The sequence below is a fragment of the Micromonospora sp. B9E7 genome (genome assembly GCF_039871815.1).
GTDB lineage: Bacteria > Actinomycetota > Actinomycetes > Mycobacteriales > Micromonosporaceae > Micromonospora.
Genome location: NZ_JBDPLX010000004.1, coordinates 399979 through 457649 on the forward strand (window position 1 = coordinate 399979; position 57671 = coordinate 457649).

The window sequence follows — 57671 nt, forward strand, 5'->3', positions numbered from 1 at the left end:
GTCGATCGGCCCGGCGGCCTGGACCGGCACGGCCGGTTCGGCGACCGCCGCGCGGGCCTCCTCGACTCCGTCCAGCAGGGGGCTGGGGCGGGCGGCGGTGAAGGCGGGGGCGAAGCGGGCCCAGTCGACGTCGGCGACCGCGACGGTGATGTCGCCGTGGTCGAGGCTGCGGGCGAGGGCGTCGACCGCCGCGGCCGGAACCAGTGGGGTGAGCCCGCGTCGCCGCAGCTGCTCCTCGGTGCCGGTGTCGGCGACCATGCCGCCCTCGCCCCACGGCCCCCAGGCGATCGCGCTGCCGGCCAGGCCTCGCGCGCGGCGCCGTTCGGCGAACGCGTCGAGGAAGGCGTTACCTGCGGCGTAGGCGGCCTGCCCGCCACTGCCCCAGACGCCGGAGATGGAGGAGAAGCAGACGAAGGCGTCCAGGTCCCGGTCGCCGAGGAGGTCCTCCAGGTGCCGGGCGCCGCCGATCTTCGCGGCGACGATGGCGGCGAGCAGCTCCGGGGTGGTCTCGGTGAGCGGAGCCGAGTCGCCGATGCCGGCGGTGTGCACCACGGCGCGCAGCGGCAACGGGTCGGCGTCGGCCCGGCGGAGCAGCTCGGCGACGTCGTTCCGGTCGGTCAGGTCACAGGCCACCAGGGTGACCCGGGCGCCGAGCGCGGTCAACGCCGAGGTCAGGTCGTCCGCGCCCGGGGCGTCGGCACCACGGCGGCTGGCCAGGACCAGGTGACCGGCGCCGTCCTGGGCGAGCCGTCGGGCCACGTGCCCGGCGAGCGCGCCGGTGCCACCGGTGATCAGGACGGTGTCCCGTGGTGTCCACCGGGTCGGGACGGCGGCCGGGAACGGTGCCCGGACCAGACGGCGGACGAACGTGCCGGCGTCGCGCAGGGCAACCTGGTCGGCGCCGCCGTCGGCGAGCACCCGGCAGAGCGCCGGGCCGTCGACGCGGTCCGGCAGGTCGATCAGGCCGCCCCAGCGGGCGGAGTGCTCCAGGGCGGCGACCCGGCCGAGGCCCCACACCGCGTTCTGGGTCGGGTCGGTGACCTCGGCGGTGGCGGCGACCGCACCCCGGCTGACGGCCCACAGTGGCGCGTCGAGGTTGGCGTCCCCGGCCGCCTGGATCAGGGCCAGGGTGGCGGCCAGCCCGTTGGGCACGCCGGGGTGGCCGGGCAACTCCCGGTCGTCCAGGGCGAGCAGCGACAGGACGCCGGTGACCTCGGCCGCCGACTCCAGCTCGGCGACGATCGCCGCCCGGTCACGGCCGTCCAGGACCACCGGCCGGGTGCGGGCGCCGGCATCCGTCAGGGCCTCGATCAGGGTACGGGCGTACGCGTCCGCCGGGCCGGGAAGCGCGACCAGCCAGGTCCCGCCGAGGCGGGCGGTGCCGTGCATGGCGACGGGTTCCCACTGTGCCCGGTACCGCTGGCGGTCGGCGGTGTCGCGGGCCTGACGGCCTCGGTGCCAGTCGGCCAGGGCGGGCAGCGCCTGCGCCACCTCGGCCACCCGGGCGTGCCCGAGCATCGTGCCGAGCGTCTCCAGGTCGTTGTGCCGCACGGCGGACCAGAAGGGGTCGTCCGACGAGTCCGCGCCGGTGCTGCCGGCCGGGGCCGGGGCGATCCAGAACCGGCGGCGCTGGAACGGGTAGGTGGGCAGCGGCACGGTTGCCGTACCGGGCAACGCGCTCGCCCAGTCGATCGACACCCCGCCGACGTGCAGGCCGGCCACCGCCTCGGCGACGGCGGCGGGTTCGGCCCGGTCTCCGCGCAGCGCGGCGACCAGGACGGCGTCCGCCCGCCTCGCCGTGGGCAGGCAGTCCCCGGCCAGCGCCGTCAGCACCCCACCTGGGCCGATCTCGCAGTACGCGGTGACACCCCGGGCGTCCAGCGCGGTGATCCCGTCGGCGAAGCGCACCGCCTCGCGGACGTGCCGCACCCAGTAGTCGGCGTCCGGCTGGCCGATCGGTTCGCCGGTCAGGTCGGAGATCAGCGGGATCGTCGGCGGCGCGTACGTGAGTTCGGCCGCGATCCGGCCGAACTCGGCCAGCATCGGGTCCATGTGTGCGGAGTGGAAGGCGTGGCTGACGTTGAGCCGCTTGGCCCGTCGCCCGTCCGCGCGCCACCGCTCGACGATCAGGTCGACGGTGTCCGCGTCGCCGGCGACGACCACCGAGTCGGGTCCGTTGACGGCGGCGATCGACACGTCGCCGGTCAGCAGTGGTCGGATCTCCGCCTCGGTGCCCTGCATCGCCACCATCGCGCCGCCGGACGGGAGCGCCTGCATCAGCCGACCCCGCGCGGCGACCAGCCGTGCGGCGTCCGGGAGGGACAGCACGCCTGCGACGTGGGCGGCGGCGAGCTCACCGATGGAGTGGCCGAGCAGGTAGTCGGCTGTCACTCCGCGCGCCTCGAGGAGGCGGTACAGGGCCACTTCGAGGGCGAAGAGCGCCGGCTGGGTGAACCCGGTGCGGTCCAGCAGGGCCGCTTCGGGGGTGTCCGGGGCGGCGAACATGACGTCGAGCAGCGGGCGGTCGAGGTGCGGTTCGAAGGCGGCCCGGATCTCGTCGAGCGCGGCGGTGAAGACCGGTTCGGTGGCGTAGAGGTCGCGGCCCGCGCCCGGGCGTTGACTGCCCTGGCCGGTGAAGAGGAGGGCGAGCTTGCCGGTGGCGGTGGCGGTGCCACCGATGACCGACGGGCCGGGTTCGCCGGCCGCGACGGCGTGCAGACCGGTACGCAGGGCGTCGGCGTCGGCGGCCAGGACGACCGCCCGGTGGTCCAGGGCGGAGCGGGTGGTGGCCAGGGCGCGGGCGAGGGCCACGCCGTCGCCGGCCACGACGTGCCGGTCCACGTCGGCCGCGAGGAGCCGTTCCGCCTGGGCCCGCAGCGCCCGGTCGGACCGTCCGGACAGGACGTACGGGAGATGTCGCGTCGACGGGGCCGGGTCCGGGGCGGTCACCTCGGGCTGGGCGACGGGTTCCGGTTGTTCGAGGATGATGTGGGCGTTGGTGCCGCTCACCCCGAACGCCGAGACCGCCGCGCGGCGCGCCCGACCCGTGACCGGCCAGGGCTGCGCGGCAGTCAGCAACCGCACCGCACCGGCCGACCAGTCCACGTGCGGTGTCGGCTCGTCCACGTGCAGGGTCCGTGGCGCGAGGCCGTGCCGCATCGCCTGGATCATCTTGATGATTCCGCCGATGCCGGCGGCGGCCTGGGCGTGCCCGATGTTCGACTTGAGCGAGCCCAGCAGCAGTGGTTGCTCGACCGGTCGACCCCGCCCGTACGTGGCGAGCAACGCCTGCGCCTCGATCGGGTCGCCGAGAGTGGTACCGGTGCCGTGCGCCTCGACCACGTCGACGTCCGAGGTGGACAGGCCCGCGTCGGCCAGCGCCTCGGCGATCACCCGCTGCTGGGCGGGGCCGTTCGGGGCGGTCAGGCCGTTGGAGGCGCCGTCCTGGTTGACCGCGCTGCCCCGGACCACGGCGAGCACGGTGTGCCCGTTGGCACGCGCGTCCGACATCCGTTCCAGCACCACGAAGCCGGCGCCCTCGGCCCAGCCGGTGCCGTCGGCCCCGGCGGCGAACGCCTTGCACCGGCCGTCCGGGGCGAGCCCACCCTGCCGGCTGAACTCGACGAAGACCGCCGGGCTCGACATGACCGCGACACCACCGGCCAGGGCAAGGGTGCACTCCCCCTGCCGCAGCGCCCGGGCCGCCCAGTGCAGGGCGACGAGCGACGACGAGCAGGCCGAGTCGATGGTGACGGCTGGCCCCTCGAAGCCGAAGGTGTAGGCGACGCGGCCGGACATCACGCTTGTCGCGTTGCCGGTGAGGCGGTAGCCCTCGACTCCGGGCGGTGGTGCTGCGCCCTCCCCGTACCCGAGGTGGGCGCCGCCGACGAAGACGCCGGTCCGCTGGCCGCGCTGCGCCCGTGGTGGCAGGCCCGCGTCTTCGAGGGCCTGCCAGGCGGTCTCCAGCAGGAGTCGCTGCTGCGGGTCCATTGCCAGGGCCTCGCGGCCGTTCACCCCGAACAGGTCGGCGTCGAAGTCGGCCGCGTCGTGCAGGAAGCCACCGGAGCGGGTGTACGCGGTGCCCTGGTGGTCTGGGTCCGGGTGGTAGAGCGCGTCCAGTGCCCAGCCACGGTCGGCGGGGAAACCGGAGATGACGTCGGCCTCGTCGGCGACGAGCCGCCACAGGTCGTCGGGCCCCTGCACGCCGCCCGGGAAGCGGCAGGACATGCCGACGACGACGATCGGGTCGTCGTCGGGTGCCACGGCCGACGCCGGGACCGGTGCCACTGCGGCGGCGGGCTGGTCGAGCAGCCGGTCGCGCAGGTAGCGGGCCACCGCGAGCGGGTTCGGGTGGTCGAAGACGAGGGTGGCGGGAGGTGCGAAGCCGACGTCGCGGCGCAGCCGGTCCCGCAGGTCCACGCCGGTGAGCGAGTCGACGCCCATCTCCCGGAACGCCTGCTCCGCGCCGACCGCGTCCGGCCCGGCGTGACCGAGCACGGCGGCGGTGACGCCGCGGACCAGGGTGAGCAGGTGGTGTTCCTGTTCGGCCGGTGCCAGCGCGGCCAGCGTCTCGGCCAGCGGCGTGGCGGTCTGCTCGACGGTCGGCGTGACCAGCGCCCGCACCTGCGGCAGGTCGCCGATCAACGGCCGGGGCCGGGCGGCGCCGAAGGTGGGGGCGAAACGGGACCAGTCGACGTCGGCGACCGCCACGTAGGTCTCGTCGCCGTCCACGGCCTGCCGCAGCGCGGCGATCGCGGTCTGCGGGTCGAGGACCGGCAGGCCACGGCGGAACAGCAGGGTTTCGGTGCCGGCGTCGACCATGCCACCGTCGCCCCACGGGCCCCAGGCGACCGAGGTGGCGGTCAGGCCACGGGTTCGCCGGTCGTCGGCGAGGGCGTCCAGGTACGCGTTCGCGGCGGCGTACCCGCTCTGCTCGCCACTGCCCCAGAGCGCGGCGATCGAGCTGAACAGCACGAACGCGTCGAGCGGGGTGTCGGCGAGGAGCCGGTCCAGGTGGGCGGCGCCGGCCACCTTGGCAGCGGCGACCCCGGCGAGCCCGGCCGGGTCGTCGTCGAGCACTCCGGCGAACCGCAGTGCGCCGGCGGTGTGGAAGACGGCGGTCAGGTCCGGAATGGTGCCGAGCAGGTCGGTGAGGGAGTCGGCGTCGGCGACGTCGCAGGCGGCGATGGTGACGCGGGCGCCGAGCGCGGTCAGTTCGGTGTGCAGTCGGTCCGCGCCGGGGGCGTCCGCGCCGGCCCGGCTGGTCAGCACCAGGTGGGGCGCGCCGGCTCCGGCGAGCCAGCGGGCCACGTGCGCACCCAGCGCTCCGGTGCCGCCGGTGATCAGGACGCTGCCGCGTGGCGACCAGGTGGTCGGGGTCGCGGGCGGGGCGGCCGGTGCGACGCGTCGGACGTGGACGCCGGTGTCCCGGATGGCGACCTGGTCCTCGGTGCCGGTGCTGCGCACCACCGCCCAGAGCCGGGCGAGGGTGCGCGCGTCGGGGTTCTCCGGCAGGTCGGCGAGACCGGCCCAGGTGTCGGGGAGTTCGAGGGCGGCGACCCGCCCGTACCCCCACACGGTGGCCTGGTGCGGGCTGATCCGGGGTTCGTCGCCGACCCGTACCGCGGCGGTGGTCACGGCCCAGAGCGGGGTGCCCGGCGGGAGGTCGCGGAGCAGCGCCGAGGTGCCGGTCAGGCCACGGGACAGGTGTGGGTGGTCCGGGTCGGGGCGCTCGTCCAGGGCGAGCAGGGACAGCACGCCGGCGACGCCGTGCGGGTCGATGGTGGGCAGTTCGTCGGCCGGCACCGCGATCACGTCGGGACCGCCCGTGGCCAGGAGGCCCGCGGTCACCGGGAGGTCGAGATCGGGGACGACGACCAGCCAGCGGCCGGGGCGGGGGGCGGTGGTGATGTCGCGGACCGGCCAGTCGACGCGGTAGCGCAGGCCGGGGTCGGTGCCCTGGCGACGCCAGGCGCGGAGCGCGGGGAGGACCTCGTCGAGGGGGCGGCCGTCGGGGACGCCGAGCAGGTCGGCGAGGTCGCCACGGTCGACGGCCTGCCAGAACGGGGTGTCGGGGGTGTCGGCGGCGGTGTCGTCCTCAAGCCAGTAGCGCTGTCGTTGGAAGGCGTAGGTGGGCAGGTCGACCAGCCGTCCGCCGGTCAGGCACGGCGTCCAGTCCACCGCGACGCCACGCACGAAGACCTGCGCCAGAGCGGTCAGCAGGGTGCTCGGTTGGTCGCGGTCGGCGCGCTGCACGGGTACGAACACCGCATCCGTCACACAGTCCGCGCCCATCGCCGACAGGACCCCGTCCGGGCCGATCTCCACGAAGGTGCTGACGCCCTGGCCTTCCAGGGTGGTGATCCCGTCGGCGAACCGCACCGCCTCGCGCACGTGCCGCACCCAGTAGCCGGCGTCCTGGATCTCGGCGACCTGCCCGGTCAGGTTCGACACCACCGGGATACGCGGCGACTCGTACGTCAGACCCGCTGCCACCTGGGCGAACTCGGCCAGCATCGGCTCCATCAACACCGAGTGGAACGCATGACTCACCCGCAACCGCTTCGACTTCTCGAACTGAGCGGCGACGGCGGTCACCTCGTCGACGGCACCGGACAGCACCACCGAGCGCGGGCCGTTGACCGCGGCGACCGACACGCCGTCGGTCAGCAGCGGCAGCACCTCGGCCTCGGTGGCGCGAACCGCGACCATGACCCCACCCGCCGGGAGTGCCTGCATCAGGCGGCCCCGGGCGGTGACCAGCGTTGCCGCGTCCGGAAGGGACAGCACCCCGGAAACGTGCGCGGCGGCGATCTCACCGATCGAATGCCCCACCAGGAAGTCCGGGGTCACCCCGAACGACTCGACCAGCCGGAACAACGCCACCTCGACCGCGAACAACGCCGACTGCGTGTACACCGTCTGATCCAGGTCGCCGCCGTCGGCGATCACCTCCCGGACCGGCCGGTCCAGATGAACGTCCAGCTCGGCGCAGACCGCGTCGAACGCCTGCGCGTACACCGGGAACGTCTCGTAGAGGTGCAGGCCCATGCCGGGCCGCTGCGAACCCTGGCCGGAGAAGACGAAGGCGAGGCCTCCCGCCCGTACCTCGCCGGTGTGGACGCCGGTGTGGTCCCGGCCCGTAGCCAGATCGCGCAGCGCGCCCACCGCGTCGCTCCCGCTCGTGAGCAGCACCGCCCGGTGCGCGAACGCGGTCCGGGCGGCGGCCAGGGTCCAGCCGGTGTCGAGCAGCGTGGGTGTGCCCGGTTCGGCCAGCCGGTCCGCGAGGCGATCCGCCTGCGCGCGCAGCGCCCCGGTCGACTGCCCGCTGAGCACCAGCGGTACGACCGGGGACGGCTCGGACGCCTGCGGAAGGGCCGGTACGCGGCCGACTCCGGCGGGCGCCTCCAGGATCACGTGGGCGTTGGTGCCGCTGATGCCGAACGACGACACACCGGCCCGGCGCGGCAGGTCCGCCGGCCACGGTTGGGCCACGTCCAGCAGTCGCAGCGGGCCGTCCGCCCAGTCGACGTGCGGGCTGGGCGTTCCGGCGTGCAGGGTGCGGGGCAACACCTCGTGCCGCATCGCCTCGACCATCTTGATGATGCCGGCGACACCGGCCGCGGCCTGGGTGTGCCCCAGGTTCGACTTGACCGAGCCGAGCCACAACGGTCGCTGCGCCGGGCGGTCCGGCCCGTACGCCGCCTGCAACGCCTGGGCCTCGATCGGGTCGCCGAGCGGGGTGCCGGTGCCGTGCGCCTCCACCACGTCGACGTCGCCGGGCGTCAGGGCCGCGTCGGCGAGCGCGGCCCGGATCACCCGCTGCTGGGCGGGGCCGTTCGGGGCGGTCAGGCCGTTCGACGCGCCGTCGGAGTTGACGGCGGTGCCACGGACCACGGCGAGGATGGGGTGACCGTGCCGCTGGGCGTCGGAGAGCCGCTCGACCAGCAGCATGCCGACGCCCTCGGCGGAGCCGAAGCCGTCCGCGTCGGCGGAGAAGGGCTTGCAGCGGCCGTCCGGGGCGAGGCCACGCTGGCGGCTGAACTCGACGAACATGTGCGGGGTGGACATGATGGCGACGCCACCGGCCAGCGCCAGGTCGCACTCGCCGGCCCGCAGCGCCCGCACGGCCAGGTGCAGCGCGACCAGCGACGACGAGCAGGCGGTGTCGACGGTGACGGCGGGGCCGTCGAGGCCGAAGGCGTACGCGATCCGGCCGGAGGCGACGCTCGCGGTGCTGCCGGTGAGCAGGTAGCCCTCCAGGTCGGCGGGCGCCTGCCGGACCCGGGACGCGTAGTCCTGGTAGGTGAGGCCGACGTAGACCCCGGCGTGCCGGCCGCGCAGCGTCGCGGGGTCGATCCCGGCGCGTTCGAACGCCTCCCACGAGGTCTCCAGCAGGAGCCGCTGCTGCGGGTCCATCGCCAGTGCCTCGCGGGGCGAGATGCCGAACGGGGTGGGGTCGAAGTCGGCGACGTCGTAGAGGAATCCGCCACGCCGGGTGGTCGAGGTGCCCGGGTGGTCCGGGTCCGGGTGGTAGAGGCCGGGCAGGTCCCACCCACGGTCGGTGGGGAAGCCACCTGTCGCGTCACCGCCGTCGTCCAGCAGTCGCCACAGGTCGGCGGGCGAGGTGACGTTTCCGGGGTAGCGGCACGCCATCGCCACGATCGCGATGGGCTCGTCGGGTACCCGTGCCGGGGCGAGGTCGTCGGCCGGCCGGGCGGGCAGCGTACCGGTGAGCTCGTCGTGCAGGTGCGCCGCGAGGGCGGCCGGGGTGGGGTGGTCGAAGACCAGGGTGGTCGACAGGCGCAGACCGGTGACCGTGCGCAGGCGGTTGCGCAGCTCGACGCCGGCGAGCGAGTCGAAACCCAGCTCGCGGAACGGGCGGTTCGGGTCGACCGCGTCCGGGCCGGCGTGGCCGAGTACGAGTGCCGCCTGCTCGCGGACCAGGCCGGTCAGGGCCCGTTCGCGGGCCGCCTCGGGCAGCGCGGCGGCGAGGCTCTCCGCAGGGCCACCGGCCGCGCGGGACGTGACCGCGCCGGCACCGATGGCGCGCTGCACCTCGGGCAGGTCCTCGATCAGCGGGCGGCGGCGACCGGCGGTGAGCGCGAGAGCCAGCCGGTCCCAGTCGAGGTCGGCGACGGTGAGGGTGGTGGTGTCGTCGTCCAGTGCCTGCTGCAGGGCGGCGAGCGCGATCTGCGGGTCCATCGGGGTGATGCCGTGGCGCTGCATGAGGTCGCCGACGGCGGCGTCGGCGGCCATGCCGCCGCCGGCCCACGGACCCCAGGCGATCGAGGTCGCGGTCAGGCCGTCGGCGCGGCGCTGCTCCGCCAGGGCGTCGAGGTACGCGTTTCCCGGCGCGTAGTTGCCCTGCCCGGGGATGCCGATGCTCGCCGCGATCGAGGAGAACAGCACGAACGCGCTGAGGTCGCGATCCCGGGTGAGGTCGTCGAGGTTACGGGCGGCGGCCACCTTCGCGGCGAGCACACGGTCGACCTGGTCGGCGGTGAGGGTGTCGACGGTGCCGTCGTCGAGCAGGCCGGCGGCGTGCACGACAGCGCTGACCGGATGCTCGGCGAGGACCGCCGCGAGGGCGGCGCGGTCGCCGGCGTCGCAGGCCACGACCGAGGCGGTGGCGCCCAGCCCAGCCAGTTCGGCGACCAGGTCGGCGGCACCGGGCGCGTCCGGGCCGCGTCGGCTGAGCAGGATCAGGTGCGGTGCGCCGCGCTCGGCGAACCAACGGGCGACAGTGGCGCCGAGGGCACCCGTACCGCCGGTGATGAGCACCGGTCCGTCCGGGCGCAGGCCGCCGGCGAGCCGGGCCGGACGGGGGGCGTGGCCGAGGCGGCGCAGGTAGCGGCCGTCGACCCGGATGGCCACCTGGTCCTCGCCGTCCTCCCCGGCGACCGCGGCGAGCAGCCGCTCGGCGGCCCGCTCGTCGAGGTCGGTGGGCAGGTCGACCAGGCCGCCCCACCGCTCGGCGTGCTCCAGGGCCACGATCCGGCCGAGGCCCCAGATCAGGGCCTGCTCGGGATCGTCCACCCGGTCCGCCGGCCCGGTGTCGACGCCACCACGGGTGACCAGCCAGAGCGGGGCGTCGACGCCGGCGTCACCGAGTGCCTGGGTGAGGGTCAGGGTGCGGCGCAGGCCCTCACCGAGGGGTCCCTCCGCGAAGGCGAGCAGGGAGAGGACGCCGTGGGCGTCGCCGGTGAGCCGCTCGGCGAGAGTGGCCCGGTCGGCGTCGGCGGCGACAACCACCACGTCGAGGGTGAGCCCGGCGTCGCCGAGGGCCTGGAGGACGGCCGTGGTGCTCGGGTCGTACCCGGCGACGGCGACGATCCAGTGCCCGTCGGCGGTGACCGTGGCGTCCGCCTGCGGCTTCCACTCCACCACGTAGCGCCAGCCGGCGGCCCCGGCGCGGACCCGCTGCTCGCGCCGCCAGGCGGCCAGCACCGGCACGATCTCGTCCAGGGCACCCGGCGCCAGGGCCAGGTCGGTGGCGAGCGCGGCGGCGTCGCCCCGCTCCACGGCCGCCCAGAACGGGTCGTTGGCCGGGTCGTCGGCGCTGCCCGGCACGACCGGGTGATGCCAGAAGTGCTCCCGCTCGAAGGCGTAGGTGGGCAGCGCCACCAGCGAGCCGTCCGGGGTGAGGCCCGTCCAGTCCACCGCGAGCCCCCGCGCGTACGCCTCGGCCAGCGCGACCCGGAACCGGGCCGGGCCGCCGTCGTGGCGTCGCAACGTCCGCAGCACGGCGGCGTCCACTCCGGCCTCCTCGGCCGAGTCCTGCACGGCGGCGACGAGCACCGGGTGCGGGCTGGCCTCGACGAAGGCCCGGTACCCGTCGGACAGCAGCACGTTCACCGTCTCGGCGAAGCGGACCGGCCGGCGCAGGTTGGTGTACCAGTAGTCGGCGTCCAGTTCGGTGGTGTCCAGCCGGGAGCCGTAGACGGTGGAGTAGAACGGGATGTCGGCGGTGCGGGGCTCGACCCCGCCGAGGGAGCGCATCAGCTCGTCGCGGATCGCCTCGACGTGTACCGAGTGCGAGGCGTAGTCGACCTTGATGCGCTTCGCCTCGATGCCCGCGGCGGCCAGCGCCGGTTCGAGGTCGTCCAGGTCGGCGGGCTCCCCGGCGACCACCACCGCGGTCGGACCGTTGACGGCGGCCACGCTGATCCGGCCGTCCCAACGGGCCAGGACCGGCTCCACGGCGGCGGCGGACGCCTGGACCGCGAGCATCCCACCCTGCCCGGCCAGCGCGACGATCGCCTGGCTGCGGCGGGCCGCGATCCGGGCGGCGTCGTCCAGGGTGAGCGCACCGGCGATGTGCGCGGCGGCGACCTCGCCCTGGCTGTGCCCGATCACCGCGGCCGGTCGGACACCGGTGGCCTCCCAGAGCCGGGCCAGGGAGACCATCACCGCCCACAGCGCGGGCTGGACCACGTCGACCCGGTCCAGCGACGGGGCGTCGTCGTCACCGCGCAGCGCGGCGAACAGATCCCAACCGGTGTACGGGAGCAGCGCCGCACCGCAGGCGCTCAGGTGGTCGCGGAACACCGGCTCGGCGTCGGCCAGTTCGACAGCCATGCCCAGCCATTGGGAACCCTGTCCCGGAAACACGAACGCGATCCGGCCGGGCTCGGCCGGGTGGGCGGTGACGACGTTCGCCGCCGACCGGTCGTCGGCCAGGGCGGCCAGTCCGTCGCGCAGGTCGTCCGATGTCGTGGCGAGGACCACCGCGCGGTGTTCGAACCGGGTCCGGGTGACGTTCAGGGTGTACGCGAGGTCGGCCAGGTGGTTGTCGTCCTCCCCGATCCGGTCGCGCAGACGCGCGGCCTGGCGTCGCAGGGCGTGCGGCGTACGCGCGGACACCAGCACCGGCACGGTCCGCCGCACGGCCGGGCGGGACGGGGCGTCGACGTCCGGCGCCTCTTCGAGGACCAGGTGGGCGTTCGTGCCGCTGATACCGAAGGAGGAGACGGCAGCCCGGCGGGGGTGGTCGGTCCGCCGCCAGTCGCGGGGTTCGGTGAGCAGTCGGACGGTGCCGGCGGACCAGTCCACGTGCGGTGACGGTTCGTCGGCGTGCAGGGTGCGGGGCAGCACCTCGGCTTGCAACGCGAGGATCATCTTGATCACACCGCCGACACCGGCGGCGGCCTGGGTGTGGCCGATGTTGGACTTCAGCGAGCCCAGCCACAGCGGGGCGTCCTCGCGTCGGTCAGCGCCGTAGGTGGCGATCAGCGCCTGCGCCTCGATCGGGTCACCGAGGACGGTGCCGGTGCCGTGGGCCTCGACCACGTCGACGTCGGCCGGGGTGAGTCCGGCGTCGGCCAGGGCGGCCCGGATGACCCGCTGCTGGGCCGGGCCGCTCGGGGCGGACAGGCCGTTGGAGGCACCGTCCTGGTTGATCGCACTGCCCCGGATCACGGCCAGGACCTGGTGACCGTTCGCCTGCGCGTCGCGCAGCCGTTCCAGGACCAGGACCCCGACGCCCTCGCCCCACCCGGTGCCGTCGGCGCCCGCGCCGAACGCCTTGCACCGGCCGTCGCCGGCCAGGCCACGCTGGCGGCTGAACTCGACGAACATGCCGGGGCCGGCCATCACCGTGGCACCGCCGGCCAGGGCCAGCTCGCACTCCCCCCGGCGCAGCGACTGGGCGGCCAGGTGCAGGGCGACGAGCGACGAGGAGCAGGCGGTGTCGACGGTCAGCGCCGGACCTTCAAGGCCGAGCACGTACGAGATACGGCCGGAGGCGACACTCATCGTGCTCCCGGTCAGCACGTAGCCGTCGAGGCCGTCGGCGGGTTCGGCGAGGCGTGCGCCGTACTCGTGGGAGGTGGCGCCGACGAAGACTCCGGTGCGGCTGCCGCGCAGCGCGCCCGGCACGATGCCGGCCCGCTCCACCGCCTCCCAGGAGGCCTGCAACAGCAGTCGCTGCTGCGGGTCCATGGCCAACGCCTCGCGCGGCGAGATGCCGAAGAAGCCCGGGTCGAACTCGGCGGCGTCGTGCAGGAAACCGCCGGAGCGGGTGTAGCTGGTGCCCGGATGGCCGGGGTTCGGGTGGTAGAGGGCGGTCAGGTCCCAGCCCCGGTCGGTGGGGAAGCCGGTGATGGCGTCACCGCCGCCGGACACCAGGTGCCACAGCTCGTCGGGTGCGGTGATGCCGCCGGGATAACGGCAGGCCATCGCGACGACAGCGATCGGCTCGTCGGCGTCGGGCCGCTCCGGCTGCGCGGACTCCTCGACGGTCGAGCGCCCGACGCCGCCCGAGGCGGTGTGCAGCCACCGGGCGAGCGTGACCGGGTCCGGCCTGTCGTAGAGCAGCGTGGCCGGCAAGGCGAGGTCGAGGGCGGCACCGAGCCGGTCGCGGAGTTCCACGGCGGTCAGCGAGTCGAAGCCGAGCTGCTTGAAGGAGTGGGTGAGGTCGAGGGTGAACGGGTCCGGGTGACCGAGTACGGAGGCGGCGTGCGTGCGTACCAGATCGAGAAGGTCGTCCTCGGAACGCGCGGCGCTCCGCGCGGCCGGCGTCGCCGGTTCGTCGGCGGTCTCGGACACCCAGTAGGACTCCCGTTGGAAGGCGTACGTGGGCAGCGGCACGCGCGTGCCGCCGCCCAGCGACGGCGTCCAGTCGACGGCGACGCCCCGGCCGTGCAGTTGGGCCAGGGCGGCGACGAAGGTCTCCGCCTGCGGGCGGTCCGGGCGTTGGGCCGGGACGAACGCGCCTGTCGACACGCAGTGCGCGCCCATCGCGCTGAGCACCCCGTCCGGGCCGATCTCGACGAACGTGGTGACGCCCTCGGCCTCCAGGGTCGCGATCCCGTCGGCGAAACGGACCGCCTCCCGCACGTGCCGCACCCAGTAGGCCGCGTCCTGCGTCTCGGCGACCCGACCCGTCACGTTGGAGACGATCGGGATGCGCGGCGGCGCGAACGTCAGCGTGTCGGCGACCGCGGCGAAGGCCACCAGCATCGGCTCCATCAGCGCCGAGTGGAAGGCGTGGCTGACCCGGAGCTGCCGGGTCTTCTCGAACCTCGCCGCGACCTCGGCGACCGCCTCGGCGCGACCGGACAGCACCACCGAGCTGGGGCCGTTGACCGCCGCGATGTCCACACCGTCGGTGAGGTGCGGGGCGACCTCGGCCTCGGACGCCTGCACCGCGATCATCACGCCACCGGCCGGCAGGTCCTGCATCAGCCGGCCACGGGCCGTGACCAGCTTCGCCGCGTCGGGAAGGGACAGCACCCCGGCGACGTGGGCGGCGGCGATCTCGCCGATCGAGTGCCCGACCAGGTAGTCCGGGGTGACTCCGAACGACTCGACGAGCCGGAACAACGCCACCTCGAAGGCGAAGAGGGCGGCCTGCGTGTAGACGGTCCGGTCCAGCTCCGAGCCGTCCGCGACGACCTCGCGCAGCGGACGGTCCAGGTGCACGTCGAGGTCGACGCAGGCGGCGTCGAAGGCCGCCGCGAACACCGGGTAGGTGTCCGCGAGTTCGAGGCCCATCCCGACCCGCTGTGACCCCTGGCCGGCGAACAGGAACGCGAGCCGGCCGTCGCCGACCCGCTCCACCGACGACTCCCCGGCAGCGAGGGCGGCCAGGCGTTCCGTCAGGGTGGTCAGGTCCGTTCCGACGACCGCCGCCCGGTGGTCGAAGCCACTTCGGTGGTGGGCGAGGGAGTACGCCACATCCACCGGCCGCGCGTCCCCGGCGACCGCGTCGCGCAGCTGTCCGGCCTGGGCCCGCACAGCGGCCGGGGTACGCCCGGACAGCAGCCACGCCACGGGTTCCCTGGTCGCGGTGCCACTGAGTACCGGCGGCCGGGCCGGAGTCGACGACAACACCACATGACAGTTCGTGCCGCCCATGCCGAAGGAGCTCACCCCGGCGACCAGGGGCCGCTCCGACTCCGGCCACGTCCCGTGCTCCGTACGCACCCGCAGCCGCAGCTCGTCGAACGGAATGCGCGGGTTCGGCGTGGCGAAGTTCAGGCTCGGTGGCAGCTCCCGGTGGTGCAGCGCCAGGACGGTCTTGAGGAGCCCGACCACGCCCGCCGCACCCTCCAGGTGGCCGACGTTCGTCTTCGCCGACCCGACCAGCAGTGGATGCCGCCGGCCGGACGCCACCCCGAGGACCGCGCCGAGCGCGTCGGCCTCCACCGGGTCTCCGACCCGGGTGCCGGTGCCGTGCAGTTCCACGTACTGGACCGCCGCCGGGTCCACCCCGGCCTGCCGGTACGCCTCGCGCAGCACGTCGCGTTGGCCGTCGCTGGTGGGCGTGGTCAGGCTGTCGCCACCACCGTCGTTGTTGACCGCGCTGCCCCGGACCACGCCGTAGACCTGGTCGCCGTCGGCGAGCGCGTCGGTGAGCAGTTTGAGGGTGAGCACCACGCCGCCCTCACCGCGGGCGTAGCCGTTGGCCCGGGCGTCGAACGTGTAGCAGCGCCCGTCCGGCGACAGGCCACCGAACGCGGCGGCGGTGAGGGTGCTCTCCGGGACCAGGTTGAGGCTGACCCCGCCGGCCAGGGCGACCTGGCAGCGGCCGTCGCGCAGGCTCTCCGCCGCCAGGTGGACGGCGACCAGCGAGGACGCCTGTGCCGCGTCGACGGTGAGGCTGGGGCCGCGTAGCCCGAGCACGTACGACAGCCGGTTGGCGATGATGCCCCGGTTGGTGCCGGTGAGTGTCCATGGGGTGATGCCGTCGGCCCCGAGGCTGCGGATCAGGGTGGCGTAGTCGTCGCCGATCGCGCCGACGAAGACACCTGTTCGCGTGCCGGCGAGGGTGTCCGGGACGATGCCCGCGTCCTCCAGCGCCTCCCAGCCGAGTTCCAGCATGAGCCGCTGCTGCGGGTCCATGGTGGCCGCCTCGCGCGGGGCGATGCCGAAGAAGCCGGGGTCGAAGCCGTCGACCCGGTCCAGGAAGCAACCGCGTGGTCGGTCTCCGCCGCTCCCCCAGCGCTCCTCAGGTGCTTCGGCGATGGCGTCGCGGCCGTCCGCCAGCAGCCGCCAGAACGCCGCCGGATCGTCCGCGCCGGGAAGCCGGCACGCGATACCGACAATGGCGACGCCGTCACATTCCGCATTTCCATCGGTGAATGCTGATTCGCTCTTCATGACGACTCGCGGCCCCCACTCGTCCACACGGCCCGATGGCGCGTTCGGTTCGGACGGTAATGAGCGTCGGCGGAGGCCGGACACCCCTACGGGCTCCAACGCACCCCGGGGCAGGCCACAGTGGATGGCAGCCCCTATCCCCCTGGATCGACCCCCGATCCGGGTCGTGGCGCATTTCCTGACGGCACGTTCTTCCTATCGTGGAGGCAATGTCCATGCGGAAATGAGTGGTGACGATGACCAGTGCGACGCAACATCCCGCCCCGGCCGGATCGGGCACCGGGGAGCCGGCTCCGCTGCCCCGGCAACGCGGCAAGTGTCCGTTCTCTCCACCTGACGAACTCCTCCAGCGCGCCGAGGAGCACCCGGTCAGTCCGCTGATCATGGCGGACGGGTCGGTCGGCTGGCTGATCACGCGGGCCGAGGACGTCCGAGCGGTGCTCGCCGACACCCGGTTCAGCGCGGACATCCTCAAGGCGTCGAACCCGATCCAGGTGATACCCGAGGAGGCCAAGCAGCTCCCACCGGATCCGGCGTTCTTCATCCACGTCGACCCGCCGCACCACACCCGCTACCGCAAGATGCTGATGGGCCAGTTCACCATGCGCCGGGTCCGCGCCCTGGAGCCGCGGATCTCCGAGATCGTGACCGATCGCCTCGACGCGATCGAGGCGGCCGGCCCGCCCGCCGACCTGGTCCGGGACTTCGCCCTGCCGATACCCTCGTTGGTCATCTGCGAGTTGCTCGGCGTCCCGTACGCCGAACGCGAGCAGTTCCAGACGCTGACCGCGGCGATGCTGCGCACCGACGCCACCCCGATGGAAGTCGGGATGTCCGCCTGGAACCTGCGGCAGTACCTGGCGGCTCTGGTGGCGACCAAACACGACGAGCCGGACGGCGCCCTGATCTCCGGCCTGATCCACGACTCGGACGACGACCCGCTCACCGACGAGGAACTGACCAGCATCGCCATGCTGCTGCTCGTCGGCGGCCACGAGACCACCGCCAACCAGCTCAGCCTCGGCGTGTTCGCGCTACTCACCAATCCCGAGCAGTTGGCCGTCCTGCGCGCCGACCTGGATCGGGTTCCGGACGCCGTCGAGGAGCTGCTCCGCTACCTGCCGACCTTCCAGTTCGGCGTGACGCGCCTCGCGACCGAGGACGTGCCGGTGGGCGGTCAGCTCATCCGCGCCGGCGAGAGCGTCAGCCTCTCGCTGTCCGCCGCCAACCGCGACCCGTCCCGCTTCGTCGATCCGGGGGTCTTCGACGTGACCCGGACCGGCAACCAGCACCTCGCCTTCGGTCACGGCGTACACCTGTGCATCGGTCAGCAGCTCGCCCGCGCGGAGCTCAGGATCGCCCTGCGGGCCCTGCTCACCCGCTTCCCCGACCTGCGGCTGCACGGGTCGGTCGAGGACGTTCCGCTGCGCTCGGAGTCCCTGATCTACGGCGTCCGCGAGCTGCCCGTCAGCTGGTGACGAGTCAGGCACACGAAAGGGCTCGGCCACCCCGGTGGCCGAGCCCTTTGTCGTCGTGCTCAGTGGTTCAGCTCGTCCACCTTCTCGGGTTGACGGGTCACCACCGGGGCGGCGTGGCCGGCACGGTCCACCGTCGCTTGACGGCTCTCCGCACGGGCCAACCGTAGCTGGTGGAAGCCCGCGGCGATGAGACCCAGGCCGAGCAGGACCATGACGCCGACGACCGGCCAGTGCAGCGCCTCGGGGACGAGGCGGGCCACGAACCACGAGTCCCGGTCGGGGTCGCTGTATTTCAGGAAGGCCGGGACCACGCCCTGCGCGATCAGCGGGACCCAGCAGACGGTGAAGCACACGTAGACGGCGACCCGGCGCGCCGGCGACGCCTTCTCGATGCCGAGGCGGCTCTCCCCGAGATCCATTCCGCCGAGGGACGCGGTGATCTGGTCCCAGTCGACGTCGCCGGTGAGGTTGCTCTTGCGGGAGGTGGCGGCCCGCATGGTGGCGAGCAGGTCCGGACCGGTGGCTTCCAGGTGCTTGGCGGCAAGGTCGCCGAGCAGCCAGGCCAGCAGGATGCCGGTGACCAGGCCGACTCCGGCACCCGCCCATTCGGGGCCGTAGCGGACGGTGAGGTAGGCGGGGGCCGCGGTCGCCGCGACCAGCACCAGCATGAGCAGCACCTGGGTGAAGTCGGTGCCGTTCTCCAGCAGGTTGCCGCTGCGCTTGTGCGGGTCGGTCATCGGCACCGGGCGCAGCACCGAGATCAGCACGATGACGCCGGCGCCGCCGCCGACCAGTGCCGGCACCAGGGCTGCCAGCCACGGCCAGGCCCACGTCTGCCCGCTGAGCAGCGTGGGCACGACGCTGAGGACCACCACCACCGGAGCGGTCAGCAGCAGCCAGGCGAGCTGCCGGCCACGCACGTCCCGGCGGGCGGCCCCGGGGGTGAGCACGGTCTGCCAGATCACCGTGCCGTCCTCGCCGTACAGGTTGGCGGAGATGGCGGCGGCCCAGATGCCGAACGCGACACCGATGAACGGCACGAAGATCGGCAGGTCGACCACGAGCGGCAGCAGGCAGAACGCCAGGGCGTAGACCAGCGAGAAGACCAGGTAGTGGAAGCGCATCAGGTCGCGGGACGCGGTGCGTAGCTCGCGTCCCACGACGGCTCGCACGCCGCCACCCCGGACCTTCTGGGTTGCGGTGCGACCGCGAGCCGGTCGGCCGCTGGCGCTGCGGTGGCTGAGCCGGCGCACGAGCAGCGCGGCCCAGCCGAGCATGGCCAGCACGCTGAGCACGGCGAACCCGGCCGGCACGGCGGCGGCCAGCAGCCAGTCACCACGACCGGCGGCCTCCACCGCGACGATGCCCCAGCCGGACGGCAGCCGACGAACCCAGTCCGCCAGGTTGTCCGGGAAGCCGGCGGTGAGGGCGTACTGGATGGTGGGTTTGAGCACCCAGCCGGTGTGCGTGAGCGCCAGGATGCCGCCGCTGATGACGGCGGCCAGCACCGCACCGATCTTGGCGCGCATCAGCGTGCTGAGCGCGGCGGTGACGAACCGGGAGGCGAGGACCACGAACAACAGTTGCAGGAACACCACCGGCACCGCGACCAGGACGGCGGCGCCGCCGACCGGGAGGGCGACGACGATCAGCGCGGTGAAGGCCACCAGACTGACCACCGGGGCGACGCCGACGAATGCGACGGCGAGCAGACCGAATGCGAGCCGGCGCGGCGGAATCGGCAGCAGCGCCAGGTGTTCCGGGCGCAACGTCTCGTCGCCGCCACCGAACAGCACCGGGCCGAACAGCCAGCCGACCGTCCAGATCGCGAACGCCGCGCCGACCAGGTCGAGCGGCAGCCCGTCGACCGGCCAGTCGTGCAGGGCGAGCCAGATCGTGCCTCCGGCGAGGACCAGGCCCAGCACGCCGCCACCGATCATGTCGGCGGCGCGCTGCCCGGTCATCGAGTGCCGCAGGACGGCCAGCTTCATCCGGATCAGGATGCCAACCATGACAGCTCCCCCGCGCTCACCGGCTGGCCGCCGACCAGGTCGACGAACCGGTTCTCCAGGGAGCTGCCGCCGCGGACCTCGTCGAGCGGCCCGGAGGCGACCACCCGACCGCCGGTGACGACCGCGACGTGGTCGCAGAGCTGCTCGACGACCGGCATGACGTGGCTGGAGAAGACCACCGAGCCGCCGGCGGCGACGAACCGCTGGAGGATCACCTTGATCGTCGCCGCCGAGACCGGGTCGACGGCCTCCAGGGGCTCGTCGAGGACCAGCAGCTTCGGTGCGTGCAGCAGAGCCGTGGCCAGGCCGATCTTCTTCCGCATGCCGGTCGAGTACTCGAGGACCAGAGTGCCCTCGGCCCGGTCGAGTTCGAGGACCTCCAGCAGCTCCTGGCTGCGCTTGGCGACCGCCTCGGGCTCCATGCCCCGCAGCAGACCCAGGTAGGTGAGCACCTCCCGGCCGGTGAGCCGTTCCGGCATGCCGAGGCCGTCGGGGAGGACGCCGATCAGCTCCTTGGCGCGGACCGGGTCGGCCCAGACGTCGACACCGAAGATCTCGGCGCGACCGCTGTCCGGGCGCAGCAGCCCGACGGCCATGGACAACGATGTGGTCTTGCCGGCCCCGTTGGGACCGACCAGCCCGAAGAACGAGCCGCCCGGAACCTCCAAGTCGACGTGATCGACGGCGCGCTTGTCACCGAATGCCTTGGACAGCCCGATGAGCCGCAGAGCCGGCGTGGGTGTCGGGGTTGTCACTGGTACCTCCGGAAGTCTCGGACTGCTCAAGCCGGCGTCACCGTCAGCCTGACGTCAGGCGATCCACAATGGTCTCCAGTATGTCCGTCTGGTGGTTGTTCAGGTAGAAGTGACCACCCCTATAAACTTTCATGGAGTAGGGGCCGGTCGTGTGCGTCCGCCAGGAGTCGGCCTCGTCCACCGTGACCTTCGGGTCGGAATCCCCGGTCATCACCGTGATCGGGCAGGACAGCGGCGGGCCGGGTCGGTACACGTAGGTCTCCGCGGCCTTGTAGTCGTTGCGGATCGCCCCGATGATCATCCGGATCAGCTCGTCGTCGTCGAGCAGTTTGCCCTCGGTGCCGTTGAGTCGGCGCATCTCCGCGATCAGACCGTTGTCACCCAGTTGGTGGATGTGCTCGTCGCGGTGGCGTGACGGCGCGCGCCGCCCGGAGGCGAACAGGTGCTTCAGGACGATGCCGTCCTCCTCCAGGAGCCGGGCCACCTCGAAGGCGACCGAGGCACCCATGCTGTGGCCGAACAGGGCGATCGGACGGTCGGCGAGGGTGGCGACCTGCTCCGCGACCCGGGTGGCCAGGCCCTGGACGCTGTCGATGCACGGCTCGGCGCGACGGTCCTGCCGGCCGGGGTACTGCACCGCGAGCACCTCGACGCCGGTCAGGGCGCGCGAGACCGGGTGATAGTAACTGGCCGATCCGCCGGCGTGCGGCAGGCAGACCAGACGCACCGGCGCGTCGGGCGCCGGATGGAACCTGCGCAGCCACAGGCTGGTGTCGACAGTGGCGGTCGTGATGGTCATCGAAGTCTCCGTTTCACAGGGTCGTGGTCAGCCAGTCGTGCACTGTCTGGGCGGTGCGACCCACCTGGTCGCCGAGCATCGTGAAGTGGTTTCCGGTGGCGTCCGTCACCGTGTGCGGGTGCTGCCAGGACGGCCGCCAGTCGCGGTCCTCCGGCACCGTGCCGAGGGGTTCCCCGGCGCGGACCAGCAGGGTCGGTGCGCTGCTGGACAACGGCTCGAAGTCGCCGTAGTGGCGGATGTACGACGCCCAGGCGAGGTACCGCTCGTCGGGCACCCCTGCGTCGTCCAGGTCCAGCCCGTCGAGCAGTTCGGGTATCCACCGGCCGAGCACCGCGTCGGCCGGCGGGTAGGAGTCGAGCAGCACCACGGCGGCCGGCGCGACTCCCCCGGCCTCCAACTCGGCGGCGAGCGCGTTGGCGACCAGACCTCCGGCCGAGTGTCCGAGCAGGATGAACGGCTCGGTGCCGGCGTCCGCGCGGATCGCCCGTACCTGCAGGCGCAGCGCGGCGGCCAGGTCGGCGGGGGCCGGCTCGTCCGCCTGGTAACCGGGATTGACCAGGGCGGACACCCGGTACCGGCCGCGCAGGGCGCCGGCCAGTCGGGCGTACTCCTGCGGACCGGCCATCAGCGAGGTGGTGCAGCACGCGATGATCCGCGGGCCGCCGCCCTCCTCGGCCAGGCGCGCCAGGGCGGGTACGGCCACCCGTCCCGCGTCCACGTCGTCGGCGGTGAAGGTCGGCCGGTACTCGGCCAGCCGCATCAGCAGCGTCGTGTACTCGTGCAGGTCGTCGTTCTGCCGCGCCTGCCGGAACAGCGCGTCCAGGGTGGGGGCAGGCAGGGCTGGCGTCGTGCCGGCCATCTCCGCGATCAGGTGCCGGGCCAGCCGGTCCGGGTCCTGGTGGACGAAGAGCAGACCGGGGGGCAGGCTCAGGCCCGTGGCGCTGTTGAGCCGGAGGCGGATCTCCTGCCCGATCACCGAGTCGACGCCGAGTTCGAGGAAGTCCCGGCCGGGCCGGATGGACTCGATGCCGGAGTAGCCGAGGACCTCGGCGGTCTCCAGTCGGATGAGGTCGCGGACCTCCTCGAACGTGGAGTCCCGGGACAGGACCGGCGCTGCCGACACGGCCGAAGGCTGCTCGGCGGGGGCGGCCGCGGTCGGCATCGTGACCGGCTCCAGCGCCGGCCAGTAGTGCTGCCGCTGGAACGGGTAGGTGGGCAGGTCGACCCGTGCGGTGCCGGGCAGCAGCGCCGACCAGTCCAGTCGTACGCCCCGGCAGTGCAGCCGGGCGAGCGCGGTGACCAGGGCTTCGACGTCGTCGCCGGCGCGTCGCTGCGCGGCGACGAACAGCGGGGCGGTGTCCCGGTCGGCGCCCTCGACGCAGTCGGCGCCCAGCGGGGTGAGCACCGCGTCCGGGCCGATCTCCAGGTAGGCGCCGACACCCCGCTCGTGCAGGGCCCGGATGCCGTCCGCGAAGCGGACCGTGGCGCGGACCTGGTCGACCCAGTAGTCGGTGTCGAACACGGCGACGTCGCCGGTCACCGTGGAGATGACCGGAACGCGAGCAGGGGAATAGGTCAGCCCACCGATGATCTGGGCGAAGTCCGCGGTCATCGGCGCCATCAGCGGCGAGTGCAGGGCGTGCCCCACGTCCAGCTTCCGGGTCTTGCCGAACCGCGCGACCACCTGCTCGACAGCCTCCGCCGCGCCGGCCACCACCACCGACTTCGGTCCGTTCACCGCGGCGACGGACGCCACCGCCTCGAATCCGGCGAGCGCCTCCCGCACCTCGGCCTCCGTCGCCCGGACCGCGACCATCACGCCGCCGGCCGGGAGTGCCTGGATGAGCCGTCCTCGCGCCGCGACGAGCGCCGCCGCGTCGGGCAGCGACAGCACGCCGGCCGCGTGCGCCGCCGCGACCTCGCCGGTGGAGTGTCCGATGAGCTGGTCCGGGATCACTCCGAACGAGGTGACCAGGCGGTACAGCGCGACCTCGACGGCGAACAGCGCCGCCTCGGCGTACTCGGTCCGGTCCAGGGCCGCCTCGTCGTCGAAGACGACCTCCCGGATCGGCCGGTCCAGGTGCACGTCGAGTTCGGCGCAGGCCGCGTCGAACGCCTCGGCGAACACCGGGAAGGTGGCGTACAGGTCCCGGCCCATGCCGGCCCGCTGTGCACCCTGACCGGCGAAGACGAAGGCCACCTGGGGCCGGGTCGCCGCGAGGTCACCCGGGTCGGTCCCGTCGGCGATCCGGGTCAGCGCCGCGGTCAGGCCGTCCATCTCGGTGCCGACCGCCGCCGCCCGGTACTCGAAGTGCGAGCGGGTGACCGCGAGCGACCCGGCCACGTCGGCCGGGTCCAAGTCGGGGTGCTCACGCAGGTACGCGAGGAGCTGCGCCGCCTGGGCGCGGAGCCCGGCGGGCTCGCGGGCCGACACCGGCCAGGCCAGGACGCCGTGCGTCGCACGGGTGCCCGGGGTGGCGAGCCGGTCCTCGGTCTCCGCCGGCTGTTCGAGGATCACGTGGGCGTTGGTGCCGCTGACCCCGAACGAGGAGACCGCGGCGCGGCGCGGCCGACCCTCGGCGGGCCACGGCCGCGACGAGGTGAGCAGTTCGACGGCTCCCGCGGACCAGTCGACCTGCGGGGTGGGCCGGTCGACGTGCAGGGTGGCCGGGAGCACGCCGTGCCGCATCGCCTCGACCATCTTGATGATGCCGGTGACCCCGGCGGCGGCCTGGGTGTGGCCGATGTTCGACTTGATCGAGCCGAGCCACACCGGCCGGTCGGCGGGTCGGTCCTGACCGTAGGTGGCCAGCAACGCCTGCGCCTCGATCGGGTCGCCCAGCCGGGTGCCGGTGCCGTGCGCCTCCACCACGTCGACGTCGGCCACGGTGAGCCGGGCGTTGGCCAGCGCGGTCCGGATCACCCGCTGCTGGGCGGGGCCGTTCGGGGCGGTCAGGCCACTGGACGCGCCGTCCTGGTTGACCGCGCTGCCGCGCAGCACGGCGAGCACCGGATGACCGTTGCGGCGGGCGTCGGACAGCCGTTCCAGCAGCACCATCGCCGCGCCCTCGCCCCAGCCGGTGCCGTCGGCCGCGGCGGCGAACGACTTGCAGCGGCCGTTGGCGGCGAGCCCACCCTGGCGGGAGAACTCGACGAAGACCGACGGGGTGGCCATCACCGCGACTCCGCCGGCAAGCGCCAGGTTGCACTCGCCGTCGCGTAGGGACTGGGCGGCCAGGTGGACCGCGACCAGCGACGACGAGCAGGCGGTGTCCACGGTGAGCGCCGGCCCCTCCAGGCCGAACGTGTACGAGATCCGCCCGGAGACCACACTGGCCGAGTTGCCGGTGCCGAGGTGCCCGTCGAAGCCCTGCGCCAGGGCGGCGACCAGCACACCCGTGTAGTCCTGGTTGTTGGTGCCGGCGAAGACTCCGGTTCGGCTGCCCCGGGCGGTGGCCCGGTCGATCCCGGCCCGCTCGAAGGTCTCCCACGCGATCTCCAGGAGCAACCGCTGCTGCGGGTCCATGGCGATCGCCTCGCGCGGTGAGATGCCGAAGAAGCCCGGATCGAAGTCACCGGCGTCGTAGAGAAAGGCGCCGGCGCCAGCGGTGCTGAGCTCGGACAGCGCGGCCAGGTCCCAACCGCGATCGGACGGGAACTCGCCGATCGTGTCCCGGCCCTCGGTCACCAGGTCCCAGAGCTGCTCCGGGCCTCGAACACCACCGGGCAACCGGCAGCCCATCGAGACGATCGCGATCGGTTCGGGCGCGGGCGGGGCCGCCGGGACCGCGACGCGTTGCTTCAGTCGCTTGTTGTCGGCGAGCGCCGCACGCAGCGCCGCCACCACCTCGTCGTAACTCGTGGCCATCGTCTACTCCCCGTCAGCTCTCGGTGCCGTCGAGGGCGAGGCGGACCAGCTCGCTGACGTCGAGCTCCGCCAGGTCCTCACCGTCGTCATCGGTGGCCGGCGGCGCGTCCGGCGCCTCCGGCCCGGTCTGTGCCAGGCCGAGCAGGGTGTCCAGCAGGCCGGCCGCGCGCAGCCGTTCCACCGGGATCCGGGACAGGACCTGTCGGACCTGCTGCTCCTCCGGGTCCCCGACCGTCTCCGGGCCGGCCAACTGGTCGAGGACGTGCTCAGCCAGGACCAGTGGTGACGGGTAGTCGAAGATCAGCGTGGCGGGCAACGGCAGGCCGAGTTCGGCGGAGAGCGCGTTGCGCAGTTCCACCCCGGTCAGCGAGTCGAAGCCGAGTTCCAGGAACCCGCGGTCGACGTCGACACCACCGGGGGCGGTGTGCCCCAGCACGGTGGCGGCGTTCTTGCGGATCAGGTCGAGCACGACCCGCTCCCGCTCGGCTGCCGGCAGGCCGGTCAGACTGCGGCGCAGGGCGTCGGCGTCGGCGTCGCTCTCGGCCCCCGGCGCACCGGCGGTGAGCGCGGCCCGCGCCTCGTCGATCTCGTCCAGCAGCCGGCCCGAGCGGACGGCCTGGAACGGCAGCGCGAAGCGGGCCCAGTCGACGTCGGCGACGGCGAGCGCCACCTCGCGGTCGTCGATGGCGGCGGCCAGCGCGTCGATCGCCGACTCCGGGTTCATGACGGGCAGGCCGCGACGGCGCAACTGCTCCTGGGCTGGCCCCTCGGCCATGCCACCGTCGCCCCACGGCCCCCAGGCCACCGCGGTGCCGGCGAGGCCGCGACCACGCCGGGCCTCGGCGAGGGCGTCGAGGTACGCGTTGGCGGCCGCGTAGGCGCCCTGTCCGCCGCTGCCCCAGATCCCGGCGATCGAGGAGAAGAGCACGAACGCGTCGAGCGGTCGTTCGCCGAGCAGCGCGTCCAGGTGCACCGCGCCGGCGATCTTGGCGCGCACCACGGCGGCGAACTCGTCCAGGTCGGTTTCCCGCAGCGATCCGGGGGTGCCGATGCCGGCGGCGTGCACCACCGCGGTCAGCGGCAGGTCGGCGGGGACGCGGGCGAGCACGCCGGCCAGCACGTCCCGGTCGGCGACGTCACAGGCCTCGACGGTGACCCGGGCACCGAGCGCGGTCAGCTCGGCGGTCAGGTCGGCCACGCCGGGCGCGTCGGCGCCCCGGCGGCTGAGCAGGAGCAGATGCTCGGCTCCTCGTTCGGCGAGCAGTCGTGCCACCCGCCCGCCCAGCGCCCCGGTGCCACCGGTGATCAGGACTGTGCCGTGCGGGCGCCACTGCGCGCCCGGGGTGGTGCTGCGGGGATGACGGACCAGGCGACGGCCGAAGATCGCCGAGGCGCGGATGGCCACCTGGTCCTCGCCGCCACCGGCGCCGGCGCCGGCCAGCACGGCGCACAGCCGCGAACCGGCGCGGTCGTCGAGCAGGGGCGGCAGGTCGACCAGACCGGCCCACAGCCGCGGCTGCTCCAGGGCGGCGACCCTGCCGAGACCCCAGACCTGCGCCTGGGCGGGCGCGGCGACCCGCTCCGAGCCACCGATCGCGACGGCCCCACGGGTCACGCTCCACACCGGAGCGGTGGCGCCGAGCTGGTCGAGGGCCTGGACCAGGGTCACCGTGCCGGCGACGCCCCTGGTCAGGATCGGGTGCGTGGGGTGCGGGTCCTCGTCGAGGGCGAGCAGGGACAGGATGCCGTGCACCGGGCCGTACTCGTCGAGGGCCGCGCTGAGCCGCGCGACGGTGCCGGGGCGGGTCAGGTCCGCCGGCGTCAACGTGACGGTTCCGGTCGCCGCGCCGTGCCTGCGCAGCACGCCGGCGAGGTCGGCGGTGGGATGGTCGGGGGTGCCGACCAGCAGCCAGGTGCCGGTCAGGGTGGGCGTCCCGGTCGAGGACAGGGGCCGCCACCGTACGCCGTACCGCCACCCGTCGATCGTCGAGCTCCGCCGGGCCTGTCGCCGCCAGTCGGAGAGTGCCCGCACGACCGCCGGGAGGGTCGCGTCCGGCGGCAGGGCGAGTTCGGCGCCGATGCCGGCGAGGTCCGCGCGTTCGATGCGGTCCCACAGGTGCTCGTCGTCGGAGGCGGTGGGCGGGGCCCAGGAGATCACCCCGGGCCAGTAGTGCTGCCGCTGGAAGGCGTAGGTGGGCAGGTCGACCCGCCGCGCCCCGGGGTGCACGGCGGCCCAGTCCACCGGGACGCCGCGGACGTGGAGCTGGGCGAGCCCGGTGCGCAGGGCGGTGGGCTGGTCCCGGTCGGCTCGTTGCAGCGGTACGAACACCGCGTCGGTCACACAGTCCGCGCCCATCGCGGAGAGCACCCCGTCCGGGCCGATCTCCACGAACGTGCTGACACCCAGACCTTCCAGGGTGGTGATGCCGTCGGCGAACCGGACCGCCTCCCGCACGTGCCGCACCCAGTAGGCCGCGTCCTGCGTCTCGGCGATCTGCCCCGTCACGTTGGAGATGATCGGAATCCGCGGCGGCGCGTACGTCAACTGCGCGGCCACCGACGCGAACTCCGCCAGCATCGGCTCCATCAGCACCGAGTGGAACGCATGGCTGACCTTCAGCTGCTTGGACTTCTCGAAGTGCGCGGCGACGACGGCCACCGCGTCGGCGGCACCGGACAGCACCACCGAACGGGGGCCGTTGACGGCCGCGACGGACACACTGTCGACCAGCAGCGGCACCACCTCGGCCTCGGTGGCCCGCACCGCGACCATGACCCCGCCGGCGGGTAGCGCCTGCATCAGCCGGCCGCGCGCCGTGACCAGCTTCGCCGCGTCGGCCAGGGTCAACACACCGGCGACGTGGGCGGCGGCGATCTCACCGATCGAGTGGCCCACCAGGTAGTCGGGGGTGGCACCCACCAGGTGGTGGAGCGCGACCTCGACCGCGAACAACGCGGCCTGGGTGTAGACCGTCTGGTCCAGCTCGTCGCCGTCGGCGATGACCGTGCGCAGCGGTCGGTCCAGATGCAGATCCAACTCGGCGCAGGCCGCGTCGAACGCCTCGGCGAAGACCGGGTAGGTGGCGGCCAGGTCCAGGCCCATGCCCGGCCGCTGCGAACCCTGACCGGAGAACACGAACGCCGTCCTGCCCCGCACCACCGAACCGGTGATCGGGCCCGGTGATCCGGCGGCCAGCGCCGCCAGCTCCGCGCGGCCGGACACCGCGGCCCGGTGCCGGTGCTGGGTACGGGTGGTGGCGAGGGAGAAACCGACGTCGTAGGGGTCCAGCCCCGGGTGCTCGTCCAGGTGGCCGAGCAACCGCCCGGCCTGGTCCCGCAGCCCGTCCTCGGTACGCGAGCTGAGCAGCCACGTGCACGGCCGCTGCGGGTTCGTGGCGGGGACCGGGTCCGCCGGGGCCGGGTCGCCCTCCAACACGACGTGGGCGTTCGTGCCGCTGATGCCGAACGACGACACGGCCGCCCGACGGGGTCCGACGCCCTCCCACGGCAGGGACCTGTCGAGCAGGGCGACCGCGCCGGACTCCCAGTCCACCTCGGCGCTCGGTTGGTCCACGTGCAGCGTTCGGGGCAGCACCCCGTACCGCATCGCCTGGATCACCTTGATCACCCCGGCGACACCGGCCGCGGCCTGGGTGTGACCGATGTTCGACTTGATCGAGCCCAGCCGCAGCGGGCGGTCCGCCGGTCGGTGCTGCCCGTACGTGGCGAGCAGCGCCTGGGCCTCGATCGGGTCGCCGAGTCTGGTGCCGGTGCCGTGCGCCTCGACCAGGTCCACGTCGGAGGGTCGCAGACCGGCGTCGGTGAGGGCGGCCCGGATCACCCGCTGCTGGGCGGGCCCGTTGGGGGCGGTCAGCCCGTTCGACGCGCCGTCCTGGTTGATCGCGCTGCCGCGTACCGTGGCGAGGATCTGGTGGCCGGCGGCCAGCGCCGCGGATCGGCGCTCGACCAGCAGCATGCCCGCGCCCTCGCCCCAGCCGGTGCCGTCGGCCCCGTCGGCGAACGCCTTGCAGCGGCCGTCGGCGGCGAGACCGCGTTGGCGGCTGAACTCGACGAACCGGCCCGGGGTGGCCATCACCGTGACACCGCCGGCGAGCGCCTGCCGGCACTCGCCCCGGCGCAGCGACTGGGCGGCGAGGTGCAACGCGACGAGCGACGACGAGCAGGCGGTGTCGATGGTGACGGCCGGCCCTTCCAGCCCGAGCGCGTAGGAGATCCGGCCGGAGGCGACGCTGCCGGCGTTGCCGGTCATGGTGTGCCCCTCGACGCCCTCGGTCGAGCCGTAGAGCAGCGCGCCGTAGTCCTGGCCGTTCGAGCCGACGAAGACGCCCACCTGCTCGCCACGGGCGGTCGACGGGTCGATGCCGGCGTGCTCGAACGCCTCCCAGGCGGTCTCCAGCAGGAGCCGCTGCTGCGGGTCCATGGCCAGGGCCTCGCGTGGCGAGATGCCGAAGAACTCGCTGTCGAACGCGGCGGCGCCGTAGAGGAAGCCGCCCTCGCGGACGTAGCTGGTGCCGGAGTTGTCCGGGTCGGCGTCGTAGACGCTGTCGACGTCCCAGCCACGGTCGGCGGGGAAGGTGGAGATCGCGTCCACCTCGTCGCGCACGAGCTGCCACAGCTGGTCGGGGTTGTCCGCACCGCCGGGGAAGCGACACGACATGCCCACCACGACGATCGGGTCGTCCCGGTCGGCAGCGCCGGCGGAGTGGTCCCGGTCGGCAGCGACGTCCGGGCCGGCAGCGGCCTCGGTGTCCCGGTCGGCACCGAGCAGGCCGCTGAGGTGGCCGGCGAGGGCGAGGGCGCTCGGGTGGTCGAAGATCAGGGTGGCGGGTAGCCGCAGGCCGGTGGCGGCGGCGAGCGCGTTGCGCAGTTCGACCGCGGTGAGCGAGTCGAAGCCGAGGTCGCGGAAGGCGCGCTCCGGTTCCACGCTGTCCGCGCCGGAGTGGCCGAGGACCGCCGCGGCGTGCCCGCGGACCAGGTCGATCAGCGCGGTGGTGCGGTCCCGGGTGGTCATCGACAGTAGCTGCCGGGTCAGGTCGCCGGACGGGTCGGTGCCGGCGGTCCCGGCGGCCTGCGGGATGGTGGCGAGGGTCGGGTTGGGGCGTACCGCCGTGAAGCCGGGGGCGAACCGCTCCCAGTCGACGTCGGTCAGGGCCAGGGCCGGTTCGCCGCCGCCGATCGCGCTGGCGAGTCCGGTGAGGGCCAACTCCGGGTCCATCGCGCCCAGGCCGCCCCGGCTGAGTCGCTCCCGACGCACGGCCTCCTCGGCGAGGCCGCCGTCACCCCAGCGGCCCCAGGCGATCGAGGTGGCCGGTAGACCGTCGGCGGCCCGCTGCTCGGCGAGGGCGTCGAGGTACGCGTTGGCCGCCGCGTACGCGGCCTGTCCCGCGTTGCCGAGGGTGCCGGCGAACGACGAGAACAGCACGAACGCGCTCAGGTCCCGGTCCCGGGTGAGGTCGTGCAGGTGCTGGGCGGCGACGGCCTTCGGGGCCAGGACCCGCTCGATGCGGTCCCGGTCGAGGCTGCCGAGCGTGCCGTCGTCGAGGACGGCGGCGGTGTGGAAGACGGAGGTCAGGTCCGCCAGACCGTCGATCAGGGTGCGCAGGGCGTCCCGGTCGGCGATGTCGCAGGCGGTGATCGTCACCTGGGCGCCGGCCTGCTCCAGTTCGGCGCGCAGGTCGTCGGCGCCGGGGGCGTCCGGGCCGCGACGGCTGACGAGCACCAGATGCTCGACGCCGTTGCGGGCCAGCCAGCGGGCCGTGTGCGCACCGATCGCGCCGGTGCCGCCGGTGACCAGCGCGGTGCCCGACGGCGACCAGCCGGGTGCGCCGGTCTGCGGGGCACGTGTCAGCCGGCGGGTGTAGAGGCCCGAGGCGCGGACGGCGAACTGGTCCTCGTCGTCGCCGGCGACCAGTGCCGCGACGAGCCGGGCGGCCGACCTGGTGTCGGGCTGCGCCGGCACGTCGACCAGGCCACCCCAGCGGTGCGGCTCCTCAAGGGCGACGACCCGGCCGAAGCCCCAGAGCGCCGCCTGCGTGGGCGCCGGGGCGGCGTCGGATCGACCGACCCGGACGCCGGACCGGGTGGCGAGCCAGAGCGGGGCGGTGACGCCCGCGTCCGCGAGCCCGTGCAGCAGGGTGGACGCGTCGTGCAGCGCGTCCACGGCTTCGGCGGGGACGGCCAGTGAGAGCAGGGACAGCACTCCGTCGACAGGCGTCTCCGCGACGGAGGCGGTGACCGCGTCGGCGAGGGTGGTCCGGTCGATCGGGCCGGGTGCGACGGTCACCGGTACGGTCCGGACGCCGGCCTGCCGGAGGGCGTCCTCGGCGGCGTCCGACCAGGGTTCGCCGGTGGGGCCCAGGACCAGCCAGGTGCCGGTGCGGGTGGTCTCGGCCGGGGTGGCCCGGCTCTGCCAGGTGATCCGGTACCGCCAGTCGTCGAGGATGTGGTGCTGGCGGGTGCGGCGACGCCAGGCGGTCAGCGCGGGCAGCAGCTCGGTGCCGTCGCCGGTGATGCCCAGCGGGGTGAGGTCGCCGTTCTCGACGGCCCGCCAGAACTCGCTGTCCAGCGGGTCGGCCATGCTCGCCGCGGCGCCGGGGGTGGGCCAGTAACGCTGGTGCTGGAACGGGTACGTCGGTAGGTCCACGACCCGGGTCGCCGGGATGACGGTGTTCCAGTCGACGGGAGCGCCCCGCACCCACGCCTCGGCCAACGACCGCACGAATCGCTCGGGGCCGCCTTCGTCGCGGCGCAGCGTGCCGACGGTGGTGGCCTCGATCGCGCCGGTGAGCACCGGGTGCGCGCTGACCTCGATGAAGATCCGGTGCCCCGCCGCCTGGGCGGCCTCGACCGCCAGGTCGAGGCGTACCGGCTGACGCAGGTTCCGGTACCAGTAGCCGGCGTCCATGACACCGCCGTCCTCCACGGTGGAGAACACCGGCACAGTGCCGGCCAGCGGGTGCACACCGTCCAGCAGACGGGCCAGCTCCGCCTCGACCGGCTCGACCAGAGCGCAGTGCGAGGCGTAGTCGACCTTCACCCGCTTCGCCCGCACCCCGGCCGCCTCCGCAGCGGCCAGGAACGCATCCAGGTCGGCACCGGCGACCACGACACTCGTCGGACCGTTGACCACCGCGACACTCACACCCTCGGTCAACAACGGGGTGACCACATCCAGACCGGCGCTCACCGACACCATGCCCCCGCTGCCAGCAATCGCCAGCAACGCCTTGCTGCGCAACGCGACGACCTTCGCGGCGTCGCTCAGTGACAGCACGCCGGCCACACAGGCAGCGGCGATCTCACCCTGCGAGTGACCGATCACCGCATCCGGGGTCGCACCCCTGGCCCGCCACACCTCGGCTAACGCGACGTGCACCGCCCAGAGGACCGGCTGCACCACGTCCACCCGCTCCAACGGATCGTCCGAGCGCAGCACATCGAGGAGGTTCCAGTCCACGAACGGCGCGAGGGCCGCGGCGCACTCGGCGATCCGGGCGGCGAACACGGGCTCCGCATCCAGCAACTCCGTGGCCATCCCGACCCACTGCGAACCCTGGCCCGGGAAGACGAACACCACACCCGAGTCCGGGTGGGCAGCGCCGGACACCACCGCACCCGACGGCAGGCCGTCCCGAAGGGAGGACAGGCCCGCGGCGTGATCCGGGCCGAGCACGACCGCCCGGTGGCTCAGCACCGACCGGGTGGACAGCAACGAGTACGCCACCGCGCACGGGTCCGCCGTCACCCGTGTCAACCGCTCGGCCTGCCCGCGCAGCGCCTCCGGCGCCGCCGCCGACAACAGCCACGGCACATTCGGCTCGGTCAGGGCCGGCGCGTCGATTGACGCGGCCGGCGCCTCCTCGATGATCACGTGGGCGTTCGTGCCGGACACCCCGAACGACGACACCCCAGCCCGGCGCGGACGCTCCCCCGCCGCCCACGGGCGGGACGACGTCAGCAGCTCCACCGCACCGTCGGACCAGTCCACCTGCGGCGTCGGCTCGTCCACGTGCAGCGTCCGCGGCAACGTCTCGTGACGCAGCGCCTCGACCACCTTGATGATCCCGGCGACACCGGCGGCGGCCTGGGTGTGCCCGATGTTCGACTTCACCGACCCCAGCCACAGCGGCTGACCGGCGGGCCGATCCTGACCGTAGGTGGCCAGCAACGCCTGCGCCTCGATCGGATCACCCAACCGGGTGCCGGTGCCGTGCGCCTCCACCATGTCCACGTCCGCCGCCGACAGTTGGGCGTCGACGAGCGCGGCCTGGATCACCCGCTGCTGCGACGGCCCGTTCGGGGCGGTCAACCCGTTCGACGCGCCGTCCTGGTTGACCGCGCTGCCCCGCACCACGGCGAGCACCCGGTGACCGTTGCGGACCGCGTCGGAGAGCCGCTCCACCAGCAGGACGCCGGCGCCCTCGGCGAAGCCGGTCCCGTCGGCGGCACCGGCGAACGCCTTGCAGCGGCCGTCGGCCGCCAGACCGCGCTGACGGGAGAAGCCGACGAACAGCGACGGGGTGGCCATCACCGTCACACCGCCGGCCAGCGCGAGCGAGCACTCGCCGGCCCGCAGCGCCTGCGCCGCCAGGTGCAGCGCGACGAGCGACGACGAGCACGCCGTGTCGACGGTGACCGCCGGCCCCTCCAGACCCAGCGAGTACGACACCCGGCCGGAGATCACCGCACCCGCGTTACCGGTCGCGAGATAACCCTCCAGGCCCTCGGACGCACCCATCAGGATGGCCGAGTAGTCCGAACCGTTGGTGCCCGCGAACACGCCGGTACGCGACCCGGACAGCGACGCCGGGTCGATGCCGGCCCGTTCGATCGCCTCCCAGGACACCTCCAGCAGGAGCCGCTGCGCCGGGTCCATCGCCAGCGCCTCGCGCGGGCTGATCCCGAAGAAGCCGGCGTCGAAGTCACCCGCCCCGCTCAGGAACCCGCCCTCGGCGGCGTACGACGTCCCGGGGTTGTCCGGGTCGGGGTCGAACAGCGCCTCGGTGTCCCAGCCCCGGTCGGACGGGAACGGCGTGATGCCGTCCCCGTCCGCCGCGACCAGGTTCCACAGCGACTCCGGGGAGTCCACGCCACCGGGGAACCGGCAGCCCACGCCGATGATCGCGATCGGCTCGTCGGCGCGTACCTCCAGGTGCCGGATACGCTCCTGCGCGGTCTCCAGGTCGGCGGTGACCCGCTTGAGGAAGTAGCGCAACCGCTCTTCGTTGGCCATCGGTAGGTCTCCCCTTGTGAGCGTGCGGGTCAGGCGATGCCGAACTTCTTGCCGAGGAGGTCGAACATCTCCTCGTCGGTGGCGTCGGCCAGGGCTTCGCCCGCGGTCTCCACCGGCTCGGCGCGCCCGTGCTTCCAGTCGGCGACGAGCGCCTGCATGCGGGTCATCAGCCGGACGTACGTGACGTCGTCCGGTTCGAGGCTGTCCAGGGCCGCTTCCAGGCGGTCCAGGTCGTCCAGCGCGGAGCTGTCCCCCGTCCCGCCGCACAGGCTGTCCAGGAAGGCGGCGAGCGTGGTCGGGTTCGGATAGTCGAAGACGAGCGTGACGGGCAGCCGCAGCCCGGTGGCGGCACCCAGGCGGTTGCGCAGCTCCACGGCGGTGACCGAGTCGAAGCCCAGCTCCTGGAACGCCTTCTTCGGCGGCACCTCGTCGGCGGAGGCGTACCCGAGCACCGTGGCCACCTGCGCCCGTACCGTGTCCAGCAGTGCCTTGGCCCGCTCGGCCGGCGGCAGACCCGCCAGACGCGCGGCGGCGCTCTCGCCGGCTCCGTCCCCGTCGCGGGCGATCGCCGCGAGCACCTGCTGCGCCTCCGGGATCGCGCTGACCAGGGGGCTGGGCCGGGTCGCGGTGACCGCGACGAAGAACCTCTCCCACCGGATGTCGGCGACGGTGAGGAACGGCTCGTCGTGCTCCACCGCCTGGCGCAGCGTGGTGATCGCCAGCTCGGGCGCCATCTCGGCGACGCCGTGCCGGGTCAGCAGCTCACCGAACTCGCCGTCGGCCATGCCGCCGCCACCCCAGGCGCCCCAGGCGATCGCGGTGCCCGGCAGGCCGAGCGACCGGCGGTGCTGCACCAGGGCGTCCAGGTAGGCGTTGGCGGGGGCGTAGTTGCCGACGCCGGAGCTGGCCACCGTGCCGGCGAACGAGGAGAACGTGATGAACGCGTCCAGGTCCAGGTGCCGGGTCAACTCGTGCAGGTGGCGGGCGGAGTCCACCTTGGCGCGCAGGACGCCGTCGACGCGGTGGGTCTCCAGGGCGTCGATCACGCAGTCGTCGAGGACGGCGGCGCTGTGCACCACTGTGGTCAGCGGCGTCTTCGCGGGGATCGCGTCGATCAGGGCGGCCAGGGCGTCGCGGTCGGCGGCGTCGCAGGCGGCCAGGGTGACCGTCGCGCCCAGCGCGGTGAGGTCGTCGCTCAGCTGTTCGGCTCCGGGTGCGTCCGGCCCGCGGCGGCTGACCAGCAGCAGGTGCTCGGCGCCGTGCGCGGCCAGCCAGCGGGCCAGCTGGGAACCGAGACCACCGGTGCCGCCCAGGATGAGGGTGGTGCCGCGCGGCTGCCAGCGGCGAGCCGGGCTGCGGTCGCCGACCGGGGCGCGCATCAGGCGTCGGCCGAGGAGGCCGGACGCGCGGATCGCGGCCTGGTCCTCGCCGGTCGCGCCGGAGAGCAGGGCGCAGAGCAGGTTGGCACCACGCTCGTCGAGGCTCGCGGGTAGGTCCACCAGGCCGCCCCAGCGTTCCGGGTGTTCCAGGGCGGCCACCCGCCCGAAGCCCCAGAGCAGCGCCTGGGTCGGGTTGGCCAGCGGGTCGTCCGGTCCGGCGCCGATCGCGCCCCGGGACGCGCACCACAGGGGCGCGCCGACGCCGAGGTCACCGAGGGCCTGCACCAGTACGACGGTGGCGGCGAAGCCGCGCGGGGTGGAGCGGTGCTCGTGCAGGACCCGCTCGTCCAGGGCGAGCAGGGACAGCACGCCGTCGGGGCGGTCACAGCCGGCCGCGTCGAGCGCCAGGGTGAGCTGGGCGGCCAGCGCGGTGCGGTGGACGTCGACCGGGTCGATGTCGACCGGCACCACCCGCGCGCCGCCGGCGCGCAGGGCCGCGCTGACGTCGGCCGGCAGTGGGGAGTCGAGACCCGCCGGTACGGCGACCAGCCAGGTGCCGGTGAGGCGGGCGGGTCGGTCGGGGACGCGTACCCACTCGTCGCGGTAACGCCAGCTGTCCAGCTTCGAGCCGGTCTGCCGCTGCCGCCGCCAGGACGACAGCGCCGGGAGCAGGTCCCCCACCGCCGCCGGGTCGACGCCGATCGTGTCGGCGAGCACGTCGGCGTCCTGCCGCTCGACGGCGTTCCAGAAGGCCGCGTCGTCCGTGCTCGGGGCCACGGCGGCGGGAGCCGGGGGCCGCTGGGCGCCCAGCCAGTACGGCCGCCCCTGGAACGCGAAGGTCGGCAACGGCACGGTGCGCCCGTGCGGGTGGACCGTCGCGAAGTCGACCGTGGCGCCGTGCACGTACGCGGAGGCCAGCGAGTGGGTGAACCGCCGGAGCCCGCCGTCGCCGCGCCGCAGCGTGCCCAGCACCACGGCGTCGCCGCCGGCGTCCTCGGTGAGTCCGGTGAGCCCGGCGATCAGCACCGGGTGCGGGCTGATCTCGACGATCAGGGCGTGACCGGCGTCCAGGGCGGTGCGGACGGCCAGGTCGAGACGGACCGGGTTACGCAGGTTGTCGTACCAGTACGCGCCGTTCATCGCGGTGCCGTCGATCGGTGCGCCGGTGACCGTGGAGATGATCGGCACGGTGCCGGCGGTCGGCGTGATCCCGTCCAGGAGCCGGGCCAGCTCGGCCTCGATCGGCGCGACCTGGGCACAGTGCGAGGCGTAGTCCACCTGGACCTGCCGGGCGCGGACGCCGGCCGCCTGGGCCGCCGCCAGGAAGGCCGCCACGTCGGCGCCGGCCACGACCACACTGGACGGGCCGTTCACGGCCGCGACGGCGATCCCGTCGGTGAGCAGCGGTTCGACGGTGGCCAGCGGAGCGTTGACCGACACCATGCCCCCGGTGCCGGACAGGGCCAGCAGGGCGCGGCTGCGCAGGGCGACCACCTTGGCGGCGTCGGCCAGCGACAGCGCGCCGGCCACGCAGGCGGCGGCGATCTCGCCCTGCGAGTGACCGACGACCGCACCGGGCCGTACGCCACGGGAGATCCAGGTTTCGGCCAGCGACACCATCACCGCCCAGAGCGCGGGCTGGACCACGTCGACGCGGTCCAGCGCGGCCGGGTCGGTGGAACGCAGCACGTCGAACAGCGACCAGTCGACGTACGGGTCGAGGGCGGCGGCGCACTCGGCGATCCGGGCGGCGAAGACCGGCTCCTGGTCGAGCAGTTCGGTCGCCATGCCGAGCCACTGGGAGCCCTGGCCGGGGAAGACGAAGAGCGGTCTGCCGCCGAGCTGCCGGTCGGCCCGGGGGGCGCTGCCGTCGGGGAACTCGGCGAGGGTGCCCAGCATCTCCTTCCGGGTGACGCCGACGACGACCGCACGGTGGTCGAAGGTGGCCCGGGTCTTCCACAGCGAGTGGCCGACGTCCGACGGCGTGAGCGAGGGGTGGCGGGTCAGGTGGTCGTACAGGCGGCGGGCCTGCGCGGCGAGACCGGCTTCGGTGCGTGCCGAGATCGGCCAGGCGGCGACCGGACCGTCGGGGGTGTCGGTGGCGTCGGCGGGGATCTCGGTCGGCGGCTGCTCCAGGATGATGTGCCCGTTCGTGCCGGAGACGCCGAAGGACGACACCCCAGCCCGGCGCGGGTGCCCGGTCTCCGGCCACGGGATCGTCTCGGTGAGGACCTGCGCGGCGCCGGTCGACCAGTCCACGTGCGAGGTGGGCGCGTCGACGTTGAGCGTCTTCGGCAGGATCCCGTGCTGGATGGAGAGCACCGCCTTGATCAGCCCGGCGATGCCGGCCGCCGACTGGGTGTGCCCGATGTTCGACTTGACCGAGGTGATCCAGAGCGGGTTCTCCGCCGGACGGCCCCGGCCGTACGTCTCCAGCAGCGCCTGCGCCTCGATGGGGTCTCCGAGGGTGGTGCCGGTGCCGTGCGACTCGACGGTGTCGACCTGGTCCGGGGTGAGTCGGGCGTTGGCGAGCGCGGCCCGGATGACCCGCTCCTGGGCGGGCCCGTTGGGCGCGGTGAGCCCGTTGGAGGCACCGTCCTGGTTGGTCGCGCTGCCCCGCACGATCGCCAGGATCGGGTGGCCGTTGCGCTGCGCGTCGGAGAGCCGCTCGGCCATGATGATGCCGACGCCCTCTCCCCAGGCGGTGCCGTCGGCGGCCTCGGCGAACGGCTTGCACCGCCCGTCCGCGGCCAGCCCCTTCTGCCTGCTGAACAGGATGAACGCGCCCGGTGCCGCCATGATCGTGACGCCGCCGACCAGGGCCAGGTCACACTCGCGGGATCGCAGCGACTGGACCGCCCAGTGCATCGCGACGAGCGACGACGAGCAGGCCGTGTCGACCGTGACGGCCGGCCCGCCGAAGCCCAGGCTGTACGCGATCCGGCCGGACGCGACGCTGGTGGTGGTGCCGGTGCCGAGGTACATGTCGACGCCCTCGGGCGCCTCGTGCAGCGCGGTGCCGTAGTTCTGCTGGGTGATGCCGACGAACACGCCGGTCTGGCTGCCGCGCAGGCTCTGCGGGTTGACGCCGGCCCGTTCGATCGCCTCCCAGGACGCCTCCAGCAACAGCCGTTGCTGCGGGTCCATGGCGAGCGCCTCGTGCGGGCTGATCCCGAAGAACGCGGCGTCGAAGTCGGCGGCGTCGTCCAGGAACGAGCCCTCCCGGACGTAGCTCTGGCCGGGTGCGTCCGCGTCCGGGCTGTAGAGCGACTCCAGGTCCCAGCCACGGTCGGCGGGCAGCGGGCCGAGCGCGTCGCGCTCGCCGACGAGCATCTGCCAGAGGTCCTCCGGCCCGCGTACGCCGCCGGGGAACCGACAGCTCATCGAGACGATCGCGATCGGCTCCCGGTCGCGGTTCTCAGCCTCGTGCAACTGCTGCTTGGTCTCCTGAAGGGTGGTGGTGACCTTCTTGAGGAAATGGCGAAGCTTCTCGTCGTCTGCCATCACGACACTCCGAACTCTCGGGTGATGAACTCGAACATCTCGTCGTCGGTGGCCGCCTCGAGGTCCTGCGCCACGTCCGCGGCGCCGGTGGGCTCCAGCCCGGCCAGCAGGTCACGCAGGCGGCTGGTCACCTGCTCGCGTACCGATCCGTCGCCGGGCAGCGTGGCCACGGCGGCCTCGATCCGACTCAGCTCGGCCAGCAGTGGCTCGGCCGCCCCAGCCTCGTCCGGCACCACCTGCGCCCGCAGGTACGCGGCGAGCGAGTGGGCGTTCGGGTAGTCGAAGACGAGGGTGGCGCGTAGCCGCAGGCCGGTCGCGACGTTGAGTCGGTTGCGCAGCTCGACGGCGGTCAGCGAGTCGAAGCCGAGCTCCTTGAACGGCAGGGTCGGGTCCACGTCGTCGGGGCCCGGGTAGCCGAGGACGGCGGCGACGTTGGCGCGTACCACCTGAAGGACCAGGGCGTCGGCGTCCTCGTCGGCGAGACCGGCGAGTCGCTGGGCCAGGCCCACGACCGACGGGCCGTCGGCCGGTTCGGCGACCGGCCGGGCCGCGCCACGGACCAGGCCGCGCAGCAGCGCCGGTACGGTCTCCACCGGCTGGTTGCGCAGGCCGGCCAGGTCCAGGTCGGCCGGGACCAGCAGCGGCTCGTCCAGTACGCCTGCCGTGTCGAACAGGGCGAGCGCACGGGCGGTCGGCAGTCGGCGGACCCCTCCGCGTGCCACCCGGCGCAGGTCGGCGCCGTCCAGGTGCCCGGTCATGCCGCTGGCCTGCTCCCACAGGCCCCAGGCCAGGGATTCGGCGGGCAGGCCGAGCGCCCGCCGGTGCCGGGCCAGCTCGTCGAGGAAGGCGTTGGCGGCCGCGTAGTTGCCCTGTCCCGCGCCGCCGAGTACGCCGGCGGCCGAGGAGAAGAGCACGAACCGGGTGACCTTGCGGTCCCTGGTCAACAGGTGCAGGTTCCACGCGGCGTCGGTCTTCGGCGCCAGCACGGTGTCGAGGCGGTCCGGGGTGAGGGCGGTGATGACGCCGTCGTCCAGCGCGCCGGCCGCGTGCACCACGGTCAGTGGCCGGTCGGCGGGTACCCGGTCGAGGACCGTCGCGAGGGCGTCCCGGTCGGTGGCGTCGCAGGCTTCGACGGTGACCTCGGCACCGAGGTCGGTCAGGTCGGTGACCAGGGCGTCCACCCCGTCGGCGGCGCGTCCGCGACGTCCGGTCAGCACCAGCCGTCGGGCTCCGTGCTCGGTGACCAGGTGTCGGGCGAGCAGCCCGCCGAGGGTGCCGGTGCCACCGGTGATCAGCACGGTGCCGTCCGGGTCGCCGGCGGTGATGTCGGTGGGCGGTTCCGGTGCGACCGGGACCGGTGCCAGGCGTGGGGCCAGCGGCCGGCCGGCGCGGACGACCACCTGCGGCTCGCCGGAGGCGACCGCCGGGACGGCCACGGTCAGCGAGGTGGGATCGTCGTCGAGGTCGAGGAGGACGAAGCGGTCCGGGTTCTCCGCCTGGGCGGTGCGGATCAGGCCCCACGCGGCGGCCGCGGCCAGGTCACCGGCCGCATCGTCGGTGTTCGCCGCGACCGCGCCCCGGGTGACGACGACCAGCCGCGACGCTCCGAACGCGGGCTCCGCGAGCCATCGCTGCACCAGGTCGAGGGCGAGCGTGGCGCTGCGCCGCGCGCCGGTGCCGGGCTCGGCGGTGTGCGGATCCGCTGCGAGCGTCACGAAGACCATTTCCGGTACGGCCGGGGCGTTCGCCAGGGCGGCCAGGTCCGGGTATCCGGTCCCGGCGACGCGGGTCAGCTGGTACGGGTCGACGCCGACGACCGCGGTGGCCGGAGCCGTCCCGGGCAGCACCGGGGTCCAGTCCAGTCGGTACAGCGACTCGTGGTCGCCGCCGCGCGCGCTGGCCAGCCGGTCCGCCGAAACCGGCCGCATGATCAGCGAGTCGATCTCGGCGACCGGGGCGCCGGTGCTGTCGGCGACGGTGAACGAGACGCCGACGGCGCCGGCCGGCTTGAGTCGGATCCGGAAGCTGGAGGAGCCGGTGGCGTGCAGCGAGATGCCACTCCACACGAACGGCAGGCGGCTGCGCTCGGCTGGTTCGCCGTCGCCCATCCGGGTCAGGAAGTTGTTCAGCGACATGGCCTGCAGGCCGGCGTCGAGCAGGGCCGGGTGCATGCCGTACGCGCCTGCGGCGGCCCGGCCCGACTCGGGCAGGGACAGCTCCGCGTAGACGTCGTCCTCGGTGACCCAGGCGGCGCGCAGACCCTGGAACATCGGTCCGTAGTCGAACGCGGTCCGGCTGACGGCCTCGTAGAACTCGGTGAGGTCGACCGGTCGGGCGCCGGGTGGCGGCCAGGTGGTGAGCTCGGCCGGCCCGGTCGGGTCGGCGGCGGTGCTGATCGCGCCGGTGGCGTGGTGGATCCAGCCGGTGGGGCTGAGCGCGTCGGCGGGCTCTCCGTCGTCGGAGCGGGAGCGGACGTTGATGGCGCGTCGGCCGTTGCCGTCCGGTGGACCCACCCAGAGTTGTAGTTGGCGGGCACCGCGTTCGGGCACGATCAGCGGGGTGAGCAGGGTGAGTTCTTCCAGCCGTCGGCATCCGGTCTGACCTGCGACGTGCAGGGCGAGTTCGACGAAGGCGGTGCCGGGCATGACGTTGGCGCCCATCACCTTGTGCTCGCCGAGCCACGGGTGGGCCTCGACGGAGAGCAGGCCGGTGAAGAGGACGGCGTCGGAGTCGAGCAGCGGGATGGCGGCACCGAGCATCGGGTGGCTCGCCGCGCTGAGGCCGGCGGTGGCGATGTCGGCGGTGATCGGGAGGTTGACCTCGTCGACCCAGAACCGCTGGTGTTGGAAGGGGTAGGTGGGCAGGTCGACGGTCCGGGTCGTCGGGACGACGGTGGTCCAGTCGACGGGTGCGCCCTGCACCCATGCCTCGGCGAGGGCCCGCACGATCTGCCGTGGGCCGCCCTCATCTCGGCGAAGCGTCCCGACGGTGGGGACGTCGACGCTGTCGGCGATCGCCCCGGTCAACACCGGATGCGCGCTGACCTCCACGAAGATCCGATGCCCCGCCGCGTACGCCGCCTGCACCGCCAGGTCGAGACGCACCGGCTGACGCAGATTCCGATACCAGTAACCGGCGTCCATGTCCCCGCCGTCCTCCACGGTGGAGAACAGCGGCACAGCGCCGGGCAGTGGTCGCACCCCGTCGAGCACAGTGGCCAGTTCCGCCTCGACCGGCTCGACCAGAGCACAGTGCGACGCGTAGTCGACCTTCACCCGCCTGGCCCGCACCCCCGCCGCCTCCGCAGCGGCCAGGAACGCATCCAGGTCAGCACCGGCGACCACGACACTCGTCGGACCGTTGACCACCGCGACACTCACACCCTCGGTCAACAACGGGGTGACCACGTCCAGACCGGCGTTGACCGACACCATGCCGCCGCTGCCGGACAGCGCGAGGAGGGCCTGACTGCGCAACGCGACGACCTTCGCCGCGTCGCTCAGTGACAGGACCCCTGCCACACAGGCAGCGGCGATCTCACCCTGCGAGTGACCGATCACCGCATCAGGGGTCACTCCCCTGGCCCGCCACACCTCAGCCAACGCGACGTGCACCGCCCACAACACCGGCTGCACCACGTCCACCCGCTCCAACGAATCGTCGGAGCGCAGCACATCGAGGAGGTTCCAGTCCACGAACGGCGCAAGGGCCGCCGCACACTCCGCGATCCGGGCCGCGAACACCGGCTCGGACTCCAACAACTCGGCAGCCATCCCGACCCACTGCGAACCCTGACCGGGGAACACGAACACCACCCCAGCCGAACGGGCCACACCGGACACCACACTGCTCGACGGCAACCCCTCGGCCAACGCGGACAGGCCGGCGCGGTGGTCCGGGCCGAGCACCACCGCGCGCTGGACGAACTCGGATCGGCCCAGCAGCGAGTGGGCGACCTCGGCCGGCTCCGAGTCCAGGCCGGCGAGTCGGCGGGCCTGGTCGGCGACGGCCTTGGCGGTACGCCCGGACAGCACCCACGGCACGTCCGGCGACACCACGGCCGGCGCGGCGGCCGGCTCGGCCGGAGCCTCCTCGATGATCACGTGGGCGTTGGTGCCGGAGACCCCGAACGACGACACCCCCGCCCGGCGCGGACGCCCGTACGCCTCCCACGGCCTCGCGTCGGTGAGCAGTTCGACCGCGCCGGCCGACCAGTCCACCTCGGGTGTGGGCTCGTCCACGTGCAGGGTGCGCGGCATCGTCTCGTTGCGGATCGCCGCGACCATCTTGATGATCCCGGCGACACCGGCGGCGGCCTGCGCGTGCCCGATGTTCGACTTGATCGAACCGAGCCGCAGCGGCCGGTCCGCCGGCCGACCCTGACCGTAGGTGGCGAGCAGGGCCTGCGCCTCGATCGGGTCACCGAGGGTGGTGCCGGTGCCGTGCGCCTCGACCATGTCGACGTCGGCGCTGCTGAGGCCCGCGTTGGCCAGGGCGGCGCGGATGACTCGTTGCTGCGAGGGACCGTTCGGGGCGGTCAGGCCGTTGGAGGCACCGTCCTGGTTGATCGCGCTACCGCGGACCACGGCCAGGACGTGGTGGCCGTTGCGCCGCGCGTCGGAGAGCCGCTCCACCACCAGGACACCGGCGCCCTCGGCCCAGCCGATCCCGTCGGCGGACCCGGCGAACGACTTGCACCGTCCGTCCGGGGCCAGTCCGCGCTGCTGGCTGAACGCGACGAACGCGGCCGGGGTCGCCATCACCATCACGCCACCGACCAGCGCGAGGGAGCACTCCCCCTGCCGCAGCGCCTGGGCCGCGAGGTGCAGGGCGACCAGCGACGACGAGCAGGCGGTGTCCACCGACAGCGACGGACCCTCCAGCCCGAGCGCGTACGACACCCGTCCGGAGATGACGCTCGCGGTGGTGCTGGTCAGGCCGAACCCGCCGACGCTGGACGGGTCACGGCCGAGGACACCGCCGTAGTCCTGCCCGCTGGTGCCGGCGAACACGCCGGTCCGGCTGCCCCGCAGCGACACCGGGTCGATGCCGGCCCGCTCGATCGCCTCCCAGGAGACCTCGAGGAGCACCCGCTGCTGAGGGTCCATCGCGACCGCCTCGCGGGGGCTGATCCCGAAGAACGCGGCGTCGAAGTCGGTGGCGCCGTCGAGGAAGCCGCCCTCGCGGACGTAGAAGCCGCCCGGCCGGTCCGCCTCCGGGTCGTAGAGACCGGCGATGTCCCAGCCACGGTCCTCGGGAACGCCGGTGATCCCGTCGGTGCCCAGGTCGACCAGTTGCCACAGGTCCTCCGGCGTACGCACACCGCCGGGGTAGCGGCAGGCCATGCCGACGATCGCGATCGGTTCGTCCGCGGCCATCGGCGCGGTCTCGGGGCTCGCGGGTGTCGGCGCCTCGATGCCGCCCAGCTGCTCGTGCAGATATCCGGCGAGGGCCTGCGGGGTCGGGTAGTCGAAGATGAGGGTGGCCGGCAGGCGCAGCCCGGTGGCACCGCCCAACTGGTTGCGGATCTCCACGGCGGTGAGCGAGTCGACGCCGAGTTCGGAGAGGGGCTGCTGCGGCGGGACGGCCGCCGGACCGGAGTGGCCCAGGACGGCGGCTGCCTGTCCGCGTACGAGATCGAGCAGTGCCTTCTCCCGGTCCGCCTCGGCGAGGGCGGCGAGGTGGGTGAGGAAGGCGTTGCCGGCGCGGGTTTTCGTGCCCGCCCGGCCTCCCGGCTCCCGGACCAGCCCTCGCAGCAGCGCCGGAACGCCGCCCTGGGCGGCCTGCGCCCGCAGCGCGGCGAAGTCCAGCCGGGCCGGCGCGACCACCGGTGCGGACGCGGCGATCGCCCGGTCGAAGAGCGCGAGCGCGTCGGCGGACGGCATGGAGACGATGCCGCCGCGCGCGATGCGGGAGAAGTGGGTGTCGTCGAGGTGCTCGGACATGCCGCTGCGGGCGTCCCAGAGACCCCACACGAGAGACACCCCGGGCAGCCCGGCCGCCCGCCGGTGCTGGGCGAGGGCGTCCAGGTAGGCGTTGGCCGCGGCGTAGTTGCCCTGGCCGCCACCGCCGAGGGTCGCGGCGAGCGAGGAGAACAGGACGAACGCGCTGAGGTCCGCGTCCCGGGTCAGGTCGTGCAGGTGGTGGGCGGCGTCGACCTTGGGCCGCAGCACCGCGCCGACCCGTCCCGGGGTGAGCGCGCTGACCACGCCGTCGTCGGAGACCCCGGCGGCGTGCACCACAGCGGTCAGCGGGTGCTCGGCAGGCACGGACGCGAGCAGCGCGGCGACTGCGGCACGGTCGGCCGTGTCGCAGGCTTCCAGGGTCACCGCGGCGCCCAGTGTGGTCAGTTCGGCGCAGAGTTCCGCGCTGCCCTCGGCGGCGCTGCCCCGGCGGCTGGTGAGCAGCAGGTGCCGCGCGCCGTGCCGGGTGACCAGGTGTCGGGCCAGCAGGCCGCCCAGGGTGCCGGTGGCGCCGGTGATCAGAACGGTGCCGTCCGGGTCGAGTGGGGGGTTCGGTTCCCGGGGCGGGGCGAGCCGGGCCAGCCGGGGCACCCGCACCACGCCGCGTCGTACCGCCACCTGCGGTTCGCCGGAGGTGGCCGCCTCGATCAGCCGGCCCGCGCTTCCCGGGTGCCCGTCCAGGTCGGCCAGGACGAACCGCTCCGGGTTCTCCGACTGGGCCGAGCGGATCAGACCCCAGACCGGGGCGGCGGACAGGTCGGTCACGTCCTCGTCCGGGCCGGCGGCGATCGCCTGGCGGGTGACCAGGACCAGCCGGGCCCCGTCGAACGCCGGGTCGTCCAGCCAGTGCTGCGCGGTGACCAACGCGGCGACCGTGGTGGCGTGGGTGGACCGGGGATCGGAGTCGGCTCCGGAGCAGCCGGCCAGGACCAGGTCCGGGCGGTCCGCGCCGCCGGCCAGGGCGACACCGAGGGCCGCGAGGTCCAGGTAGCGGTCGGCGGCGATGTCGGCGAGTTCGGGCAGGTCGTCACCGATGATCGCGATCCGGCCGGGGTCGACGGCGGTGGTCGTGACGGCCGGCCAGTCGACGTGGAAGAGCGTGTCGTCGGGGGTGGCGAGTTGGTCGGCGGAGATGGGACGCAGCGTGAGCATCCGCACCTCGGCGACCGGCGCGCCGGTGGCGTCCGCGACGGCGACGCTCACGTCGGCGTTCTCCGCGATCCGCACCCGGACCCGCAGGTCGGTGGCGCCGGCCGAGTGCAGTGCGACGTCGTTCCAGGCGAACGGCAGCCGGTTGCCCTGCTCGGTGGTCCGGGCCGGCAGCAGGCCGGTGGCGTGCATGGCCGCGTCGAGCAGCGCCGGGTGCAGGCCGAAGTCGGCCGGGTCGGTGCCGCTGCCGTCCGGGATGCGCACCTCGGCGTACGCGTACTCGCCGGCCACCCAGGCCCGCTGGAGCGCCTGGAACGCGGGCCCGTAGGTGAAGCCCTGCGCGGCGAGCCGGTCGTAGAAACCGGTCAGGTCGGCGGGTCGGGCGTCGGCCGGTGGCCAGGTGGTGAAGTCCCGCCAGTCGGCGGTGGACGCCTCGGCGGCCTGGACCACACCGACGGCGTGGCAGGTCCACGGCTTGTCCGGGTCGGTGGGGTCGACCGCTCGGGAGTGGATGGTGACGGCACGGGAGCCGTCGTCCTCGGCCGGGCCGACCGACACCTGAAGTTCGGTGTCGCCGCGCTCGGCCAGCACCAGCGGCGCCTGGAGGGTGAGTTCCCGCAGGTGGCCGGCGCCGACCTGCTCGCCGGCGCGCAGGGCCAGCTCCACGAAGCCGGTGCCGGGCACCAGCACGGTGCCCTGCACCGCGTGGTCGGCGAGCCAGGAGTGCTGGTCCAGGCTGAGCCGGCCGGTGTAGAGGAAGCCGCCGCCGTCGGCGAGCGCGACGGCCGCACCGAGCAGTGGGTGCCCCGCCGGGCGGACGCCCACGTTGGTCAGGTCACCGGTCCACCGGCGGGAGGTGTCCGGCCAGTAGCGTTCGTGCTGGAAGGCGTAGGTGGGCAGGTGGACCGGCCGTCCGGCGGGGAGCACGGCACGCCAGTCGAGGGACACCCCGTGCACGTGCAGGCGGCCGAGCGCGGCGAGCAGCGCCGCCGGCTCGGGGCGGTCCTTGCGCAGCGCGGGGACGACCACCTGGCCGGCGGTCAGGCAGTCCTCGGCCAGGGCGGTCAGGACGCCGCCCGGGCCGATCTCCACCAGGGTGGTGACGCCGGCGTCGACCAGGGCGGCGACGCCGTCGGCGAAGCGGACGGCATCCCGGACGTGGCGCACCCAGTAGGCGGCGTCCAGCCGTTCGTCGAGCCGGCCGGTGACGTTGGAGACGATCGGGATGCGCGGCTCGTGGTAGGTGACGCTCTCCGCGATCCGGCGGAAGTCGTCGAGCATCGGCTCCATCAGCGCCGAGTGGAAGGCGTGGCTGACGGTCAGCCGCCTGGTCTTGCCGAAGTTCGCGGCGACCGCCTCGACCGCCTGCTGTTCGCCGGAGAGCACGACGGAGCGCGGGCCGTTGACCGCCGCGATCGAGACGCCCTCGGTCAGCAGCGGCAGCACCTCGGCCTCGGTGGCCCGCACCGCGACCATCACCCCGCCTGTCGGCAACGCCTGCATCAGGGTGCCGCGCGCGGCGACCAGTGTCGCCGCGTCCGCGAGGGACAGCACCCCGGCGACGTGCGCCGCGGCCAGCTCACCGATCGAGTGGCCGATCAGGTGGCCGGGCACGACGCCCCAGGACTCGACGAGCCGGTACAACGCCACCTCGACGGCGAAGAGACCGGCCTGGGTGTAGGCGGTCTGGTCCAGCAGGCCGTCGGGGTTCTCCGCGATCACCCGGCGCAGCGGCTGCTCCAGGTGCGGTTGGAGCGCGTCGCAGACCTCGTCGAACGCGGCGGCGAAGACCGGGTACGTGGCGTACAGGTCGCTGCCCATGCCGGCCCGTTGGGAACCCTGGCCGGAGAAGAGGAACGCGGTACGCGCGGGCTCCCGCTGGCCGGTGAGCACTCCGGTGTCGAGGCGCCCCTCCGCCAGCGCCGCGAGCCGGTGCACCAGGTCGGCGCGGTCACCGGGGAGGATCACGGCCCGGTGGTCGAACGTGCTGCGGGCGGCCGTCAGGGCGTACGCCAGGTCGCGTAGGCCGACCCGGTCGTCGCCGGCCACCCGGGCGAGCAGTTTCGCCGCCTGCGCCCGCAACGCCCGCTCGGTACGCCCGGACAGCAGCCACGGTCCGTCCGGTGCGGTGCTCGCCACCGGTTCGGTGTCGTCGGCGAGCACCGGGGCCTGTTCGAGGACCACGTGCACATTGGTGCCGCTGACCCCGAACGAGGAGACCGCCGACCGGCGTGGCTCGTCGGTCCGGGGCCACGGCTGCCGGCTGGTCAGCAGTTCGACGGCGCCCTCGGACCAGTCGACCTGCGGGGTCGGCTCGTCGACGTGCAGCGTCTGCGGCAGGACGCCGGCGCGCATCGCGAGGACCATCTTGATGATCCCGGCGACGCCCGCGGCGGCCTGGGTGTGGCCGAGGTTGGACTTGATCGAGCCGAGCCACAGGGGGCGCTGCGGATCGCGGTCCTGCCCGTACGTGGCGATGAGGGCCTGCGCCTCGATCGGGTCACCGAGGCTGGTGCCGGTGCCGTGGGCCTCGACCGTGTCGATCTGGTTCGGGGTGAGGCCGGCGTTGGCCAGCGCCCGTTGGATGACGCGCTGCTGCGCCGGGCCGTTCGGGGCGCTGAGCCCGTTCGAGGCGCCGTCCTGGTTGACCGCCGAGCCGCGGATCACGGCGAGGATCGGGTGACCGTTGCGCTGCGCGTCGCTGAGCCGCTCCAGGACCAGCACACCGGCGCCCTCCGCCCAGCCGGTGCCGTCGGCCGCGGCGGCGAACGCCTTGCACCGCCCGTCGCCGGACAGGCCGCCCTGGCGGGAGAATTCGAGGAACGCGCCCGGCGTGGCCATCACGGTGGCGCCACCGGCGAGCGCGAGCCCACATTCTTGCTGGCGTAGGGCCTGCGCGGCGAGGTGCAACGCCACCAGCGACGACGAGCACGCGGTGTCGACGGTGACCGCCGGACCCTCCAGCCCGAGGCAGTACGAGATCCGGCCGGAGACGACCGCCGCCGCGTTGCCGGTGAGCAGGTGCCCCTCCAGCCCTTCGGAGGCGCCCAGCAGCAGCGTTCCGTAGTCCTGGCCGGCGGTGCCGGCGAAGACACCGGTCTGGCTGCCCTTCAGCGTCGACGGGTCGATCCCGGCCTGCTCCAGGGCCTCCCAGGTGACCTCCAGCAGCATCCGTTGCTGCGGGTCCATCGCGGTGGCCTCGCGCGGCGAGATGCCGAAGAAGGCCGCGTCGAAGTCGGCCGCGTCGTAGACGAAGCCGGCCTGGCGGGCGTCGGAGGTGCCGGTCGCGCCGTCGCCGAACAGGGCGTCCAGGTCCCAGCCCCGGTCGTCCGGGAACTCCGCCATCGCGTCGCGCCCGTCGAGCAGCAGCTGCCACAGGTCCTCGGGGGTACGCACGTCGCCGGGGAAACGGCAGCCCATGCCGATGATGGCGATCGGCTCCTGCTCGCCCGCCTCGACCTCGCGCAGCCGTTGCCGCGTCTGGTGCAGGTCGGCGGTGACCCGCTTCAGGTAGTCGAGGAGCTTGTCTTCAGTCAGCATCGCTTGCCAACCCCTCCGGATGCGCGCAGCGTTCGGTGTCAGGACACCGAAAGTTGCGTGTCGATGAAGTCGAAGATCTCGTCGGCGCTGGCCGACTGGAGCTTCTCGGTGACGGTGTCGCCGGTGTGTTCGGTGGTGCCGTGCACGTCGGCCAGGAGTGTCTGCAGTCGGGCGGTGAGCTGGGCCCGTGCGCCCTTGTCGAGGGTTCGCCCGGCGATCAGCCCGGCGAGCCGGTCCACCTCGGCCAGCAGCGGCAGCTCGGCATCCGAGTCACCGACGATCCGGCCGACCAGGTGTGTGGTGAGGGCCCGGGCGGTGGGGTGGTCGAAAGCCAGGGTCGCCGGCAGTTTCACGCCGGTCGCCGCGCTGATCTGGTTGCGGAGCTGCACCGCCGTCAGCGAGTCGAATCCGAGTTCCTTGAACGCCCGGTCCGGTTCCACCGCCGTGCTGTCCGGGTGGCCGAGCACCGAGGCAGCCTGGGCGCGGACCAGGTCGAGCAGGACGGCGTCCCGGTCGGCCGGGTCGAGCCCGTCGATCCGGCGCAACCACGGCGCGGTCGACGGGTCGCCGGTGCCGGCGGCGAGCGCGGCGCGCATCGCGGGCAGGTCGCTGACCAGACGTGGCGGGCCCGCCGGGTGCTGCTCGGCGAAGCGGTCCCAGCCGATGTCGGCCAGCACGATCCGGGTGTCGGCGTGGTCGAGGACCTGGCCCAGCGCGGTCAGCGCGGACGAGGTGGGCAGCGGGTTGTTGGCGGGATCGCCGCCGGCGGCCTCGCTCTGCGCCCATTCGCCCCAGGCGATCGAGGTGGCGGGCAGACCCGCGGCGGCGCGCCGGGCGGCCAGGGCGTCGAGATACGCGTTCGTGGCCGCGTACGCGCCCTGTCCGGTGCTGCCGAGCGTCCCGGCGAGCGCCGAGAACAGCACGAACGCGGTCAGGTCGTGATCACGGGTCAGCTCGTGCAGGTGGCGGGCTCCGGTTGCCCGGCCGGCGGCGACGGCGGCCAGACGGTCACCGGTGAGTCCGGTCAGCAGGCCGGAGTCGCGGGTGCCGGCGAGGTGGAAGACGGCGGTCAGGTCGTCGATGCCGTCGACAAGCGCGCGCAGGGCATCGCGGTCGGCGACGTCGCAGGCGGCGACCGTCACCCGGGCGCCGAGCTGTTCCAACTCGGTGCGCAGGTCGTCGGCACCGGGGGCGTCCGGACCTCGACGGCTGGTGAGCACCAGGTGCTCGGCGCCGCGTCCGGCCAGCCAGCGGGCCACCTGCGCGCCGATCGCGCCGGTGCCGCCGGTGACCAGTGTGGTGCCGGTGGGCGACCAGCCGGACGTCGGCGTCGTGGCGGTGAGCGGAGCCGGCCGCAGGCGGCGGGCGACCGCCCCGGCGGACCGGATCGCCACCTGGTTCTCGCCGGTCGAACCCGGCTCGCCGCGGAGGGTGACGGCGAGCCGGGTTCCGGCCACCGGGTCGAGAGTGTCGGGCAGATCGATCAGCCCGCCGAAGCGCTGCGGGTCCTCGGCCTCGAGTACGGGTCCAAGGCCCCAGAGCATCGCCTGGGCCGGATGCGGCACGTCCTCGCCGGGGGCGACGGCAACCGCCCCGCGGGTGACGCACCACAGTTTCGCCGGGGAGCCGATGTCGCCGAGCGTCTGCAGCAGCGTCAGCGTGGCGGTCGTCCCGGTGGTGATCTGCGGGTTCTCTCGATCCGGACGTTGGTCGAGCGCGAGCAGCGACAGGACCCCGGCGATCGGGATGTCGATGTCGGAGAGCCGGTTCAGCAGAGCGGCCAGCTCGGTGCGCTCGGTGGTGGCGGGTGCGATCTCCAGGACCTCGGCGCCGTGGTCGCGCAGGGCGGCGGCGCAGTCGGTGGCGATCCGGTGCTGGTCGGTGGTGTCGGGTACGACGAGCAGCCAGGTGCCGTCGAGCCGGGGTGCGGTGCCGGCGTCCGGGATCGGGTTCCAGCCGACGGTGTAGCGCCAGGTGTCGGTGGTGCCCCTCTCCCGACGGGTGCGCCGCCAGTTGGCGAGCGCCGGCAGCAGGTCGACGCCGTCGCCGGTGATGCCCAGCGGGGTCAGGTCGCCGTCCTCGACGGCCTGCCAGAACTGGCTGTCCACCGGGTCGGAGGTGGTCATCGCGCCGCCACCGGTGGGCCAGTAGCGCTGGTGCTGGAACGGGTAGGTGGGCAGGTCGACGACCCGGGTGGCCGGGATGACGCTGCTCCAGTCGACAGGTGCGCCGCGTACCCACGCCTCGGCCAGGACTCGGACGACCTGGTCGGTGCCGCCCGCGCCACGGCGCAGGGTGCCGACCGTGGCCGCGTCGACCGTGTCGGCGATCGCGCCGGTGAGCACCGGGTGGGCGCTGACCTCGATGAAGATCCGGTGCCCGGCGGCGTACGCGGCCTCGACGGCCAGGTCCAGGCGCACCGGCTGGCGCAGGTTTCGGTACCAGTAGGCGGCGTCCATCGCGCCGCCGCCCTGCACGCTGGAGAAGACCGGCACCGCACCGGCCAGCGGCGACACGCCGTCCAGCAGCCGGGCCAGCTCGGCCTCGACCGGCTCGACCAGCGCGCAGTGCGAGGCGTAGTCCACCTTGACCCGCTTGGCCCGGACGCCGGCCACCTCCGCGACGGCCAGGAACACGTCCAGGTCGGCGGGGGCGCCCGCGACGACCACGCTGGTCGGGCCGTTGACGACGGCGACGTTCACACCGTCGGTGAGCAACGGGGTGACCACGTCCAGACCGGCGTTGACCGAGACCATGCCGCCGGTGCCGGCGACCGCCAGCAGGGCCTTGCTGCGCAACGCGACCACCTTGGCGGCGTCACCGAGCGAGAGGACACCTGCGACACAGGCCGCGGCGATCTCGCCCTGCGAGTGACCGATCACCGCGTTCGGGACGACACCCCGGGCCCGCCACACCTCGGCCAGCGCGACGTGCACCGCCCACAACACCGGCTGCACCACGTCGACGCGCTCCAACGGGTCGTCGGACCGCAACACGTCCAGCAGGTTCCAGTCCACGAAGGGATCCAGAGCAGCGGCGCACTCGGCGATCCGGGCCGCGAACACCGGCTCGGCGTCGAGCAGCCCCACCGCCATGCCGACCCACTGCGAACCCTGACCGGGGAAGACGAAGACGACCTCGGCGTCGGGGTACGTGGACCCGGTGATCACCGAACTCGACGGCAGACCCTCGACGAGCGCGTCCAGACCGGCCGCGTGCTCCGGGCCGAGGACCACGGCCCGCTGGCTGAACGCCGACCGGGTCGCGGCCAGCGAGTAGGCCACCTCGCCGGCCGGGGCGTCCAGCGCGGCGAGCTGCCGTGCCTGGTCGGCGACGGCCTTCGCGGTACGCCCGGTCAGCAGCCACGGCACGTCCGACGTCGTCGCGGCGACCTCGTCGGCGGCGAGCGCGGGCGCCTCCTCGATGATCACGTGGGCGTTGGTGCCGGAGACCCCGAACGACGAGACGCCGGCCCGGCGCGGGCGCTCCCCCGCACTCCACGGCCGCGGCTCGGTGAGCAACTCCACCGCGCCGTCGGACCAGTCCACCTGCGGCGTCGGCTCGTCCACGTGCAGGGTCCGGGGCAGGGTTTCGTGCCGTAGCGCCTCGACCATCTTGATGATCCCGGCGACCCCGGCGGCGGCCTGGGTGTGCCCGATGTTCGACTTGACCGAACCGAGCCACAGCGGCTGGTCGGCGGGACGTTCCTGACCGTAGGTGGCGAGCAGCGCCTGGGCCTCGATCGGGTCGCCGAGGCGGGTTCCGGTGCCGTGCGCCTCGACCACGTCGACATCTGCGGCGGACAATCCGGAATTGGCCAGGGCGGCCCGGATGACGCGTTGTTGGGAAGGCCCGTTCGGCGCGGTCAATCCATTCGAGGCACCGTCCTGATTGACTGCGGAACCGCGTACCACGGCGAGCACCCGGTGGCCGTTTCGGCGCGCGTCGGAAAGCCTCTCCACGAGGAGCATCCCGACTCCCTCGGAGAATCCGGTGCCGTCGGCCGCCCCCGCGAAGGCCTTGCAGCGGCCGTCCTCGGCCAGGCCCCGCTGGCGGGAGAAACCGACGAACAACGAAGGGGTGGCCATCACCGTCACGCCACCGGCCAGCGCGAGATCGCACTCGCCGCTGCGTAGGGCCTGCGCCGCCAGGTGCAGCGCCACCAGGGACGACGAGCAGGCCGTGTCGACGGTGACCGCCGGCCCCTCCAGACCCAGCACGTAGGACACCCGACCGGACAGGACCGCACCGGCGTTGCCGGTGGCCAGGTAACCCTCCAGACCGTCGGAGGCGCCGAACAGCACAGCGGAGTAGTCGGAACCATTGGTGCCGGCGAAGACGCCCGTACGCGAACCGGCGAGGCCCGCCGGGTCGATTCCGGCGCGCTCGACCGCCTCCCAGGAGGCTTCCAACAACAACCGCTGCTGAGGATCCATCGCTAATGCCTCACGCGGATTGACACCAAAGAATTCGGCATCGAACTCACCTACGTCGTAGAGAAACCCGCCGTTCCGGGTGTATGTGGTCCCAGCGTTGTCGGGATCGGGATCGAACAACACCCCTAAATCCCAGCCCCGATCCGCAGGAAAGGCGCCCATGCCGTCGCCGTCCGCGACGACCAGCCGCCACAGGTCCTCCGGGGAGCCGACGCCGCCCGGGTAACGGCAGCTCATGCCCACGATGGCGATCGGCTCGTCCGCCGCCACGGCGGTCGTCGGGACCGGGGTGGCCGGTCCGGTGTCGGTGTCCAGGAGCTGCTCGCGCAGCCGGGCGCTGAGGGCGTGCGGCGACGGGTGGTCGAAGACCATGGTGGCCGGCAGGCGCAGACCGGTGGCGCGGGCCAGCCGGTTGCGCAGCTCGACGCCGGTCACCGAGTCGAAGCCGAGTTCCTGGAAGGTGCGGCGCGGTTCGACCGCCTCCGGCGACGGGTAGCTGAGCACGGCGGCCACCTGGGTGCGGACCAGGTCGAGCAGGGTGCGCCGCTGGTCCGCCTCGGACTGGCCGGCGAGCTGCCGGGCGTACCCGTTGGCGGGTGTCGCGGCCGGGTCGCCGTCACCGGTCGTCGCGGTGCGCGACCGCAGCGCCCGCACCTCGGGCACCGCGTCGAGCAGCGGGGCCGCCCGGGTGGCGGTGAAGGCGACGAAGTACCGGTCCCAGGCGATGTCGGCGATGGCCAGGTACGTCTCGTCGTGGTCGACCGCGCCGCGCAGCGCCTCGATGGCGAGGGCCGGCGCCATGCCGGGCATGCCGTGCCGGTCCAGCAGGTCACCGAAGCGACCGTCGGCCAGCCCGCCACCGTCCCAGGCGCCCCAGGCCACCGAGAGGGCGTGCCGCCCGGCCGCACGGCGTTGCTGGGCGAGCGCGTCGAGGTAGGCGTTCGCCGGGGCGTAGTTGCCCACGCCGGAGCTGGCCAGGGTGCCGGCCACCGACGAGCAGAGCATGAAGACGGACAGGTCCAGGTCGCGGGTCAGCTCGTCCAGGTTGGTGGCGGCGGTCATCTTGGCGTGCAGGGCACGCGACATCCGGTCGACGTCGAGGGCGTCGACGACGGTGTCGTCGATGGCGGCGGCGGTGTGCACCACGGCGGTCAACGGGTGCTCGGCGGGCACGTCCGCGAGGACTCCGGCCAGCGCGTCCCGGTCGCCGACGTCGCAGGCCACCACGGAGACCGCGGCGCCCAGTGCGGTGAGTTCGGTGGCGAGGTCGGCGGCACCCGGCGCGTCCGGCCCACGACGGCTGAGCAGCAGCAGGTGCCCGGCGCCGGAGCGGGCCAGCCAGCGGGCGATGTGTCCGCCGAGGGCGCCGGTGCCGCCGGTGATCAGGACGGTGCCCTCGGGGGTCCAGCGGCGGGTCGGGGCGCTCTCGGCGAGCGGCGCGCGGACCAGCCGGCGACCGAAGACGCCACTGCTGCGCAGCGCCACCTGGTCCTCGCCGGTGGCTCCGGAGAGAACGGTGGCGAGCAGCCCCCGGGTACGCTCGTCCACCTCGCCGGGAAGGTCGACGAGCCCACCCCACCGGTCCGGGTGCTCCAGCGCGGCGACCCGCCCGAAGCCCCAGACCAGCGCCTGGACCGGGTTGGTGACCGGGTCGGTACGACCGACCGACACCGCGCCCGAGGTGGCGCACCACAGCGGCGCACCGAGGTCGGCGATCCCGAGTGCCTGGGTGAGGGCGACCGTGGCGGCGAAGCCGGCCGGCACGTCCGGATGGTGCGGCAGCGGTCGTTCGTCCAGGGCGAGCAGGGACAGGATGCCGCCGGGCTGGGCGCCACGCAGGGTGTCGGCCAGCGAGTCCCGGTCGGCGGTACGGGTGTCGACCTCGACGGCGATGACCCCGGCGGCGTGCCGGCCGAGCGTGTCGAGGGCGGCGGTGACCCGGTCGTCGCCGCGCCGCCCGGCCGGGACCAGGACCAGCCAGGTGCCGGCGGGGGTGCCGTCGGCGCCTCCCGGGTGCGGGCGCCACGCGATGTGGTACCGCCACGAGTCGACGGTCGCCTGGTCGCGACTGCCCCGGTGCCACGAGGTGAGGCTGGGCAGGATCGGCTCGACCACCTCACCGGGGACGCCGAGGGTGGCGGTGAGCGCGCCCACGTCGGCCCGGTCCACAGCCGACCAGAAACCCGCCTCGGCCGGGGTGCCACCACCGGTGCCGGTGCCCGGGTCGGCCGCGCCGAACTCCACCTCCAACCAGTAGCGCTGGTGCTGGAACGGGTAGGTGGGCAGGGCGACGGTACGCGCGCCGGGAAACACCGCCGGCCAGTCCAGCCGGACGCCGTGCACGTGGGCCTCGGCCAGCGACCGGGTGAAGCGGGCCAGCCCACCCTCGTCCCGGCGCAGACTGCCGATGACCGCGGCGGCCTCGTCCGCGCCGCCGAGCAGTTCGGTGAGCCCAACGGTCAGCACGGGGTGCGGGCTGCACTCCACGAAGACGTGGTGCCCGTCGGCGCGCAGCCGTTCCACGGTCTCCGCGAAGAGGACCTGCTGGCGCAGGTTGCGGAACCAGTAGTCGCCGTCCACAGTGGTGGTGTCGAGCGGCTCGCCGGTGACGGTGGAGTAGAACGGGATCTCCGCCGGGCCGGGGGTCAGCCCCTCCAGGGCGGTCAGTACGGCGTCGCGGATCCGCTCCACGTGCGCGGAGTGCGAGGCGTAGTCCACGTTGATCCGCCGGGCCCGTACGCCGTCGCGCTCACACTCGGCGAGCAGTTCGTCCAGGGCGTCCGCGTCTCCGGCCACCACGACCGAGGCCGGCCCGTTGACCGCGGCGACGCTGATCCGCCCGGGGTAGGTCTCCAGTCGTCGCCGTACCGCGTCGGCGGGTGCCGCGACCGAGACCATGCCGCCCAGCCCGGACAACGCCGACAGGGCCTGGCTGCGCAACGCGACGACCTTCGCGCCGTCGTCCAGGGACAGCGCTCCGGCGACGACCGCGGCGGCGATCTCACCCTGGGAGTGGCCGACGACCGCGGCCGGGACGACACCGTACGAGCGCCACAGCTCGGCGAGCGCGACCATGACCGCCCAGAGCGCGGGCTGCACCACGTCGACCCGCTTCAGCACGGCCGGGTCGGTGGAGCGCAGCACGTCGAGCAGCGACCACTCGGTGTACGGCCGCAGAGCCGCGGCGCACTGCTCGATCCGCGCGGCGAACACCGGCGCGGTCTCCATCAGCTCCGCTGCCATGCCGACCCACTGGGAGCCCTGACCGGGGAAGACGAGCACCGCGCCGGCGGCCTGACCATGGCAGGCGTACGCGTCCGCGGCGTCCGGCCCCCGGGCGGCGAGCGTGTCCAGGCGCTCGCGCAGGCCGGCCAGGTCACGGCCGACCAGCACGGCCCGGTGTTCCAGGGCCGCCCGGGTGGTGGCCAGGG

Annotated in this window: 9 protein-coding genes and 1 pseudogene (2 of these 10 only partly in view); 1 reads left to right on the top strand and 9 read right to left on the bottom strand. The window is 74.0% G+C overall.

Going from position 1 to position 57671, the window contains the following annotated elements; translation table 11 throughout:
- A protein-coding gene (locus ABGB10_RS09330; RefSeq protein ID WP_347660461.1) for a type I polyketide synthase crosses the window boundary here: on the bottom strand, nt 1-16104 show its 5' portion. Its footprint begins 495 nt before the window's first position; the window shows 16104 of its 16599 coding nt (coding positions 1-16104); it begins with the start codon at nt 16102-16104; its stop codon lies off the left edge, out of view.
- A 236-nt stretch (nt 16105-16340) separates the two neighbouring features.
- Between ABGB10_RS09330 and ABGB10_RS09335 the strand changes: the two genes are divergently transcribed.
- Nucleotides 16341-17582: a cytochrome P450 gene (locus ABGB10_RS09335; protein WP_347660462.1), complete on the top strand. Its 1242-nt coding sequence runs from the start codon at nt 16341-16343 to the stop codon at nt 17580-17582.
- A gap of 59 nt (nt 17583-17641) precedes the next feature.
- On the opposite strand, the gene ABGB10_RS09340 is transcribed toward ABGB10_RS09335, so the two are convergent.
- The 8 genes and pseudogenes from ABGB10_RS09340 to ABGB10_RS09375 all read right to left on the bottom strand — a co-directional run.
- Nucleotides 17642-19594, bottom strand: coding sequence for a hypothetical protein (locus ABGB10_RS09340; RefSeq protein WP_347660463.1), 1953 nt, complete (start codon nt 19592-19594; stop codon nt 17642-17644).
- Entirely contained in the window at nt 19579-20349 is a 771-nt protein-coding gene (locus tag ABGB10_RS09345; RefSeq protein ID WP_347660464.1) for an ABC transporter ATP-binding protein, read from the bottom strand. Before ABGB10_RS09345 ends, ABGB10_RS09340 begins: the two co-directional genes overlap by 16 nt.
- Before the next feature lie 43 nt (nt 20350-20392).
- Nucleotides 20393-21148, bottom strand: coding sequence for an alpha/beta fold hydrolase (locus ABGB10_RS09350; RefSeq protein ID WP_347660465.1), 756 nt, complete (start codon nt 21146-21148; stop codon nt 20393-20395).
- Between the two features lie 13 nt (nt 21149-21161).
- Nucleotides 21162-25016: an alpha/beta fold hydrolase gene (locus ABGB10_RS09355; RefSeq protein WP_347660466.1), complete on the bottom strand. Its 3855-nt coding sequence runs from the start codon at nt 25014-25016 to the stop codon at nt 21162-21164.
- 256 nt (nt 25017-25272) lie between these two features.
- Nucleotides 25273-34269 (bottom strand): annotated as a pseudogene (locus tag ABGB10_RS09360) (type I polyketide synthase); the annotation flags it as partial.
- Between the two features lie 29 nt (nt 34270-34298).
- Entirely contained in the window at nt 34299-39152 is a 4854-nt protein-coding gene (locus ABGB10_RS09365; protein WP_347660467.1) for a type I polyketide synthase, read from the bottom strand.
- Nucleotides 39152-49804, bottom strand: coding sequence for a type I polyketide synthase (locus ABGB10_RS09370; protein ID WP_347660468.1), 10653 nt, complete (start codon nt 49802-49804; stop codon nt 39152-39154). Before ABGB10_RS09370 ends, ABGB10_RS09365 begins: the two co-directional genes overlap by 1 nt.
- A gap of 38 nt (nt 49805-49842) precedes the next feature.
- Nucleotides 49843-57671: the 3' portion of a type I polyketide synthase gene (locus ABGB10_RS09375; RefSeq protein WP_347660469.1), read on the bottom strand. 1543 nt of this gene lie beyond the right edge of the window; 7829 of the gene's 9372 nt are visible here — the last part of the coding sequence; its start codon lies off the right edge, out of view; the stop codon is at nt 49843-49845.

Excerpts from the sequence above, each read along its gene's own strand:
- ABGB10_RS09365 (WP_347660467.1), bottom strand. The coding sequence starts at position 39,152 with ATGGCAGACGACGAGAAGCTTCGCCATTTCCTCAAGAAGGTCACCACC.
- ABGB10_RS09350 (WP_347660465.1), bottom strand. The coding sequence starts at position 21,148 with ATGACCATCACGACCGCCACTGTCGACACCAGCCTGTGGCTGCGCAGG.
- ABGB10_RS09370 (WP_347660468.1), bottom strand. The coding sequence starts at position 49,804 with ATGCTGACTGAAGACAAGCTCCTCGACTACCTGAAGCGGGTCACCGCC.
- ABGB10_RS09340 (WP_347660463.1), bottom strand. The coding sequence starts at position 19,594 with ATGGTTGGCATCCTGATCCGGATGAAGCTGGCCGTCCTGCGGCACTCG.
- ABGB10_RS09355 (WP_347660466.1), bottom strand. The coding sequence starts at position 25,016 with ATGGCCACGAGTTACGACGAGGTGGTGGCGGCGCTGCGTGCGGCGCTC.
- ABGB10_RS09335 (WP_347660462.1), top strand. The coding sequence starts at position 16,341 with ATGACCAGTGCGACGCAACATCCCGCCCCGGCCGGATCGGGCACCGGG.